The 55,919-nt window shown below is 68.4% G+C and carries 48 protein-coding genes and 1 pseudogene (2 of these 49 cut by a window edge); 31 read left to right on the forward strand and 18 right to left on the reverse strand.

Annotated features, from left to right (window positions below):
* On the forward strand, positions 1-267 hold the 3' portion of the coding sequence (locus tag ACG10_RS00250; protein WP_039800631.1) for a YheV family putative zinc ribbon protein. The gene continues 15 nt to the left of window position 1, outside the view; only the last 267 of its 282 coding nucleotides appear in the window; the start codon falls outside the window, past its left edge; it ends in the stop codon at positions 265-267.
* Between the two features lie 88 nt (positions 268-355).
* Positions 356-1,528, forward strand: a complete 1,173-nt coding sequence (locus ACG10_RS00255; RefSeq protein WP_089166675.1) for a hypothetical protein — start codon at positions 356-358, stop codon at positions 1,526-1,528.
* 112 nt (positions 1,529-1,640) lie between these two features.
* Here ACG10_RS00255 and ACG10_RS00260 read toward each other — a convergent pair whose 3' ends face one another.
* Together ACG10_RS00260 and ACG10_RS00265 are read right to left on the reverse strand one after the other, a co-directional pair.
* Positions 1,641-3,119: an alpha-amylase family glycosyl hydrolase gene (locus ACG10_RS00260; RefSeq protein ID WP_089166676.1), complete on the reverse strand. Its 1,479-nt coding sequence runs from the start codon at positions 3,117-3,119 to the stop codon at positions 1,641-1,643.
* 10 nt (positions 3,120-3,129) lie between these two features.
* The gene (locus ACG10_RS00265; protein ID WP_089166677.1) at positions 3,130-5,910 is read right to left on the reverse strand and encodes an MGH1-like glycoside hydrolase domain-containing protein; all 2,781 of its coding nucleotides are present in this window, start codon (positions 5,908-5,910) and stop codon (positions 3,130-3,132) included.
* Between the two features lie 666 nt (positions 5,911-6,576).
* Here ACG10_RS00265 and ACG10_RS00270 point away from each other — a divergent pair.
* Both ACG10_RS00270 and ACG10_RS00275 read left to right on the forward strand, forming a co-directional pair.
* Positions 6,577-7,323, forward strand: a complete 747-nt coding sequence (locus ACG10_RS00270) for a carbonic anhydrase (protein ID WP_039800647.1) — start codon at positions 6,577-6,579, stop codon at positions 7,321-7,323.
* A 131-nt stretch (positions 7,324-7,454) separates the two neighbouring features.
* Positions 7,455-8,993, forward strand: coding sequence for a SulP family inorganic anion transporter (locus ACG10_RS00275; RefSeq protein ID WP_198318988.1), 1,539 nt, complete (start codon positions 7,455-7,457; stop codon positions 8,991-8,993).
* A gap of 93 nt (positions 8,994-9,086) precedes the next feature.
* On the opposite strand, the gene ACG10_RS00280 is transcribed toward ACG10_RS00275, so the two are convergent.
* Complete coding sequence (locus ACG10_RS00280; RefSeq protein WP_089166679.1) at positions 9,087-9,737, reverse strand: hypothetical protein; 651 nt, start codon at positions 9,735-9,737, stop codon at positions 9,087-9,089.
* Between the two features lie 385 nt (positions 9,738-10,122).
* Here ACG10_RS00280 and coxB point away from each other — a divergent pair, with 385 nt between their 5' ends.
* Genes coxB through ACG10_RS00305 form a run of 4 tightly spaced genes read left to right on the forward strand, consistent with a single transcriptional unit; the run spans position 10,123 to position 14,359 of the window.
* A complete protein-coding gene (coxB, locus tag ACG10_RS00290; protein ID WP_089166680.1) occupies positions 10,123-11,298 on the forward strand; it encodes a cytochrome c oxidase subunit II in 1,176 nt (391 codons plus the stop codon).
* A 13-nt stretch (positions 11,299-11,311) separates the two neighbouring features.
* On the forward strand, positions 11,312-12,904 hold the full coding sequence (gene ctaD / locus ACG10_RS00295; protein ID WP_089166681.1) for a cytochrome c oxidase subunit I: 1,593 nt from the start codon (positions 11,312-11,314) through the stop codon (positions 12,902-12,904).
* Between the two features lies 1 nt (position 12,905).
* On the forward strand, positions 12,906-13,454 hold the full coding sequence (locus ACG10_RS00300) for a cytochrome c oxidase assembly protein (RefSeq protein ID WP_089166682.1): 549 nt from the start codon (positions 12,906-12,908) through the stop codon (positions 13,452-13,454).
* A 14-nt stretch (positions 13,455-13,468) separates the two neighbouring features.
* Positions 13,469-14,359, forward strand: a complete 891-nt coding sequence (locus ACG10_RS00305) for a cytochrome c oxidase subunit 3 (RefSeq protein ID WP_089166683.1) — start codon at positions 13,469-13,471, stop codon at positions 14,357-14,359.
* A gap of 83 nt (positions 14,360-14,442) precedes the next feature.
* Here ACG10_RS00305 and ACG10_RS00310 read toward each other — a convergent pair whose 3' ends face one another.
* A complete protein-coding gene (locus ACG10_RS00310) occupies positions 14,443-14,646 on the reverse strand; it encodes a twin transmembrane helix small protein (RefSeq protein ID WP_198319055.1) in 204 nt (67 codons plus the stop codon).
* A gap of 31 nt (positions 14,647-14,677) precedes the next feature.
* On the opposite strand from ACG10_RS00310, the gene ACG10_RS00315 reads away from it, so the two are divergent.
* From ACG10_RS00315 to ACG10_RS00340, 6 genes are all read left to right on the forward strand, one after another.
* The gene (locus ACG10_RS00315) at positions 14,678-15,445 is read left to right on the forward strand and encodes an SURF1 family protein (RefSeq protein ID WP_089166685.1); all 768 of its coding nucleotides are present in this window, start codon (positions 14,678-14,680) and stop codon (positions 15,443-15,445) included.
* A complete protein-coding gene (locus tag ACG10_RS00320) occupies positions 15,420-16,007 on the forward strand; it encodes a hypothetical protein (protein WP_089166686.1) in 588 nt (195 codons plus the stop codon). Before ACG10_RS00315 ends, ACG10_RS00320 begins: the two co-directional genes overlap by 26 nt.
* A 42-nt stretch (positions 16,008-16,049) precedes the next feature.
* Positions 16,050-17,120: a COX15/CtaA family protein gene (locus tag ACG10_RS00325; protein ID WP_089166687.1), complete on the forward strand. Its 1,071-nt coding sequence runs from the start codon at positions 16,050-16,052 to the stop codon at positions 17,118-17,120.
* Positions 17,121-17,234: 114 nt separating this feature from the next.
* Positions 17,235-18,134 carry a heme o synthase gene (gene cyoE / locus ACG10_RS00330; protein WP_089166688.1) on the forward strand — a complete coding sequence of 300 codons (900 nt, stop codon included), beginning with the start codon at positions 17,235-17,237 and terminating at the stop codon, positions 18,132-18,134.
* A 198-nt stretch (positions 18,135-18,332) separates the two neighbouring features.
* Complete coding sequence (locus ACG10_RS00335; protein ID WP_089166689.1) at positions 18,333-18,965, forward strand: SCO family protein; 633 nt, start codon at positions 18,333-18,335, stop codon at positions 18,963-18,965.
* Between the two features lie 103 nt (positions 18,966-19,068).
* Complete coding sequence (locus ACG10_RS00340) at positions 19,069-20,052, forward strand: zinc-dependent alcohol dehydrogenase family protein (RefSeq protein ID WP_089166690.1); 984 nt, start codon at positions 19,069-19,071, stop codon at positions 20,050-20,052.
* 215 nt (positions 20,053-20,267) lie between these two features.
* On the opposite strand, the gene ACG10_RS00345 is transcribed toward ACG10_RS00340, so the two are convergent.
* The 4 genes from ACG10_RS00345 to ACG10_RS00360 all read right to left on the reverse strand — a co-directional run bounded on the left by ACG10_RS00345 (position 20,268) and on the right by ACG10_RS00360 (position 22,777).
* Entirely contained in the window at positions 20,268-20,654 is a 387-nt protein-coding gene (locus tag ACG10_RS00345) for a hypothetical protein (protein ID WP_089166691.1), read from the reverse strand.
* Between the two features lie 86 nt (positions 20,655-20,740).
* Complete coding sequence (znuB, locus tag ACG10_RS00350) at positions 20,741-21,529, reverse strand: zinc ABC transporter permease subunit ZnuB (protein WP_039800678.1); 789 nt, start codon at positions 21,527-21,529, stop codon at positions 20,741-20,743.
* Positions 21,522-22,295: a zinc ABC transporter ATP-binding protein ZnuC gene (gene znuC, locus ACG10_RS00355; protein ID WP_089166692.1), complete on the reverse strand. Its 774-nt coding sequence runs from the start codon at positions 22,293-22,295 to the stop codon at positions 21,522-21,524. Before znuC ends, znuB begins: the two co-directional genes overlap by 8 nt.
* A complete protein-coding gene (locus tag ACG10_RS00360) occupies positions 22,292-22,777 on the reverse strand; it encodes a Fur family transcriptional regulator (RefSeq protein WP_089166693.1) in 486 nt (161 codons plus the stop codon). Before ACG10_RS00360 ends, znuC begins: the two co-directional genes overlap by 4 nt.
* Positions 22,778-22,839: 62 nt before the next feature.
* On the opposite strand from ACG10_RS00360, the gene ACG10_RS00365 reads away from it, so the two are divergent.
* The 4 genes from ACG10_RS00365 (at position 22,840) to ACG10_RS00380 (ending at position 29,386) form a co-directional block, all read left to right on the forward strand.
* Positions 22,840-23,739: a zinc ABC transporter substrate-binding protein gene (locus tag ACG10_RS00365; protein WP_089166694.1), complete on the forward strand. Its 900-nt coding sequence runs from the start codon at positions 22,840-22,842 to the stop codon at positions 23,737-23,739.
* Positions 23,740-23,857: 118 nt separating this feature from the next.
* On the forward strand, positions 23,858-24,784 hold the full coding sequence (locus ACG10_RS00370; RefSeq protein WP_082045334.1) for a transglutaminase family protein: 927 nt from the start codon (positions 23,858-23,860) through the stop codon (positions 24,782-24,784).
* 299 nt (positions 24,785-25,083) lie between these two features.
* Positions 25,084-28,338 (forward strand): LAGLIDADG family homing endonuclease, encoded by a 3,255-nt coding sequence (locus ACG10_RS00375; RefSeq protein ID WP_089166695.1) that lies wholly within the window; start codon positions 25,084-25,086, stop codon positions 28,336-28,338.
* A 364-nt stretch (positions 28,339-28,702) separates the two neighbouring features.
* Entirely contained in the window at positions 28,703-29,386 is a 684-nt protein-coding gene (locus tag ACG10_RS00380; protein WP_089166696.1) for a TSCPD domain-containing protein, read from the forward strand.
* A 61-nt stretch (positions 29,387-29,447) separates the two neighbouring features.
* Here ACG10_RS00380 and ACG10_RS24230 read toward each other — a convergent pair.
* Positions 29,448-30,412: pseudogene (locus tag ACG10_RS24230) on the reverse strand (integron integrase).
* 142 nt (positions 30,413-30,554) lie between these two features.
* Here ACG10_RS24230 and ACG10_RS23465 point away from each other — a divergent pair.
* The 4 genes from ACG10_RS23465 to ACG10_RS00400 all read left to right on the forward strand — a co-directional run bounded on the left by ACG10_RS23465 (position 30,555) and on the right by ACG10_RS00400 (position 33,534).
* Positions 30,555-31,343 (forward strand): hypothetical protein, encoded by a 789-nt coding sequence (locus tag ACG10_RS23465; RefSeq protein ID WP_157731335.1) that lies wholly within the window; start codon positions 30,555-30,557, stop codon positions 31,341-31,343.
* Positions 31,344-31,413: 70 nt separating this feature from the next.
* Positions 31,414-31,908 (forward strand): hypothetical protein, encoded by a 495-nt coding sequence (locus ACG10_RS00390; RefSeq protein ID WP_089166697.1) that lies wholly within the window; start codon positions 31,414-31,416, stop codon positions 31,906-31,908.
* A 170-nt stretch (positions 31,909-32,078) separates the two neighbouring features.
* The gene (locus ACG10_RS00395) at positions 32,079-32,525 is read left to right on the forward strand and encodes a nuclear transport factor 2 family protein (RefSeq protein WP_089166698.1); all 447 of its coding nucleotides are present in this window, start codon (positions 32,079-32,081) and stop codon (positions 32,523-32,525) included.
* A 166-nt stretch (positions 32,526-32,691) separates the two neighbouring features.
* On the forward strand, positions 32,692-33,534 hold the full coding sequence (locus ACG10_RS00400; RefSeq protein WP_089166699.1) for an alpha/beta fold hydrolase: 843 nt from the start codon (positions 32,692-32,694) through the stop codon (positions 33,532-33,534).
* 218 nt (positions 33,535-33,752) lie between these two features.
* Here the strand turns inward: ACG10_RS00400 and ACG10_RS00405 are convergent, their stop codons facing one another.
* Both ACG10_RS00405 and ACG10_RS00410 read right to left on the reverse strand, forming a co-directional pair.
* Complete coding sequence (locus tag ACG10_RS00405; protein WP_089166700.1) at positions 33,753-34,703, reverse strand: homoserine kinase; 951 nt, start codon at positions 34,701-34,703, stop codon at positions 33,753-33,755.
* A gap of 16 nt (positions 34,704-34,719) precedes the next feature.
* Positions 34,720-35,007 carry a DUF2782 domain-containing protein gene (locus ACG10_RS00410; protein ID WP_039800707.1) on the reverse strand — a complete coding sequence of 96 codons (288 nt, stop codon included), beginning with the start codon at positions 35,005-35,007 and terminating at the stop codon, positions 34,720-34,722.
* 73 nt (positions 35,008-35,080) lie between these two features.
* On the opposite strand from ACG10_RS00410, the gene polA reads away from it, so the two are divergent.
* Complete coding sequence (polA, locus tag ACG10_RS00415; RefSeq protein ID WP_089166701.1) at positions 35,081-37,816, forward strand: DNA polymerase I; 2,736 nt, start codon at positions 35,081-35,083, stop codon at positions 37,814-37,816.
* 442 nt (positions 37,817-38,258) lie between these two features.
* On the opposite strand, the gene ACG10_RS00420 is transcribed toward polA, so the two are convergent.
* Positions 38,259-38,657, reverse strand: a complete 399-nt coding sequence (locus ACG10_RS00420; protein ID WP_089166702.1) for a hypothetical protein — start codon at positions 38,655-38,657, stop codon at positions 38,259-38,261.
* A 690-nt stretch (positions 38,658-39,347) separates the two neighbouring features.
* Between ACG10_RS00420 and trhP the strand changes: the two genes are divergently transcribed.
* Complete coding sequence (trhP, locus tag ACG10_RS00425; protein WP_089166703.1) at positions 39,348-40,709, forward strand: prephenate-dependent tRNA uridine(34) hydroxylase TrhP; 1,362 nt, start codon at positions 39,348-39,350, stop codon at positions 40,707-40,709.
* Between the two features lie 3 nt (positions 40,710-40,712).
* On the opposite strand, the gene ACG10_RS00430 is transcribed toward trhP, so the two are convergent.
* The gene (locus ACG10_RS00430; protein ID WP_089166704.1) at positions 40,713-42,887 is read right to left on the reverse strand and encodes a putative bifunctional diguanylate cyclase/phosphodiesterase; all 2,175 of its coding nucleotides are present in this window, start codon (positions 42,885-42,887) and stop codon (positions 40,713-40,715) included.
* 120 nt (positions 42,888-43,007) lie between these two features.
* Between ACG10_RS00430 and uvrD the strand changes: the two genes are divergently transcribed.
* From uvrD to ACG10_RS00445, 3 genes are all read left to right on the forward strand, one after another.
* A complete protein-coding gene (uvrD, locus tag ACG10_RS00435) occupies positions 43,008-45,188 on the forward strand; it encodes a DNA helicase II (RefSeq protein ID WP_089166705.1) in 2,181 nt (726 codons plus the stop codon).
* Between the two features lie 101 nt (positions 45,189-45,289).
* Complete coding sequence (locus tag ACG10_RS00440; protein ID WP_089166706.1) at positions 45,290-45,856, forward strand: TetR family transcriptional regulator; 567 nt, start codon at positions 45,290-45,292, stop codon at positions 45,854-45,856.
* A gap of 157 nt (positions 45,857-46,013) precedes the next feature.
* Complete coding sequence (locus ACG10_RS00445) at positions 46,014-46,868, forward strand: Tim44 domain-containing protein (protein ID WP_089169750.1); 855 nt, start codon at positions 46,014-46,016, stop codon at positions 46,866-46,868.
* 48 nt (positions 46,869-46,916) lie between these two features.
* On the opposite strand, the gene ACG10_RS00450 is transcribed toward ACG10_RS00445, so the two are convergent.
* On the reverse strand, positions 46,917-48,311 hold the full coding sequence (locus tag ACG10_RS00450; RefSeq protein ID WP_089166707.1) for a diguanylate cyclase: 1,395 nt from the start codon (positions 48,309-48,311) through the stop codon (positions 46,917-46,919).
* A 510-nt stretch (positions 48,312-48,821) separates the two neighbouring features.
* On the opposite strand from ACG10_RS00450, the gene ACG10_RS00455 reads away from it, so the two are divergent.
* Positions 48,822-49,238 carry an SMI1/KNR4 family protein gene (locus tag ACG10_RS00455; RefSeq protein ID WP_089166708.1) on the forward strand — a complete coding sequence of 139 codons (417 nt, stop codon included), beginning with the start codon at positions 48,822-48,824 and terminating at the stop codon, positions 49,236-49,238.
* Between the two features lie 10 nt (positions 49,239-49,248).
* On the opposite strand, the gene ACG10_RS00460 is transcribed toward ACG10_RS00455, so the two are convergent.
* Positions 49,249-50,478 (reverse strand): nucleoside recognition domain-containing protein, encoded by a 1,230-nt coding sequence (locus tag ACG10_RS00460; RefSeq protein WP_089166709.1) that lies wholly within the window; start codon positions 50,476-50,478, stop codon positions 49,249-49,251.
* A gap of 134 nt (positions 50,479-50,612) precedes the next feature.
* On the opposite strand from ACG10_RS00460, the gene wrbA reads away from it, so the two are divergent.
* Complete coding sequence (wrbA, locus tag ACG10_RS00465) at positions 50,613-51,209, forward strand: NAD(P)H:quinone oxidoreductase (protein ID WP_089166710.1); 597 nt, start codon at positions 50,613-50,615, stop codon at positions 51,207-51,209.
* Between the two features lie 287 nt (positions 51,210-51,496).
* Positions 51,497-53,086, forward strand: a complete 1,590-nt coding sequence (locus ACG10_RS00470; RefSeq protein ID WP_089166711.1) for a sensor domain-containing diguanylate cyclase — start codon at positions 51,497-51,499, stop codon at positions 53,084-53,086.
* Positions 53,087-53,149: 63 nt separating this feature from the next.
* On the opposite strand, the gene ACG10_RS00475 is transcribed toward ACG10_RS00470, so the two are convergent.
* On the reverse strand, positions 53,150-53,464 hold the full coding sequence (locus tag ACG10_RS00475; protein ID WP_089166712.1) for a c-type cytochrome: 315 nt from the start codon (positions 53,462-53,464) through the stop codon (positions 53,150-53,152).
* Positions 53,465-53,737: 273 nt separating this feature from the next.
* On the opposite strand from ACG10_RS00475, the gene ACG10_RS00480 reads away from it, so the two are divergent.
* Positions 53,738-54,172: a hypothetical protein gene (locus ACG10_RS00480; protein ID WP_089166713.1), complete on the forward strand. Its 435-nt coding sequence runs from the start codon at positions 53,738-53,740 to the stop codon at positions 54,170-54,172.
* A gap of 45 nt (positions 54,173-54,217) precedes the next feature.
* On the opposite strand, the gene ACG10_RS00485 is transcribed toward ACG10_RS00480, so the two are convergent.
* Entirely contained in the window at positions 54,218-54,985 is a 768-nt protein-coding gene (locus tag ACG10_RS00485) for an alpha/beta hydrolase family protein (RefSeq protein ID WP_089166714.1), read from the reverse strand.
* On the reverse strand, positions 54,972-55,919 hold the 3' portion of the coding sequence (locus ACG10_RS00490; RefSeq protein WP_089166715.1) for a DUF3182 family protein. 168 nt of this gene lie beyond the right edge of the window; 948 of the gene's 1,116 nt are visible here — the last part of the coding sequence; its start codon lies beyond the right edge, outside the window — the gene reads right to left on this strand; the stop codon is at positions 54,972-54,974. Before ACG10_RS00490 ends, ACG10_RS00485 begins: the two co-directional genes overlap by 14 nt.

A 55,919-nucleotide genomic window follows, 5' to 3' on the forward strand; every position in this document is an offset into this window, starting at 1 on the left:
AAGCAGTTCATCGCCGGCGCCGTGTGCCCGGCCTGCGAAACCATGGACACCGTGCGGATGTGGAACGTCGACGGCGTGCCGCACCGCGAGTGCGTGTCCTGTTCCTTCGCCGACACCCTCAACGCCGAGGGCCTGTCGGTGCCCCTCGAACTGGGTACCCGGGTCAACAAGGCCGAAGCGGCCCCGGCCGCGCCCAGCCCCGCCGCGCCCAAGGTGCACACCGCGCAGTTCTTTCCCAATCCGAAGCTGAAGAAGTCCGACGCCTGAGCAATGGCGGCAATCGACGAGGCAGCGCCCTTTCCGCTGCCTTGTCGCCCCGGCAGCGGCGGTCTGGCGGATGGCCAATGGGGCTCCCATGAGCGAATACCAGTACTACGAATTCGCGGCCATCGACCGGCCGCTGACCCCCCAGCAGCAGGCCGAGCTGCGCAGCCGCTCGACCCGCGCCACCATCACCGCCTCGAGCTTCATCAACGAATACCACTGGGGCGACCTCAAGGGCGATCCGCTGGACTGGATGCGGCGCTATTTCGACGCCCACGTGTATTACGCCAACTGGGGTTCGTGCTGCCTGTTGCTGCGTCTGCCGCGCGCGACTCTGGAGAAAGCCGTTCTGGACGCCTTCGTCCTGCCCGCCGAACGCGGCAGCGCCTTCTCGGCCAGCGCCACGGACGAGCACTGGATTCTCGACTGGAGCGACTGGGACGAAGAAGGCACCGGCGACTGCGAGCGTTTCTGGGACGAGGAGTCACAGCGCTGGATGGCCCGCCTGCTGCCGCTGCGCGACGAACTGCTGCGCGGCGACACCCGGCCGCTCTACCTGGGCTGGCTGGCGCGGCTGTGCAAGGGCGAACTGGACGACGCGGCCATGGAGCCCCCCGTGCCCCCCGGGCTGCAGGCGCTCAGCGGCGCCCAGCAGGCCCTGGTCGAGTACCTGCTGATCGACCCGGACTGGCTGGAGGCTGCCGCCGAGGCCAGCGAACCCCTGTCGGCGTCCGACGAAACGGCACCCGCCCTGGACGCCTGGCTGGCTGCGCAGACGCCGGAAACGCTGCGCGCCGCGTTGCGCCTGCTGCTGGAGGGGCGCGGCGCGCAAGCTGAGCGCGAGGTGCGGCGGCGCTTTCTGGACTGGCAGCGCGAGCGGCAGCCCGCCGTCGCTGCGCCGCCTCGCCGGCGTGTGGCGGACATCGCCGTGCTGCGCCAGGGTGCCGCCCAGCGCCGCCTGGAGCGCGAGCGGCAGGCCCGCGAAGCCGAAGAGGCGCGGCTCCGTGCCGAACGCCAACGCTCTCTGGAGCGCCTGGCGAACGAGGCCGATGCGGCCTGGGCCGGCATCGACAGGACCCTGCAGCGCGGCTCGGGCGCCGCCTACGACCAGGCGTTGCAGAGCCTCCGGGCGCTTGCCGAAGCCCTGGCCCAGGCCGGCCGGGAGCGCGAATTGCGCTCCGGCCTCGCCCGCCTGCAGCAGAGCCATGGCCGGCGCGGCGCCTGGGTCAAGAGGCTGATCGCTGCCGGGCTGGTGGAAAAATAGTCCTGCCGTGCCGGTCGAGAAACGTCCATACCGTCGCCAGGCCTGACCTACAAGCCGCGTTTCCGTTCGAGTGTCGTGGCGATCTCGGCCGGCACAGCCGCGGACGACGCCATCAGGCCGCCCGCACCTCGAACGCATGGCAGCCCCAGGCCGGCAGGTCGAGGTAGAGGCCGTGGGCGGCGAGGTCGCTGCCGTCGCGCTCGTAGAGCGCAGGACCCAGCCGGTCGCGCAGCTGCCAGCTGCGCCCGGCGAGGTCGTTCCACGGCAGTCTGACGAATGCCTGGCTCGGGTGGTCGGCGTAGTTCACCGCGACCAGCCGGCGCCGGTCGCCCGGGCCGCTCCAGGCGAAGACGATCAGCGCGTCGTGGCTGGGGTTGCCCGCCCAGGCGGGATCGGCGTCGAGCAGTTGCCAGTGACCGTCGCGCATGACCGGCTCCTTGAGGCAGTCGAGCAGGGCGTCGTAGAAGGCGGCGAGCGCGGCATCCGGCGTCTCGGCCGGACCGCGGCCGAGGTGGATCGGGATGCGCACCCTTCTGCCCTCGCGCTGCCCCTGGTGGAAGAAGCGCAGGCCGGGGCCCAGGAAGGTGATCGCGGCGGCCGCGCGGTGCCGGTCAGCGGCGAAGGTGGCGGCGGCGCGCGGTTCGTCGTGGTTCTCGAGAAAGCGCGCGAGGCGGTCCTGGAAGTCGAGCCCGGCGCGCAGGTGCTCGCGCACCGGGCCGGCCTGGCCGGCCACCAGGCGGTCGTAGAGGCGCTTGTCGTAGGTGTAGTCGAAACCCTGCTGCTGCAGCGTCCACTCCAGGTCCCAGTAGACCTCGGCGAGAAACAGGAAGCCCGGCCGCTCGGCGTGGATCGCCGCGGTGGCCCGCGGCCAGAAGGGCGCGGCGGCGATGCCCCAGGTGCGCGCGAAGACTTCCGGCAGCAGCAGCATCGCCATGTCGCAGCGCACCCCGTCGCACTGCCCGGCGATCCGCCGCAGCTCGCCGAGCATGGCTTCCTGCAGCGCCGTCTGGCCGTAGTTCAGTTGCAGGGTGTCGGACCAGCCGGCGAAGTAGGGGTCGCGGCCATAGGCGAGGATGCGTTCGCCGCCGGCAGTTTCCAGGCGCCGGTAGTTGTGCGGCTCGGCGGCCAGCTGCGCCTCGCTGCCGGCGACGAAGAATTCCGGATGCGCGTCGACCCAGCGGTGGTCCGGCGCCAGGTGGTTCGGCACGAAGTCGAGGATCAGCCGCAGGCCGCGCGCCTGCAGGCGTTCGCGCAGGCGGGCGAGGGCCGCGTCGCCGCCGAAGTCGGCGTGCACCCGGTAATCCTGGATGGCGAAGCAGGAGCCGCAGACGTCGGACTCGCGAAAATCCGCCAGGACCCGGCGGTATTCGGCCAGCCATTCGGGGTTCGACGCCGACACCGCGCGCGCCGCCGCGCCGGTCTGCCAGACGCCGAGCAGCCAGAGCAGGTCGAAGCCGTCTTCGGCGAGGCGGTCGAGTTCCGCCTCGCCGAGGTCGTCGAGGGTCGCCGGGCGACCCAGCGCGGCGCCCAGCTCGGCCAGGCGGACCCGGGTGTTGAGCTGGAACAGCGCGGGATAGCGGGGTGCGGACATGGCGGCCCCCCTATTCCCGTGGCCTGCCGCCGACCTGCTCGCGGGTCAGCCGCTCGGTGAGCTGTTCCCGCGACATCTGCAGCAGGTCGCTGGCCTGGATGCGCCCGAACAGGTCCAGCAGGCGGGCGATGAGGCCCGTCCAGCCGGTCTGGTGGCTGGCGCCGAGGCCGGCGCCGGTGTCGCCGTGGAAGTACTCGTAGAACAGGATCAGGTCGCGCCAGTGCGGGTCCTCCTGGAACTTCGCGCTGTCGCCGTAGACCGGCCGGCGCCCGCTGGCGTCGCGCAGGAACTGGCCGGCGAGCCGGCGGGAGATCTCCTGCGCCACCTCGAAGAGCGTCATGCGCGTGCCGGAGCCGGTGGGGCATTCGACGCGGAGGTCGTCGCCGTAGAAGTAGTAGAGGTTCAGCAGGCCGCGGACGATCAGGGCGTTGACCGGCATCCACACCGGCCCCCGCCAGTTCGAGTTGCCGCCGAACATCCCCGAGTCCGACTCGGCCGGCAGGTAGGCGACGCGGTGCTCCTGGTCGCCGACCCGGAACACGAAGGGGTGCTCCAGGTGGTGGCGCGACAGTGAGCGGATGCCGTGGGGGCCGAGGAACTCGTTCTCGTCGAGCAGGTAGCCGAGGACCCGCACCAGCCGTTCCCGGGACAGCGGCGAGAGCAGCCGGCGGCCGTTCAGGCCGATGTAGCCCTCGGTCGTCGGGGCGACCTTGGCCACCACCTCGGGATGGCGTTCGCGGAACAGCCGGATCAGCTCGATGAGCCGCGGGTGACGGCTGCCCACGTCGGCCTCGAAGGTCGTGCAGGCGCACAGCGGCAGCAGCCCGACCATGGAGCGGACCTTCAGGCGCATGGCCGAGCCGTCGGGCAGGCGCAGCACGTCGTAGAAGAAGCCGTCCGCCTCGTCCCACATCTCGTCGCCGTGTTCGCCGATGCGGTCCATGGCGTAGGCGATCCACATGAAGTGCTGGAGGAAGTTGAAGGCGTACTCTTCGTACTGCGGGTCGCGATCGGAGAGGATCAGCGCCATCTCCAGCATGTTCTGGCAGTACAAGGCCATCCAGGCGGTGCCGTCGGCCTGCTCCAGGGTGCCGCCGGTGGGCAGCGGCGCGCTGCGGTCGAAGACGCCGATGTTGTCGAGGCCGAGAAAGCCGCCGGCGAAGACGTTGCGGCCCTGCGGGTCCTTGCGGTTCAGCCACCAGTTGAAGTTGAGCCGCAGGCCCTGGAAGGCGCGTTCGAGAAAGGCGAGGTCCTCGCGGCCCAGATCCCGCTCCACCTTGTAGAGGAACAGCGTGGCCCAGGCGTGGACGGGCGGATTGACGTCGCCGAAGTTCCACTCGTAGGCCGGGATCTGCCCGTTCGGATGGCAGTAAAGGCTATTCAGCATCAGGCTCAGTTGCTGCTTGGCGAAGTCGAAGTCGACCAGCGCCAGGGAGAGGGTGTGGAAGGCCAGGTCCCAGGCGGCGTACCAGGGGTATTCCCACTTGTCGGGCATGGAGATGACGTCGCCGTTGAACATGTGGAACCACTCGGCGTTCCGCACCTGCCGGGTGCCGCCGGCCAGCGGATGCGCCTGGTGCTCCTTGAGCCAGGTGTCCAGGTCGAACAGGTAGTACTGCTTCGACCAGAGCATGCCGGCGAGCGCCTGGCGGTGGATGCGCCGTTCGTCCTCGCCCAGCGAATCGGGGGTGATCCGCGCATAGAACTCGTCGGCCTCGGCAAGGCGCGCGGCGAAGGCGGCCTCGAAGCCTTCGCCGAAGGGCGCGCCGGAAGGCTCGCCGGCGGACAGCCGCAGGCGGACCACCGCGCAGCCGCCGGCCGGCACCTCGAGCACGTAGCGGGCGGCGGCCTTGGTGCCGCTGCGCGCCGGGTTGACGGCCGCCTCCTCGCCGGCGATGAGGTAGCGGTGGAAGGCGTCCTTGACCCAGGGCGAGGCGCTCGGCTGGCCCCACAGGCGCTCGGCGTTGCTCTCGTTCTCGGTGAACAGCAGTTCCGGCATCCCCTCGCAGGCCAGGCGCCAGTCGCCCAGCTCGGGATGCGCGGCCTGGATGGCGCCGTCCGCCGCGCGCAGGGCCGGCTTCGCCTGGCCTTCCTTCCACGACCAGGTGTTGCGGAACCACAGGGTCGGCAGCAGCTGCAGCCGCGCGGCCTCGGGCCCGCGGTTGTGCACGGCGATGCGGATCAGGATGTCCTCGGGACCTGCCTTGGCGTATTCGAGGAAAACGTCGAAATACCGGTTGTCGTCGAACACGCCGGTGTCGAGCAGTTCGTACTCGGGCGCCTGGCGCGAGCGGCTCCGGTTGGTGTCCACCAGGTCGCTGTAGGGGTAGGCCCGCTGCGGGTACTTGTAGAGGTACTTCATGTACGAGTGGGTGGGCGTCGAGTCGAGGTAGAAGTAGTACTCCTTGACGTCCTCGCCGTGGTTGCCCTCGCGGTTGGTCAGCCCGAACAGGCGTTCCTTGAGGATCGGGTCGCGCTCGTTCCACAGGGCGAGGGCGAAGCACAGGCGCTGCTGGTCGTCGCAGATGCCGCCGAGCCCGTCCTCGCCCCAGCGGTAGGCCCGCGAGCGGGCCTGGTCATGGCTGAAGTAGTCCCAGGCGTTGCCGTCCTCGCTGTAGTCCTCGCGCACCGTCCCCCATTGCCGCTCGCTCAGGTAGGGGCCCCACTTCTTCCAGGCAACGCCCGCCTCGCGGGCCTCGTTCAGGCGCCGCTGCTCCGTCACGTCGACGAAGCCGGAAGATCCGGCGCCTCGCCCCGGCCGGCGGGCTGCATCCGAAGGGTTGTTCGACATCGCTCGTTCCTGTCTGGCATCTCGCCCTGTCGCGCCGACTGCCGGCTGGCGCCCCGTATCGCTTGATCTCTGAATCTAGCCAGCCACGGGCGAAAAGCCAGTGGCCGTCTCCGGCCTCGGCATCGCCCTCGGCTGCGGAACTCAGGCCCGTTCCGCCAGCCATTACCCGCCGGATGGCCGGCCACTTTTTCAGGAAGTTCCGCTCGTGCTACAGGCTTCGAAAGTTGTTCTGTAAGAAAATATTCGGGCCGGCCGGGCGGCCCGAATGCCATATATCGTTCATATGTAAAAAAGTATGAAAGGGCGCCGCCGCATCCGGCGCCATGCCCGGACTGCCGCGCGTCCAGCCAGCTGCGCTGGAGGGCACGGCCGGCGGGAGACATGGCTGAATGCTATTGGTCAGGCGGACGACCGACCTCGCGGCGGGAAGGGGCGAAGTTCGTTGCATTCGGTTTCATTTGAGTTGTGTAGCCGGCTATTCAGTTTCACTTAAGTTATGGGCGCTGCGCATTCAGCTTTATTTAAGTTGGATGACGCAGGCTGACTTCATCGAGGGCAACCAAATGCCCCCACGCCTGCCTGTGCCGAACCTGTCGTGTCGACTCGTCACAGCAAGGGCGACCATCCGAGCCTTGCCACTTTTCCGCTACCCAGGGAGGTTATGCCATGAATCATTGCATCTCAGGACAGAGCCCGTCGCAGGGAACGACCGAGGCCCGCACCGAGTCCGAAAACGCCGAGGTGGCGCTGCAGAACATCGTTGAGGGCTTCCAGCGCTTTCGCACCGAGGTCTTTCCGCAGCAGAAGGAGTTCTACCGCGCGCTGGCCAGCGGCCAGCGTCCGCGGGCGATGTTCATCACCTGCGCCGACTCGCGCATCGTCCCCGAGCTGATCACCCAGAGCTCCCCGGGCGACCTGTTCGTCACCCGCAACGTCGGCAACGTGGTGCCGCCCTACGGGCAGATCAACGGCGGCGTGTCCACCGCCATCGAATACGCGGTGATGGCGCTCGGCGTGCATCACATCATCGTCTGCGGCCATTCCGACTGCGGCGCCATGAAGGCGGTGATGGACCCGCCGAGCATGGAGAGCATGCCCACCGTCAAGGCCTGGCTGCGCCATGCCGAGGTGGCCAAGATCGTGATGCAGGAGAACCGCTGCAGCTGCGCCGGCCGCGAGCCGCTGGAGGTGCTCACCGAGGAGAACGTGGTCGCCCAGCTCGACCACCTGCGCACCCATCCCTCGGTGGCGGCGCGTCTGGCCAGCGGCCAGCTGTTCATCCACGGCTGGGTCTATTCCATCGAGACCGCCGAGATCAAGGCCTACGATGCCGAGCAGGGCTGCTTCCGGCCCCTCGACAGTGAAGGCTCGATTCCCATGGCCACCCCGCGCCCGCGCTTCCACCAGCGCTGACGCCGCCGCAAGGCTGCCAGGCCGATCTTGATGATCGGCCTCGTTTTTTATCTCGTCCGCTCCCCGGTGCAGGGCCGCCGCCCCGCGCCGCGGGCGAGTCATGTCCCGCCTTTTACATGGAAGGAGCCCTCATGAACCTCGAAACCCTGAAATCCACCCTGCCACGGGACGCGATGGCCTCCGTGGTGGTCTTCCTGGTCGCCCTGCCGCTGTGCATGGGCGTCGCCATCGCCTCCGGCATGCCGCCGGCCAAGGGCCTGATCACCGGCATCATCGGCGGTCTGGTGGTCGGCGCCCTGGCCGGCGCGCCGCTGCAGGTCAGCGGCCCGGCGGCGGGCCTCGCCGTGCTGGTCTTCGAGCTGGTGCGCCAGCACGGCATCGCCATGCTCGGGCCGATCCTGCTGCTCGCCGGACTGATCCAGCTCGTCGCCGGGCGCCTGCGCCTGGGCTGCTGGTTCCGCGTCACCGCGCCGGCGGTGGTCTACGGCATGCTGGCGGGGATCGGCATCCTGATCATCCTCTCCCAGCTGCACGTGATGCTCGACGCCTCGCCGCAGGCCTCCGGGCTGAACAACCTGCAGGCCTTCCCGGCGGCGCTGGTCGACGCCCTGCCGTTCGGCGCCGGCGACGGCTGGGGCGCCGGGCTGCTCGGCCTCATGACCATCGGCGCCATGTGGCTGTGGGACAAGCGCAAGCCGGCCAGGCTGCGCTTTCTGCCCGGCGCGCTGATCGGCGTGAGCCTGGCGACCCTGGTCAGCCTGATCCTGTCGATGGACGTGCGGCGGGTCGAGGTGCCGGCCAACCTGGGCGATGCCATCGACTGGGTGCAGCCGGCCGACCTGCTGCGCCTGCTGACCGACCCGACCCTCTTGGTCGCGGCGCTGACCCTGGCCTTCATCGCCAGCGCCGAGACCCTGCTGTCGGCCGCCGCGGTGGACCGCATGCACCAGGGCCCGCGCGCCGACTTCGACCGCGAGCTGACCTCCCAGGGCGTCGGCAACCTGCTCTGCGGCCTGCTCGGCGCCCTGCCGATGACCGGGGTGATCGTGCGCAGCTCGGCCAACGTGCAGGCCGGCGCGGTCACCCGGATGTCCGCGATCCTCCACGGCCTCTGGCTGCTGGCCTTCGTCCTGCTGCTGACCGCGGTGCTGCAGAGCATTCCGGTGGCCAGCCTGGCCGGGGTGCTGGTCTACACCGGGGTCAAGCTGGTCGACCTCAAGGCCCTGCGCGGCCTTGGCCGCTACGGGCGGATGCCGATGTTCATCTACGGCGCCACGGCCCTGGCGATCGTCTTCACCGACCTGTTGACCGGGGTGATGATCGGCTTCGCCCTGACCCTGGCCAAGCTTGCCTGGCGCGCCTCGCGGCTGAAGATCAACCTGGTCTACGACGAGGACGGGCGCACCGCGGAGCTGCGCATGGTCGGCTCGGCGACCTTCCTCAAGGTGCCGGAACTGTCCCGCGTGCTGGCCTCGGTGCGTCCCGGCACCCAGCTGCACGTGCCGCTCGAGCACCTCAACTACATCGACCACGCCTGCATGGAGCTGCTCGACGAATGGCGCGCCGCCAGCGCGGCCAACGGCTCCGAGCTGGTGCTCGAGTCCCGCGCGGTGAAGCGCCGCCTGGAAGGCCGGGTGCGCACCACGGTCGGCATCGGCAGCGCGGCCTGAGGAGCTGCGCCTGCCCTCGTGGGAGAGCCGTAGGCGGGTGAAACCCGCCATTGGACGCCGGATCCTTGCCATGTCCGGCGGGTTGTACCCGCCCTACCCGTCCGACCGGCTCAGCTGCAGTGCCACCCCGAACTGCCGCGACAGGCAGGGCCAGGCCTGCCAGGCGGCGACGGTCTTCGGGCTGGTCACGCGGGCGCGGTAGGCGTCCAGGGACACCTGCTCGAACAGCGTGTTGCCGAGCAGGCCGTTCACCGCCAGCTGCACGGCCTCGTCGAGCTGGTTGGCGAAGAACTCGCCGATCAGCCGGTGGGCGATCAGGTTGGCCACCGTGGTATCCAGGGGGATCAGCGGCTGGCCGATGAAGCCGATGTAGCGGTCGTTGACTTCCTCGATCAGGCGATGCGCCAGATAGGCCTCGTCGAGCAGGCCGGCGAGGCCTTCCTGCCCCTCCAGCACCTCCGGCGGGCTGAGGAAGAAATGCTCGGCCACCTTCAGCACCGGAACGATCTGGCCCTCGATGCCTGCCTCGCAGGCGACCGCGTGGGCGGCTTCGAGCAGTTCCGGCACCTGCTCCAGATAACCGTCGACGAACTTCGTCAGCACGCCTAGCGCATCCTCCTCGGGCAGGCAGATGGCGGGGTGCAGGCACTGCATCCGGCTTTCCAGTTGGCGGGCGAGCGTGCCGTGGCTGACTTCGTGCTGGCGGGCATGCTCGATCAGCTGGCGCAAGGCTGGAATATTCAAGGGCAGGACTCCTCGGGCTGCTGTGGCAAGACAGCCTCCCTGGCCAGTGGACAGATGCCCCTAGATTAGACGCCCGTTCCGATCACCGCTATTGGCCAATGGCTGCTCCGGACCGCAACGCAAAAAGTCTCCCCGCCGCCGGCGCTGTCTATACTCGACTCGAAACATGCTTACCGGAGTAAGGCCCGACTGCACCGCAGACCGGGGTTCTGCGGTAGCGGGGCGCGGGAAAGGGAAGGCTGGCAGGCAGGCCGGGCGCAGTGGTTTTCATCCGGCCTGACTCCGGCGGTTTCCAGCGCCCCGTCCAGGTTGCAAGGCCTGGCAGCAGCACCCTGCGTCGACGGTTCCGCCAGCGGGATTAAAAGAACGATAAGGGGAACCCGCAATGATGCGACATCCACGACTCTGGATGGGTCTTCTGTCGTGCTCGGCCCTGTCCCAGGCGCAGGCCGCCTGGGATGTGAACATGCGGCCGGGGGTCACGGAAGTCAGCCGTTCCGTCTTCGATCTGCACATGACCATCTTCTGGATTTGCGTGGTCATCGGCCTGCTGGTGTTCGGCGCGATGTTCTGGTCGATGTTCGCCCACCACCGCTCGCGCCACCCGCAGCCCGCGCACTTCCACGAGAACACTAGGGTCGAGGTGCTGTGGACGGTGATCCCGCTCTTGATCCTGATCGCCATGGCGGTGCCGGCGACCCGCACCCTGCTGCACATCTACGACCCGTCCGAGCCCGACCTGGACATCCAGGTCACCGGCTACCAGTGGAAGTGGCACTACAAGTACCTGGGCGAGGACGTGGAGTTCTTCAGCAACATGGCGACCGCGCGCGAGGCCATCGGCGACCAGGCGCCGAAGAGCGACCACTACCTGCTGGAAGTGGACGAGCCACTGGTGATCCCGGCCGGCGCCAAGGTGCGCTTTCTGGTCACCGCGGCGGACGTCATCCATTCCTGGTGGGTGCCGGAGCTGGCGGTGAAGAAGGACGCCATCCCCGGCTTCATCAACGAGGCCTGGACTCGCGTCGGCGAGCCGGGCCTCTACCGCGGCCAGTGCACCGAGCTGTGCGGCAAGGACCACGGCTTCATGCCGGTGGTGGTGGAGGTCAAGGCGCCCGCCGACTACAGCGCCTGGCTGGCCGCCCGCAAGGCGTCCGCCGCCGAGCGCACGGCGCTGGCCGGCAAGACCTGGACCCGCGAGGAGCTGGTCGCCCAGGGCGAGCAGGTCTACCGGACCGCCTGCGCCGCCTGCCACCAGCTCGGCGGCCAGGGCGTGCCGCCGGCGTTCCCGGCCCTCACCGGCTCGAAGATCGCCACCGGGCCGAAGGAAGGCCACATCGCCATCGTCGTCAACGGCAAGCCGGGCACCGCCATGGCCGCCTTCGGCAAGCAGCTCTCCGACGTCGACCTGGCCGCGGTGATCAGCTACGAGCGCAACGCCCTGGGCAACGCGGTCGGCGACAGCGTCACCCCGCAGGACATTCTCACCTTCCGCCAGGCCGAGGAAGCCGGCCAGGGCATGCAGCCCGGCCAACCCCAGCCCCAGCCCCAGCCCCAATAGAGGAGAGGCCACGATGAGCGCAGTGATCGAGCCGGGCCACGCCGGCCATGACGAACACCCGCACGGCCCGGCTCCGGGCCTGATGCGCTGGGTGCTGACCACCAACCACAAGGACATCGGCAGCCTCTACCTGTGGTTCAGCTTCACCGCCTTCCTGCTCGGCGGCAGCATGGCCATGGTGATCCGCGCCGAGCTGTTCCAGCCGGGACTGCAGATCGTCCAGCCGGAATTCTTCAACCAGATGACCACCATGCACGGTCTGATCATGGTGTTCGGCGCGGTGATGCCGGCCTTCGTCGGGCTGGCCAACTGGATGATCCCGCTGATGATCGGCGCGTCGGACATGGCCCTGCCGCGGATGAACAACTTCAGCTTCTGGCTGCTGCCGGCGGCCTTCGGCCTCCTGGTCAGCACCCTGTTCATGGCGGGCGGCGGGCCGAACTTCGGCTGGACCTTCTACGCGCCGCTGTCCACCACCTACGCGCCGGAGAGCGTGACCTTCTTCATCTTCGCCGTGCACCTGATGGGCATCAGCTCGATCATGGGCGCGATCAACGTGATCGCCACCGTGCTCAACCTGCGCGCGCCGGGCATGACCCTGATGAAGATGCCGCTGTTCGTCTGGACCTGGCTGATCACCGCCTTCCTCCTGATCGCGGTGATGCCGGTGCTGGCCGGGGTGGTGACCATGATGCTGATGGACATCCACTTCGGCACCAGCTTCTTCAGCGCCGCCGGCGGCGGCGACCCGGTGCTGTTCCAGCACGTGTTCTGGTTCTTCGGCCACCCCGAGGTGTACATCATGATCCTGCCGGCCTTCGGCGCGGTCAGCTCGATCATCCCGACCTTCAGCCGCAAGCCGCTGTTCGGCTACACCTCGATGGTCTACGCCACCGGCGCCATCGCCTTCCTGTCGTTCATCGTCTGGGCGCACCACATGTTCACCGTCGGCATCCCGCTGACCGGCGAGCTGTTCTTCATGTACGCCACCATGCTGATCGCCGTGCCCACCGGGGTGAAGGTGTTCAACTGGGTGTCGACCATGTGGCGCGGCTCGCTGACCTTCGAGGCGCCGATGCTGTTCGCCGTGGCCTTCGTCATCCTCTTCACCATCGGCGGCTTCTCCGGGCTGATGCTGGCCATCGCCCCGGCCGACTTCCAGTACCACGACACCTACTTCGTGGTGGCGCACTTCCACTACGTGCTGGTGCCCGGGGCGATCTTCGGCATCTTCGCCTCGGCCTACTACTGGCTGCCGAAGTGGACCGGGCACATGTACGACGAAACCCTGGCCAAGTGGCATTTCTGGCTGTCCTTCGTCGGCATGAACCTGGCCTTCTTCCCCATGCACTTCGTCGGCCTGGCCGGGATGCCGCGGCGCATCCCCGACTACAACTTGCAGTTCGCCGACTTCAACATGGTCTCCAGCCTCGGCGCCTTCCTGTTCGGCGCCACCCAGCTGCTGTTCCTGTACATCGTGATCAAGTGCATCCGCGGCGGCGAGGCGGCGCCGGCCAAGCCCTGGGACGGCGCCGACGGCCTGGAGTGGTCGGTGCCCTCCCCGGCGCCCTACCACACCTTCAGCACCCCGCCGGAGGTGAAGTGACATGGACGACGGCCTGCCCACCGCCCGCCTGGTCCGCCGCCTGCTGCTGGTGGTGGTGGCGATGTTCGCCTTCGGCTTCGCCCTGGTGCCGCTCTACGAGGTGATGTGCCAGGCCTTCGGCATCAACGGCAAGACCGCCGGCGCCTATACGGGTGAGCAGCAGGTGGATGCGGCGCGCACGGTGCGCGTGCAGTTCCTCGCCAGCAACGCCGCCGGCATGGGCTGGGAGTTCCGCCCGCAGCAGGACGAACTGGAGGTGCATCCCGGCGCCAGCAACCAGATGCTGTTCGTCGCCCATAACCCCAGCGACCGGCCGATGACCGGCCAGGCCGTTCCCAGCGTCGCCCCGGCACGGGCGGCGGCCTGGTTCCACAAGACCGAGTGCTTCTGCTTCACCCAGCAGGTCCTCATGCCTGGCGAGCGCATCGAGATGCCGGTGCGTTTCATCGTCGACCGCGACCTGCCGGCCGACGTGCGACACCTGACCCTCGGCTACACGCTGTTCGACATCACCGGGCGCCAGGGGCCGCAGGCCCAGGCCGTCCGTTAAGGAGAAGAACGACCATGTCGACGACCCACGAGCACTATTACGTCCCCGCCCAGAGCAAGTGGCCGATCATCGCCACCCTCGGCCTGCTGACCACCGTCTACGGACTCGGCAGCTGGTTCAACGACCTCAAGGCCGGCCGCGACGAGATCGGCGGTCCGGTGATCTTCTTCGTCGGCGCCCTGCTGATCGCCTGGATGCTGTTCGGCTGGTTCGGCAACGTGATCCGGGAAGGCCGCGCCGGGCTCTACAGCGCGCAGATGGACCGCTCGTTCCGCTGGGGCATGAGCTGGTTCATCTTCTCCGAGGTGATGTTCTTCCTGGCCTTCTTCGGCGCGCTCTTCTACGTCCGCTACTGGGCCGGTCCCTGGCTCGCCGGCGAGGGCGACAAGGGCATCAGCCACATGCTCTGGCCGAACTTCGAATATGCCTGGCCGCTGCTGGAGAACCCCGATCCCAAGCAGTTTCCGGCGCCCGCCGGGACCATCGGTGCCTGGGGGCTGCCGCTGGTCAACACCATCCTGCTGGTGTCCTCCAGCTTCACCGTGACCTTCGCCCACCACGCGCTGAAGGACGGCGAGCGCCGGAAGCTGAAGGGCTGGCTGGCGCTGACCGTCCTGCTCGGGGTGACCTTCCTGATCCTGCAGGCCGAGGAATACCTGCACGCCTACCGGGAGCTGGGGCTGACCCTCGGCTCGGGCATCTACGGCGCGACCTTCTTCATGCTCACCGGCTTCCACGGCGCCCACGTCACCATCGGCGCGATCATCCTCGCGGTGATGCTGGTCCGCGTGCTGCGCGGCCATTTCACCCCCGATGAGCACTTCGGCTTCGAGGCGGCGAGCTGGTACTGGCACTTCGTCGACGTGGTGTGGATCGGCCTGTTCGTCTTCGTCTACGTGCTGTGAACATGGGATGGGATAGCCGTAGGGCGGGTGAAACCCGCCGGCAATAGCCGCGACCTGCTCCGGGGCGGCGGGTTGTACCCGCCCTACCAGGTCACATGGGTCACCAGCTGGCCGCTGAGGAAGCCCCAGGCGACCAGCGCCAGGGTCAGCGCGGCCAGGCCGACCCGCAGGTACAGCGCCTGCAATACCCGGCGCGTGCGACCGGCGTCGTGGACCAGGAAGAACAGGCCGCTGAACAGGCTGGCCAGCATCGCCAGCAGCGACAGGACAATCGCCACCTTGAGCAGCATGGATGGCTCCGGGGGTTAAGGGGGATGCGTGCAGTATAGTCCGCCGTCGAAAACGCCCGGCCATGGGCCGTGGCGCCGCTTCCGGCCCGGCTGGGCGCCGAGCCTGCTGGTCGCGCTGCTGTTGCCGGCGCTGCTCGGCCTGGGCTTCTGGCAGCTGTCGCGGGCCGAGGACAAGCGCGCCCTGCTCGCCCAGTTCGAGGCCCGCCGGCAGGCCGAGCCGCTCGCCCTGGCGGAGCTTGCGGCCGCCGGTGCGCCGGCCTGGCAGCGGGTGCGCCTGCACGGTCGCTTCGACGCGGAGCACAGCCTGCTGCTGGACAACCGCACCCGCGTCGGCCGTCCCGGCGTCGAGCTGCTGCAGCCGTTCCGGGACGACGGCGGCCAATGGCTACTGGTCAACCGCGGCTGGCTGCCCTGGCCCGACCGGCGCGTGCCGCCGGTCTTCGCCACCCCGGACGAAGCCCTGGCGCTGACCGCCTGGGTCTACCGCTCGCCCGGCAATCCCTTCCTGCTCAAGCACAGCGCCGGCGACGGCTGGCCGCGGCTGGTCAACCGGGTCGACGCCGCCGCCCTCTGGCACGAGCTGGGCCGCACCGGCCTGCCCGTCGAGCTGCGACTGGAGCCTGGAGCTGCGGCCTACGCGGTGGACTGGCCGCTGCTCGCCATGGCCCCGGAGAAGCACCTGGGCTATGCCCTGCAGTGGTTCGCGCTGGCCGCCGCCCTGCTCGCTTTGTTCGTCTATCTCGGTATTCACAGCGCACGGGAGACTTCGCATGCCGTCACTCACCGCCCGGATTGAATCACCGGCCTCGCCCCGCCGCGGCCGCCTGCAACTGCTGGCGCTCTTCGCCCTGGTGCTCGGCCCCATGCTGCTGGCCGGCGCCATGTACCACTGGCGCTTCTGGGTGCCGGAGGGACGCAGCTACCACGGTACGCTGATCGGTACCGGGCAGAGCCGCGCCGAGCTGGGCGTGCTGCCGGCCGAGGCCGGCGAGCCGCGCTGGCAGCTGCTGGTCACCGCCCCGGCGGAGTGCGCCGCGGACTGCCGGCAGCTGGTCTACCTGGCCCGGCAGATCCACATCGGCCTGGGCCGCGAGGCCGACCGCGGCGCCCATGCCCTGGCCGTGGGCCAGCCGCTGAGCGCCGCGGAGACGACGCGGCTGGCGCGCGAATACCCGCAGCTCGGCCATTACCGCCTGGAGCGTGCGGCCTACGAGCAGGCGGCGCCGGGGCTGTCCGGCGCGCAGCTGTGGATCGTCGACCCGCTCGGCAACCTGGTGCTGCGCTATGCCGCCGGGGCCGACGGCAAGGGCGTGCTGGAGGACCTGCGCCTGCTGCTCAAGCTGTCGAAGATCGGCTGAGCGGCGCAACGTAACGGATCGCCGACGGAACGGGAGATCGCCATGGACACAGGTCGCAAGCCGGGCTTCCGCCTGGCCCTGTTCGCCACCCTGCTGGCCTTCGCCGTGGTGCTGCTGGGGGCCTACACCCGGCTGACCCACGCCGGGCTCGGCTGCCCGGACTGGCCGGGCTGCTACGGGTTCCTCGCGGTGCCGAGCAGCGAGGCGCAGCTGGCCCATGCCGAGCTGCATTTCCCCGATGCGCCGGTGGAGGCACAGAAGGGCTGGAACGAAATGATCCACCGCTACTTCGCCGGCAGCCTGGGCCTTGCCATCCTCGCCCTGGCGCTGCAGGCGCTGCGCCGCCGGGCGGACGCCGGGCAGCCGCGCGGACTGCCGCTGATGCTGCTCGGGGTGGTCGTCGTCCAGGCGCTGTTCGGCATGTGGACGGTCACCCTCAAACTCTGGCCGCAGGTGGTGGTCGCCCACCTGCTCGGCGGCATGACCACCGTCGCCCTGCTCTTTCTGCTCGGCCTGCGCCTCTCCGGCAGGGTTGCCGCTCTGCCCGCTCCGGCAGCGGGCCTGCGACTCCTGGCCGGCGCCGCGCTGGCGCTGGTCGTCGGGCAGATCGCCCTGGGCGGCTGGGTCAGCAGCAACTACGCGGCGGTGGCCTGCCTCGACCTGCCGACCTGCCACGGCCAGTGGTGGCCGGAAGAAGTGGACTTCGCCAACGCCTTCCACCTGAGCCAGGAAATCGGTCCCAGCTACCTGGGCGGCATGCTCGACGGCCCGGCGCGCACCGCCATCCACCTGAGCCACCGCCTCGGCGCTCTGGCCGTCGCCCTGGTGCTTTCGGCGCTGGCCTGGCGGCTGTGGCGCCACGGCCTCGGCCGGCTCGCCGCCCTGCTGCTCGCCGCGCTTCTGCTTCAGCTCGGGCTGGGCGTCGGCAACGTGCTCTGGCAGCTGCCGCTGTCGCTGGCGGTCGCCCACAACGGCGGTGCCGCCCTGCTGCTGCTGAGCCTGGTGCTGGTCAACTACCGGCTGCGCGTGCAGCCGGTGCGTGATTTCGATGGCTCCCGCGCTCCTGCGTGGGAGCCCCGGACAGGGCGCTCCGCGTCTGCAGATCTGGGGTGAAGAACGCGGAGTGTCCCGGGTTGTGTTCCCACGCGGGAGCGTGGGAACGATCCAACGGGTTAGCCGCACGCCGCCGGCTTTGCAGGACAACAATGACAACCAGGAGAAACGACCATGGCCATCCTACTCGCCACCCGCAGCCAGCGGGCCAGCTGGCGCGACTATCTGGAGCTGACCAAACCCAAGGTGGTGGTGCTGATGCTGATCACCTCGCTGGTCGGCATGTTCCTCGCCTCCCGCGCCGGCGTGCCCTGGACGGTGCTGGTCTTCGGCAACCTCGGCATCGGCCTCTGCGCCGGCGCGGCGGCGGCGGTCAACCATGTGGTCGACCGGCGCATCGACGCGCTGATGGCGCGTACCCGCCGCCGCCCGCTGGCCGAGGGCCGCGTCGCGCCGGCCGCTGCGCTGGGCTTCGCCCTGCTGCTGGCGGTGGCCGGGATGACCCTGCTGCTGACCTTCACCAACCCGCTGGCAGCCTGGCTGACCCTGGCCTCGCTGCTCGGCTACGCGGTGATCTACACCGGCTTTCTCAAGCGCGCCACGCCGCAGAACATCGTCATCGGCGGCCTGGCCGGCGCCGCCCCGCCGCTGCTCGGCTGGGTCGCGGTGAGCGGCCAGCTGTCCGCCGAGCCGCTGCTGCTGGTGCTGATCGTCTTCACCTGGACGCCGCCGCACTTCTGGGCGCTGGCCATCCACCGCAAGGCCGAATACGCCAAGGCCGAAATCCCCATGCTGCCGGTGACCCACGGCGAGGCCTACACCAAGCTGCACATCCTGCTCTACACCCTGGCCCTGCTGGCGGTGAGCCTCTTGCCCTACGCCATCCACATGAGCGGCCCGCTCTACCTGGCCTGCGCGCTGATCCTCGGCGGGCGCTTCCTGCACTGGGCCTGGGCGCTGTACCGGGACAGCAAGCCCCATGCGGCGATCCTGACCTTCAAGTTCAGCATCAAGTACCTGTTCCTGCTGTTCATCGCCCTGCTGGTGGATCACTATCTGCCGCTGACGCTCTAGGGTCTGTTGACACTACTCTCCGCGAGCCGCGTTGCTGCGCAACCCGCAGGGACGGGCCCGTTTTTGCGCGGAGCGTCGTTGCTCGTCGTTCGTTTGGAATGACCAAACTTCTCTCCTCGCGCCTAACCCCGCGCAAAAACGGGCTCCGTCGCGGACGCGTAGAATAGTATCAACAGCCCCTAACGCCCAGGACCGCCCATGACCCGCCTCCAGAAGACCGTCCTCATCCTCGTCGCCGTGATCGCCGCGGTGATCGGTCTGACCTTCTCCAAGGTGCTGAACAGCCCGCGCCAGGCCGATCCGGCGCAGCTGCTGGAGGCCGGCATCGTCCTGCTGCCGCAGGCCCGCCCCCTGCCGCCGGTCAGCCTGACCGACCAGGACGGCCAGGCGGTCGCGCTGCAGTCGCTCACCGGCAAGTGGAGCCTGGTGTTCTTCGGCTACACCTTCTGCCCGGACATCTGCCCGACCACCCTCGCCCAGCTGCGCCAGCTCGAAGGCCTGCTGCCGCCGGCGACCCGCGAGCGCCTGCAGGTGGTGATGGTCAGCGTCGACCCGCAGCGCGACACCCCGGCGCAGCTCAAGCAGTACCTGGCCTTCTTCGACCCGGACTACCGTGGCCTGACCGGCGAGCTGGAGAACATCCAGCAGCTGGCCAGCGCCCTCGGCATCCCCTTCATCCCCGGCGATACCGGCCGCGAGAACTACACCGTGGACCACAGCGGCAACCTCGCCCTGCTCGGCCCGGACGGCACCCAGCGCGGCTTCGTCCGCGCCCCGCTGAACGTCGCCCGGCTGGCCGAGCGCCTGCCGCAGCTGCTCGGGCAGCCCTGAATCCGATGAATGCAGGAGCCAGCTTGCTGGCGATCGGCCCAAAGCATCGCCAGCAAGCGGGCTCCTACAGGGTTTTTCCAGCGTCGACGAGAGGAGAAAGACGATGCGCGCCATGGTGCTCGAAGCGCTCGGCCAGCCCCTGGTGCCGCGCGAACTGCCCGACCCGCAACCCGGGCCGGGCGAGCTGCGCGTGCGGGTAGCCGCCTGCGGGGTATGCCGGACCGACCTGCATGTGGTCGACGGCGAGCTGCCGGCGGTAACCCCGCCGGTGATTCCCGGCCACGAGATCGTCGGCCGGGTGGATGCCATCGGCCCGGGTGTCGAGGGCTTCGTGCTCGGCCAGCGGGTCGGCGTTCCCTGGCTGGGGCACACCTGCGGGCAGTGCTGGTACTGCCGGCACGCGGCGGAAAACCTCTGCGACGCACCGCAGTTCACCGGCTACACCCGCCCCGGCGGCTATGCCAGCCTGGTGGTGGCCGACGCGCGCTTCACCTTCGCCCTGGGCGAGGACGGCGACGACGTGGCCCTGGCGCCGCTGCTCTGCGCCGGGCTGATCGGCTGGCGCTCGCTGGTCAAGGCCGGCGACGCCAGGCGCCTCGGCCTCTACGGCTTCGGCGCGGCGGCGCACATCGTCATGCAGGTGGCGCGCTGGCAGGGCCGCGAGGTGTACGCCTTCAGTCGTCCCGGCGATGTCGCCGCCCAGGACTTCGCCCGTTCCCTCGGCGCGGTCTGGGCCGGCGGCTCGGACCAGCTGCCGCCCGAGCCGCTGGACGCGGCGATCCTCTACGCGCCGGCCGGCGAGCTGGTGCCGGCGGCCCTGCGCGCGCTGCGCAAGGGCGGCCGGGTGGTCTGCGCCGGCATCCACATGAGCGACATCCCGGGCTTTCCCTACGACATCCTCTGGGGGGAGCGCGAAGTGGTGTCGGTGGCCAACCTGACCCGCCAGGACGGCCTCGACTTCTTCGCCGTCGCCGCCCAGGCCGGCATCCGCACGGAAACCCACCGCTATGCCCTGGAGGACGCCAACCGGGCGCTGGACGACCTGCGCCACGGGCGTTTCCAGGGCGCGGCGGTGCTGGTGCCCTGAGCGGGAGGGAGAGGATGGTGGAAAACCGCTGCGCGGGTTTTCCACCCTGCCGGGCATAGGGCGGGTTAGCCGCAACGCGGCGTAACCCGCCAAGGATGCCGCCAGGCATCCCCACGACCGGCCTGGCGGTACGACCTGTGCGGCGCGTAGGGTGGATTACGCCGCAAAGCGGCTAATCCACCAAGGGCAGCACCGCTGCCCCGCAAAGCCCAACCTCAGGGCTTGGCGGGCGCGCCGTTCTGGCGCGGCAGGTTCAGCGACGGGGCCTTGGGCATCAGCGCGCGGGCGTTATTCAAGGCGGTGGCGGCGGCGCTCATGTCGCCGCGCTCCAGGGCCTGTTCGCCACGCTTCAGCCAGGCCTCGGACAGGCGCCGCTGGTAGGTTTCCAGCGCAGGGCCGGGCTGCTCGAGCTGCAGGCGCTTGAAGCTGGCGGTGGCGGCGGGCAGATCGCCTTCGCCCAGTTGCCGCTCGAACTCCTGACTGAGGCTCGGCGGCGACGGCGGCGGTGCGCTATCGGCGGGCTCCGTCGACCCATGCTGGCAGGCGGCGAGCACAAGCGGCAGCAACAGCGGGGCAAGGTGGCGAAGGAGCGACGCGGGCATGACGGGATTCTCTAAGCAATTTCTCCCGCCCACTCTACACCTGCCGTCGGTACATCAGGAAGCAGACCCCGCCGCAGCGCTCCAGTTCACCCGGCGCGCCGCGGCAGGGCGAGGCTGGCGAGGAACAGCGCGGCCGCCGAAACCACGATGGACGGCCCGGCCGGGGTGTCCTGGAACCACGACAGCGCCAGCCCGGCGCAGACGGCGATCACCCCCAGGACACTGGCGCCGGCGGCCATCTGCTCGGGGGTGCGGGCATGGCGCTGGGCGGCCGCGGCGGGGATGATCAACAGCGAGGTGATCAGCAGCACGCCGACGATCTTCATCGCCACCGCGATCACCAGGGCGATCAGCAGCATCAGCGCCAGGCGGATGCCGGCCACCGGCAAGCCCTCCACCCGCGCCAGCTCCTCGTGCACGGTGATCGCCAGGAGCGGCCGCCACAGCGGTACCAGCAGCAGCAGGACCAGCGCGCTGCCGCCGAGAATCCAGGCGAGGTCGGCCGGGCCGACCGCCAGCAGGTCGCCGAACAGGTAGCTCATCAGGTCGATGCGCACCTCGTCCATGAAGCTCAGCACCACCAGGCCGAGGGACAGGGTGCTCGGCGCGAGGATGCCGAGCAGGGTGTCGGAGGCCAGCGTCTGGCGCTGCTGCAGGGCCACCAGCAGCACGGCGAGCAGCAGGCAGCCGGCGATCACCGCCAGAGTCGGGCTGACGTCGAGCAGCAGGCCGACGGCCACACCGAGCAGCGCGGCGTGCGACAGGGTGTCGCCGAAGTAGGCCATGCGCCGCCAGACCACGAAGGAGCCGAGCGGCCCGGCAACCAGCGCCAGGGCGAGCCCGGCGAGCAGGGCGTTGAGCAGGAAATCAGCCATGGTTGCAGTCGGGGCCGTGTACGTGGGGGTTCTTCAGCACCACGCCGCCGTGCAGATCGTGGGCGTGGTCGTGATGGTGCTGGTAGAGCGCCAGGCTGCGCGCCGCCTGGCCGAACAGCGCGACGAAGGCCGGGTCGCCGCTGACCTGCTCGGGCCGCCCCGAGCAGCAGATGTGGTGGTTCAGGCAGACCACCTGGTCGGTGGTGCTCATCACCACGTTGAGGTCGTGGGAAACCATCAGCACGCCGCAGCCGTGACGCTCGCGCAGCCGGGTGATCAGCCGGTACAGCTCGGCCTGGCCGGCCACGTCGACGCCCTGCACCGGCTCGTCGAGCACCAGCAGCTCGGGCTTGCGCAGCAGCGCGCGGGCCAGCAGCACGCGCTGCAGCTCGCCGCCGGAAATGGTTTGCAGCGGGCTGTCGACGACCTGCGCCGCGCCCACCTCGATGAGTGCGGCCAGCGCGGCGGCGCGGTCGACGCCGGGCACCAGGCGCAGGAAGCGCAGCACCGTCAGCGGCAGGCTGGGATTGACCTGCAGCTTCTGCGGCATGTAGCCGATGCGCAGCTGCGGCCGGCGCCAGACGGTGCCGGCATCGGGGCTCAGCAGGCCGAGCACGACGCGCACCAGGGTGGTCTTGCCGGCGCCGTTGGGGCCGATCAGGGTGACGATCTCGCCGGGCTGCACGCAGAGGTGCACGTCGCGCAGCATCTCGCGGCCGGCGAAGGTGACGCGCACGCCGTCGAGGCGGATCAGGCTGTCGCTCATGGCGCGGTCTGGCAGCGCGCGCAGAGGCCGACCACTTCCACGGTCTGTGCCTCGACCCGGAAACCCAGGCTCCGGGCGCTGTCGAGGATGCTGTCGCTGATCGCCGTGCGTTCCAACTCGATGGCCGCATGGCACTGCCGGCAGATGAAGAACTGGCCCTGGTGGGCGTGGTCCGGATGGTCGCAGCCGACGAAGGCGTTGAGCGAGGCGATGCGGTGCACCAGGCCGTGCTCGAGAAGGAAATCCAGCGCCCGGTAGACGGTCGGCGGCGCCGCGCGGCGGCCGTCCTGCTCGCTCAGCACGGCGAGGATGTCGTAGGCGCCGAGCGGCTTGTGGCTCTGCCAGACCAGCTCCAGCACGCGCCGGCGCAGGGCGGTCAGGCGCAGGCCGTGACGGGCGCAGAGCGTTTCGGCCTCGGCCAGGGCCTGTTCGATGCAGTGACGGTGGTCGTGGGGCTGACAGGCCAAGGGCGGAGTGGTCATGGGCGACGTCCGGTTATGGGGACGTTATTCTATTACACTTTCGATCCGGGGGTATGCCTGCCATGTTCCGTCCACTCGTCGCTCTGCTGCTCGCCGGCTGCATGGCTTCGGCAGCGGCCGAAGTGCGTCTGCTGACCAGCGTGAAGCCCCTGCAGCTGATCGCCGCCGCAGTGCAGGACGGCGCCGGCGCCCCCGACGTATTGCTGCCGCCCGGCGCCTCGCCGCACCACTACGCGCTGCGTCCCTCGGACGTGCGCGCGCTGCGCGAGGCGACGTTGTTCTACTGGATCGGCCCGGACCTGGAGGCCTTCCTGCCCAAGGTGCTGGACGGGCGCCGCCAGCCGAGCCTGGCCGTGCAGGAACTGCCCGGCCTGCAGCTGCGCCACTTCGCCGGCGAGCCTGCGGCCGGCAAGGGCGAGCACGACCACGCCCACCGCCCCGGCAGCCTGGACGCCCACCTCTGGCTGCTGCCGGCCAACGCCCGGCTGATCGCCGCGCGGATGGCGAGCGACCTGGCTGGCGCCGACCCGGCCAGCGCCGCGCGCTACCAGGCCAACCTGGCAGCCTTCGAGGCGCGCCTGGACGAGCTCGACCGGCGCCTCAAGGCACGTCTGGAAAAGATCGCCGGCAAGCCCTACTTCGTCTTCCACGAGGCCTACGATTACTTCGAGGCGGCCTACGGCCTCGACCACGCCGGGGTGTTCAGCGTCTCTCCGGACGTGCAGCCCGGCGCCCGCCAGGTCGCCCAGATGCGCCAGCGCCTGCAGGAAGCCGGGCCGACCTGCGTGTTCAGCGAGCCGCCGCTGCAGCCGCGCCTGGCGCAGACCCTGAGCGCCGGCCTGCCGGTGCGCCTGGCCGAACTCGACCCGCTGGGCAGCGCCGTGCCGGTCGGACCGCAGGGCTACGAGCAACTGCTCGAGGGTCTCGGCGAGGGACTCGCCGGCTGCCTGGAGGCGCTCTAGGCGTTCTCCCCGCCGCCGACCGTTCGCGAAGAGCCGCTTGGGGTGCCGGAACCGTCGCCGCCCCCCGGCAGTCCCACCCAGAACGGCAGGCCGACGCCGGCGGCGACGAGGAGGAGTCATGCAGCGCTACAAGATCGTTCATCGCACCCATTACGGCTTCAACGCACCCGTCGAGCTGGGGCCGCACTCCCTGCTGCTGCGTCCGCGCGAGGGCCACGAGCTGCGCGTCGAGTCCTCGAAGCTGAACATCATGCCGATGCCGGCCACCCTGCGCTGGTACCGCGACGTGCAGGACAACTCGGTGGCGATCGCCACGTTCCAGGAGCCCACCGACCAGCTGACCATCGAGAGCGAAATCGTCATCCAGCAGTACCACGAGGCGCCGCTGGACTTCATGGTGGCCGACTATGCAGTGAACTATCCTTTCGTCTACAAACCCGACGACCGGGCGGTGCTCTCGCCCTACATGAACTCCGCCGAGCATACGGGCTGCGATCAGCTCGACGAATGGCTCGGCCAGCTCTGGCAGCCGGGCGAGCAGATCCAGACCTACGCCCTGCTGCAGCGGATCAACGAGCACATCCCGAAGGCGCTGACCTACCAGATGCGCGAGGAACCCGGTGTGCAGGGCGCGCTGGAAACGCTTTCGCGGGGTTCGGGCTCCTGCCGCGACTTCGCCAACCTGTTCATGGAGGCGGCCCGCCTGCTCGGCCTGCCGGCGCGCTTCGTCAGCGGCTATCTGCACGTCGAGCCGGCGGGACTGCAGGGCGGCTCGACCCATGCCTGGGCCGAGGTCTACCTGCCGGGTGCCGGCTGGAAGGGCTTCGATCCGACCCACGGGGAACTGGTGGGCACCAACTACATCGCCGTGGCCGTGGCGCACCTGCCCGAATCGGTGCCGCCGGTGGCCGGCTCCTTCGTCGGGCCGCCGGGGGCCGGCCGGCTCGAGGTGGGGGTCTGGGTGGAGCGGGAGCCGCCGCTCCCCGACGAGGCAGGACCCGCCGCGCCGCCCCAGCCCGGAGGTCTGGAAAAGGCCCGAAACTAGGGCCTGTTGACGCTTTGACGCAGGCCGCGACGGCGGCCCGTTTGGCGCAGAACAAGGAGCGAGGAGAGAAGTTTGGTCATTCCAAATGAACGACGAGCGACGCCGTGCTGCGCCAAACGGGCCCCGTCCCTGCGGGTTGCGCGGCAAATGCCGCCATGCGGCGTTGCGGGCCTTGGCAAGGGAATGACCATTGCCGGCGCCCCGCGCTTTGCCTGGCGGCATTTGACGCGGCAACGCGGCTCACGCCAAAACGTCAACAGGCCCTAGGGAATCCCCGCCCGCACGAGAGGCCCGGGAGCATGGCAAAGCACGGCGAATCCGCGCCGCAGGAGGCGGGCAGCATCCCCCTGCAGGCCGCTTCCGAGGACATCTGGGCGCAGAAGTACCGGCTGGTCGAGCCCGACGGCACGCCGGTCGACGCCGACATCGACGCCAGCTGGCAGCGGGTCGCTCGCGCCCTGGCCGAGGTCGAGCGCGAAGAGCTGCGCGAGCACTGGTACGGGCAGTTCCTCTGGGCCCTGCGCAACGGCGCCATCCCCGCCGGGCGGATCGTTGCCAACGCCGGCGCCCAGGACCGCAAGCCGGCCACCTCGACCATCAACTGCACCGTCTCCGGAACTCTCGGCGACTCCATGGACGACATCCTCGCCAAGGTCCGCGAGGCCGGGCTGACGCTGAAGGCCGGTTGCGGCGTGGGGTATGACTTTTCCACCCTGCGCCCGCGCGGCGCCTTCGTTTCCGGCGCCGGCGCGCGCACCAGCGGGCCGCTGTCGTTCATGGATATCTTCGACAAGATGTGCTTCACGGTCAGCTCCGCCGGCGGGCGGCGCGGCGCGCAGATGGCCACCTTCGACGTGGCCCACCCGGACGTGCGCGAGTTCATCCGCGCCAAGCGCGAGGACGGCCGGCTGCGCCAGTTCAACCTGAGCCTGCTGGTCACCGACGAGTTCATGCAGGCGGTGGAGAGCGACGCCGAGTGGCCGCTGGTGTTCCCGGTGCATCCCCGCGAGGCCGCCGGGCTGGACTTCGACGACCCGCAGCAGGTGCTCTGGCGCGACTGGCCGATCCACGAGGACTACCGCGTGCGCGACGACGGCCGGGTAGCCTGCAAGGTCTACGGCAAGGTCCGCGCCCGCCACCTGTGGGACATGCTGATGGCCTCCACCTACGACTTCGCCGAGCCGGGCTTCATCCTCATCGACCGGGTCAACCAGCTGAACAACAACTGGTGGTGCGAGGAGATCCGCGCGACCAACCCGTGCGTGACCGGCGATACCCGGCTGGCGACGCAATACGGCCTGGTACCCATCGCCGAACTCGAGCGCCGCGGCGTCGCGCTGGAGGTGGCCGTGGACCGCCGCTGCCTGGCCGAGAACGCCCGCGGCGTCACCTGCCGTCCGGCCAGGCCGGCCTTCCTCAGCGCTGGCCGCGCCCCGGTCTGGCGGGTGGTCACCGCGGACGGCTATGCGATCCGGGCGACCGAATGGCACGACTTCTACAGCGAGCGCGGCAAGCTGAAACTGCGCGACCTCAAGGTCGGCGACCGGCTGCTGATCCAGTCCGGCAAGGGCCTGTTCGGGCGGGAAGGCAGCGAGGAACTGGGCATCCTGCTCGGCCTGATCGCCGGCGACGGGCACTTCACCCATCGTGGCAAGGGTCAGCGGGTCGCCATCGTCAGCCTGTGGGGCGAGGAACGGGCGCTCGGCGAGCCGGTGGCGGCCTGGGTGAATGCGCTGACCGCCAGTCTCGGCGGCCGTCGCCGGGTGTCGGCCATCGCCGTTCCGCAGCGCAATCAGGTGTTCGTCCGTTCGATCCTGCTGGCGCGCTTGCTGGAGCATTACGGCTTCACTGCGGCGACCAAGCTGCGCGTGCCCGAGGTGGTCTGGCGCGGCAGCGAGGTCTGCGTGCGCGGCTACCTGCGGGCGCTGTTCCAGTGCGACGGCACAGTCAATGTTTCCAGTGCTCGGCAGAGCTGCTCGATACGCCTGGCCTCCAGCTGCGAGGTGCTGCTCAAGGAGGTCCAGCAACTGCTGGCCAACTTCGGCATCTACTGCTGCGTCCGCCAGCGGCGGGCCGCCAGCCGGCGCCGCTTGCCGGACGGTCGTGGCGGACAACGGGAATACGCCTGTCAGGCCGATTTTGAGCTGATCGTCGACGGCGAGTCGCGCGAGCGCTTCATGGCCGAGATCGGCTTTCTGCTGCCGAACAAGACCGAACGCTACCGCGCCTGGGCGCAGGGCCGGCCGCTGCGCAAGACCCAGCGCTTCAGCTCGCCGATCGCCGCCATCGAGTGCGCCGGCATCGAGCCGGTCTACGACACCACCCAGCCCGATGGCAACGCGGTGATCTTCAACGGCCTGGTCACCGGACAGTGCGGCGAACAACCGCTGCCGCCCTACGGCTCCTGCCTGCTCGGCTCGGTCAACCTCACCGCCTTCGTCGAGGAGCCGTTTTCCGTCCAGGCGCGCTTCGACTGGGAGCGTTTTCGCGAGGTGGTGCGCGTCTTCACCCGCCTCTTGGACAACGTGGTGGAGATCAACGGCCTGCCGCTGGAGCCACAGCGCCGCGAGATCCTCGACAAGCGCCGTCACGGCATGGGCTTTCTCGGCCTCGGCTCGGCGCTGACCCTGCTCCGGCTGCGCTACGGCAGTCCCGAGGCCTGCGTGTTCACCGAGGAGGTGGCCCGCGAGCTGGCGCTGGTCGGCTGGCAGGTGGCGCTGGAGCTGGCGAAGGAGAAGGGCCCGGCACCGCTGCTGGCGCAGGATTTCGAGGTCACCGCGAAGATGCTGCGCCAGCGCCCGGAAATGGCCGCCGACGGCTACAGGGCCGGCGACCGGGTGCCCGGCCGCGTGCTGCACGCGCGCTACTCGCGCTACCTGCAGCGCCTGGCCGAGTTCGCCCCCGAGCTGGTCGCCGCGCTGGCCGAGCAGGGCGCGCGCTTCACCCACCACAGCTCCATCGCGCCGACCGGCACCATCAGCCTGAGCCTGGCCAACAACGCCTCCAACGGCATCGAGCCGAGTTTCGCCCACCAGTATTCGCGCAACCTGATCCGCCCTGGGCGCAAGGCCAAGGAGAAGGTCGAGGTGCTGAGCTACGAGCTGCTCGCCTACCGCGCCCTCATCGACCCGCAGGCGCAGCCGGACAGCGCCGACCCGGCGCACCGGCTGCCCGAGTATTTCGTCAGCGCCGACGACATCGGCCCGACCCAGCACGTGGACATCCAGGCGGCGGCGCAGAAGTGGGTGGATTCATCCATTTCCAAGACCGCCAACGTGCCCACCGACTACCCCTTCGAGGCGTTCAAGGACATCTACCGCTACGCCTGGCGCCAGGGCCTCAAGGGCTGCACCACCTTCCGCTTCAACCCGGCGGCCTTCCAGGGCGTGCTGGTCCGCGAGGCCGACCTGGAAAACACCCTGTACCGCTTCGAGCTGGAAGACGGCAGCGTGGTCGAACTCCGGGGCAACGAGCTGGTGGAGTACGACGGCGAGGTGAACACCGCCGCCAACCTGTTCGACGCGCTGAAGGAGGGCTATTACGGCAAGTATTGAAGGCGTCTCCGCATCCGCGCCGGGGCGGCGCCTCCGTAGGGCGGGTGCAACCCGCCATTGGGCATCAGGTCCTTGCCACGTCCGGCGGGTTGCACCCGCCCTACGAGAAAGCCTTTGTGGACAACGGGTTGCAACGTGCCCACGCAGGAGCGTGGGCACGATCATCCCCGTCGTTTGATGGCTCCCACGCTCCTGCGTGGGAACCCGGGGACGGGCGCTCCGGTGCCGCAGGGACCCCGGAGCACCCCCTGCGGCGCGCCCGCGCGGAAGCGCGGGCACGATCAAAGCCTCGAAAAGCAAAAGACCTTGTAAGGACTGGTACTGAACGCTTGCGCCGGGCCGGCAATGCGAAAGGGGAACACCCATGACCGTCAAGATCACGCAGCGCATCAAGAGCTTCCAGGTGGTCGACGAACGCCTGCGGCCCGCCGCCGAGGCCGAGGCCGGCAAGCCGCCCGAACAGTTGGACGAGCATCTGGAGCGCCCGGAGATGCTGATCGGCGTGACCTACAAGATCAAGTCGCCGCTGTTCGAGCACGCCCTCTACGTGACCATCAACGACATCCTGCTCAACGCCGGCACCCGCTTCGAACAGCGCCGGCCCTTCGAGATCTTCATCAACTCCAAGGGCATGGAGCACTTCCAGTGGATCGTCGCGCTCACCCGGATCATGTCTGCGGTATTTCGCAAGGGCGGCGACTGCACCTTCCTGGTCGAGGAACTCAAGGCGGTGTTCGACCCGCGCGGCGGCTACCTGAAGAAGGGCGGCCTCTACATGCCGTCGATCGTCGCCGAGATCGGCGCGGTGCTGGAGCGCCATCTGATCGCCATCGGCCTGCTGCGCGGCCACGCGCCGGACGAGGCCCAGCGCCGCTACCTGGCCGAAAAGCGCGCCGCCTACGAAGCCAGCCAGGGCGCCGCCGCGCTGGAGCCGGGGGAGGGCTTTCCGCCCGGGGCAGAACTCTGTGGGCAGTGCCATACTCAGGCAGTCGTACAGTTGGAAGGATGCACCACTTGCCTGAACTGTGGGCATTCGAAATGCGGATGAAGCGATCCGGGCGGTAGGGTGGATGACGCTCTGCTCATCCACCGAGAGGAAGGCGGAAAGCTCAAGGCCGATCCAGCAGACTCAGCACACCCAGACCGCCCCGGTTGAGCACATGGGTGTAGATCATGGTGGTCTTCACGTCCGCATGGCCCAGCAGTTCCTGCACGGTACGAATGTCCTGCCCGCTCTCCAGCAGATGGGTGGCGAAGCAGTGACGCAGGGTGTGCGGCGTGGCCGGCTTGATGATTCCCATTTCCCGCACGGCGCTCTTGAAGGCCCGCTGCACCCGCTTCTCGTCCATATGGTGACGGCGCTTGATGCCGGAACGAGGATCGACCGAGCGGCCGGGAGCCGGAAAAACCTATTGCCAGCCCCATTCCTTCGCGGCGTTCGGATACTTGCGCGCCAGGGCGAATGGCAGATAGACCTCGCCGAAACCCTCGGCAAGATCGCGCTCGTGCAAAGCCTTCACACAGTCGAGATGTCGTTTCAGCGGCTGGCTCAACCGGCCCGGCAGCAAGGTGACGCGATCCTTCTGCCCTTGCCGTCCCGGACCAGAATCTCGCTGCGCGCGAAATCCACGTCTTTCACCCGCAGACGCATCGCTTCCATGAGGCGCAGACCGGAGCCGTACAGCAACCCCGTGACCAAGGCCAGCTCGCCCTCGAAACAGGCCAGCAGCCGCTGCGTTTCCTCGCGGGACCGGACGACCGGCAAGCGCTCGGGCCGCCTGGCGCGCACCAGGTCGTTCAGCCAGGGAAGATCGATGGCCAGGACATGCCTGTAGAGAAACAACAGGACAGCCAGCGCCTGATTCTGCGTGGATGCCGAGACATTCAAATCCACAGCGAGATGCGACAGGAATCGCTCCACCTCAGGAGCGCCATTTCTGCCGAATGACGTAACTTGTGATAACGAATAAAGTCCCGCTCTCACTTGATATAAGCGGTTTCAGTACGGATTGAATAATGACGATTACGGATTTGTTCGCGCAGCCAGGTCCAACAACTTGGGTTTACCGTCCATGGTGTATAACTTCCTGAAAGAACACCAGCCTCCTGCTAGAGGCCGCAGGCTACAAGGGAGCTGCCAGCAGCGGCAAGGGAATGTTATGCACCAAATGGTGTATTTGTTCACCATTTGGTGTCGAATAGTAGTTAGGTTTCTTATGCTGACCTGCAAGCGATGCGGAAAAGTTGAAAAGCTAGGAAAGTCGCACATCATTCCCGAAGCCTTCTTTCGAGAACTTCGTGAAGACAAAGAAATGCCACTTCTGGTTTCCGGCGCCTACGGTGAGTTGGAAAAGAAGGCGCCGATAGGCGTGTACGACTCGCAGATTCTTTGTAAATCGTGTGAAGCCCAGTTCAGCGCTATTGATTCGTTCGGAATAGATGTTCTGCTCAAGCAATACGAGAAACATTTCCAACCAATGGTTCAGCACGGCAAGACTGTCGGGTTTGAATCCACCTCAGTAGACAAGGCTCGCCTCCTTCAATTTTTGATCGCAGTCCTGTGGCGAGCATCCGTGTCGGAGGAGCACTTTTACAGGCACGTAGAACTTGGCCCGCACGAGACCACTGCACAGGAAATCGCCTTCTCCCCCAAAACCCCGTCATCCTTTGGCGTCTTCGACGCCCTGCTTTCAAGATGGCGAGACGAGCAAGAACTCGGCCTTGTTGCCTACCCGCTGTTTGATCCTCGTCGAGAAAAGTGGCCTGGCGGCGTAAACGCATACAGGCTTTACTTTGGAGAAATCGTCGCCTACATCAAAGTGGACTCAAGGCCATTTCAACCACCGCTCAGCTCTATGTCTTTGTTGCGTTCGCCAACGTTGAAGGTTGTCTCGCGCAATATCGGCACGTCTAAAGACTTCCGAGCAATGGTTAATACAGCAACCAAATCTCATAGAAACACTTTCCAGTTTCGTTCGTCTCACAGTAGAGCGAAAGAAACCTAACCAGTCATTGCAGCGGACTGCCTTCGGCAGCCGCTGAACTCCAACGTTATTCTGCAAACGGTGCCGAACCATGACCCAGAAGATGTTGATGTTTTATGTACCAGACGACAAGGAACTTCTGGCAGCATTGGGCGAAGTGACGTTGAGGCATGAGCATCTCAGTCACATCCTGAAGATGACCATCAAGTCCATCGCCGACCTGAGCGTTGCAGAAGCGCTAGATGCCACGCAATACGAAGGAGCTCGCCAGCTTCGTGAATACATCCGCAAGCTTGCGCGAAAGAAGCTTGGGGCGAGTGGGGCCTGTTTGAAGCTGTCAGCGCTATTGACCCGTGCCGAGAGACTGACCAACCAACGTAACCGGCTTACACATGGGATTTGGGCCAAGGAGCTTGACGGTGACCCCGGCCTGATGGGTGCTCCCGGTGAACTTGAAACCCTCCCATCGGTAGACCAATTGAAAGCCCTTGCGAGCGACCTCGTTGTGCTAACCCAAGAGATCAACGCCGCGCGGCTAGAGGGATTTCTGAAGGAAGCCCTAGAACAGTCAGGCATGGTCAAATAGACCTACTGCATAACAATCCGCCGCAGCCGACGCCGCGAAGCGGCGCGGCTGAGCTTCATCGTTAGGCGCTGGAGTTAGACGCCGTAGGAGACATCTTCCCGACGTCTGTCGATCTACGACCCCGTCGTTCGACTATTGGGACGACTGTCACGTCGAAAAGGAGGAATGAGATGAGTTCGACAACGGATAGGGCCGAGATTGAAGTGCTCTTCCAAAAACTGGCAAGAGCGCACGCTGACCACAACGCAGATGCCATCGTCGACGCCTATGCGCCGGACGCTGTAATTTTCGATCTGGCGCCGCCACTAGGGCGCCGCGGAATGAACCGCGACAGCGTCGCAGCCTGGCTTGGCGGCTGGGACGGGCCCATCCAGATCGATGCGCGCGACGTTAATCTCACTGTCGACGGCGACTTGGCGTTCGTATCAGCGCTCAACAGAATGCGCGGGCGCCAAGGCGGTGAAGATCAGGATATGTGGTACCGCACGACGATGTGTCTTCGGAAGACAAGTGGGCGATGGCGCATCGTCCACGATCACTCGTCGGTGCCTTTCTACATGGATGGGAGCTATCGGGCTGCGGTTGATCTTAAAGCGCAGTGGGATGGCGCGGCCTGACGGCTCGTCGTCAGTGTGACGCGCCTAACAAGCGCGTGCACCGGACCTTCGCAAGCTACGCTTGCTTCGGCCGGTGAAGCGCGGCGTTATCTATCCTCTGAACAGCGAAGGCGAGCCTTTCCGGCAGCCTTCACCCGTCACTGCCCGCTATCGGAGGAAGCAGCCCATGGAGCGGTTCGTACAGACCAACGGCATCCAGTTGCACAGTCTGGATCACCCCGGCGGCGAGCCGCCGCTGGTGCTGATGCCCGGCCTGACCGCCAATGCCCATGCCTTCGACGGCCTGATCGCAGCGGGGCTGAGTCCGGCGCTGCGGGTGCTGGCCGTGGATGTGCGCGGGCGCGGGCTGAGCGACAAGCCGGAGCGCGGCTACGGCATGGCCGAGCATGCCGCCGACGTGATCGGCCTGCTGGATGCGCTGGGGCTGGCGCAGGTGGTGCTGGGCGGGCATTCGTTCGGCGGCCTGCTGGCCCTGTACATGGCGGCGCATTACCCCGACAGGGTCGGCAGGCTGGTGGTGCTCGATGCGGCCTGCTCTTTCCATCCGCAGGTGCGCGAGCTGATCCAGCCGTCCCTGGACCGTCTGGGTACGGTGCATCCCTCGTGGGATGAGTATCTGGCGACGATCAAGCGGATGCCGTTCTACGCGGGCTGGTGGGACCCGGCCATCGAAAGCGCCTACCGCGCCGACGTGGAAACCCGTGACGACGGCACGCTCAGGCCGCGCTCGCGCCCCGAGGCGATCGGCGAGGCGCTCGACGGGCTGCTCGCCGAGGACTGGCCGGGCCATCTGGCCGCCGTCCGCCAGCCCATGCTGCTGGTCAACGCCCCGGGCGCCTACGGGCCGCCGGGCACGCCGCCGGTGCTGCCGCGCGAGCAGGCGCTGGAGACGGTCGCGGCGGTGGCCGACGGGCGCTACGTCGAGGTGCCCGGCAACCACATGACCATGCTCTTCGGGGAAGGCGCCGCACGGACGGTGGAGGCGATTCTGGACTTCGTGCGTTCATAGCCAGGCAGGTGGAAAAGCGCTGTGCGCGTTTTCCAGCCTGCCGCCCGGTACCAGGCCAATCGATCGTGCCAGCGTTTCGTAGGGCGGGTTAGGCCGCAGGCCGTAACCCACCGACCGGCCGCAGGGCCGGCAATGGGGATGCCTGCCGGCATCCTTGGCGGGTTACGCCGCGTCGCGGCTAACCCGCCCTACGCGAGGCTGGGGTTTTACGACGGGGATTACAGGGCGAAGGGCAGGGCGACCTGGACGTGGCGGCGGGCCTGCAGGCGGCGGCGGAACACTTCGGGGTCGTGGATCAGCACCTGCTGGCCGGCGAAGGCCTGGGCGGCGATCAGCCGGGACAGCCAGAAGCGCAGGCAGGCGATGCGCAGCATGGCCGGCCAGAGTTCGGCCTCGGCGGCGCGGAAGGGGCGCTTGGCCGAGTAGGCGGCGAGCATGGCCTGGGTGAGCTGCGGGTCGAGGGTGCCGTCTTCCCGGGAACACCAGTCGTTCACGGCGATCGCCAGGTCGTAGAGCATCGGGCCGGAGAAGGCGTTGTAGAAGTCGATCACCCCGGTCAGGTGCGCACCGTCGAACAGCACGTTGTCGCGGAACAGGTCGGCGTGCAGGTTGGCCGAGGGCAGGGCGAGCAGGCGGGCCTTCAGCCGGGCGACCTCGGCCAGCGCCTCGCGCAGCAGCGGCAGCTGCTCGTCCGGCAGCGACAGGGCGAGTTCCGGGCCCTTTTCCAGCATCCATTCCAGGCCGCGGTCGCTGGGCCGCGGCAGCGGGCTCTTGCAGGTCGCCAGGTGCAGGCGGGCGAGCAGGGCGCCGACTTCTCGGCAGTGGTGCGCGTTGGGTTCCTGCACGTGCCTGCCGGGCAGGCGCGGCTGCAGCAGCGCCGGCTTCTCGGCCAGCTTGCGCAGGGCCTGGCCGTCGGTGGTGCGCAGGGCGTAGGGCACCGGCAGGTCGGCCGTGTGCAGCACGTCGAGCAGTTCGATGAAGAACGGCAGATCGTCCATCTGGCCGCGTTCGACCAGGGTCAGGACGTACTCGCCCTGTTCCATGCTGACGAAGAAGTTGCTGTTCTCGCTGCCTTCGGCAATGCCCTGGAAATCCAGCAGCCGGCCGAGCCCGTAGGGCGCGACGAAGGTTTCCAGCTCGTGGCGTTCGAGAGGGGTAAAAACCGACATGTTCAGGAGGGCTCACTTACCATTCGAAGATTTTCCAGGCGGGGATCCGCATGGTCGGCTCGTCGGAACGCACGAAGTTGGCATCGTTGCCGTCGGCGCGTACCAGGAAATAGGGTTTGCCAAACTTGGGGGTGACCTTGATGGCATAGAGGAAGCCATTGACGCGGTATTCCTCGATGGTCTTGTCGTCCTCCTCGCGGATGGTCACGTCGGGCTCGCCGGACGGTGCATCCTGCTGAGCGAAGACGCCAACCGCACCGAAGGCCAGCAGAGCGGCCAGCAGCAGGCGAGGGAAGGTGTGCATGGTAACCTTGTCCTTTCGTCGTCAAGTCTTGTCATTCTAGCGCCGCACCCGCGGAAAAGGTTGATTCTTCGTCATGGCCCAGACCCCTCTCGTCCTGGTGGACGGCTCCTCCTACCTGTACCGCGCCTTTCATGCCCTGCCGCCGCTGACCACCTCCGCCGGCCTGCCCACCGGGGCGGTGAAGGGCGTGCTGAACATGCTGCTCAGCCTGCGCAAGCAGTATCCGGACAGCCCCTTCGCGGTGGTGTTCGACGCCAAGGGGCCGACCTTCCGCGACGAACTGTTCGAGCACTACAAGTCGCACCGCCCGCCGATGCCCGACGACCTGCGGGTGCAGATCGAGCCGCTGCACGCCTGCGTGCGGGCGCTCGGCCTGCCGCTCCTGTGCATCGACGGGGTGGAGGCCGACGACGTGATCGGCACCCTGGCGCGCTCGAGCGCCGCCGCCGAGCGGCCGGTGGTGATCTCCACCGGCGACAAGGACATGGCGCAGCTGGTCGACGGCCACATCAGCCTGGTCAACACCATGACCGGAAGCCGGCTGGACCGCGCCGGGGTGGTGGAGAAGTTCGGCGTCGGCCCGGAGCTGATCATCGACTTCCTGGCGCTGATGGGCGACAAGGTGGACAACATCCCCGGCGTGCCCGGGGTCGGCGAGAAGACCGCGCTCGGCCTCCTGCAGGGCCTGGGCGGCGGCCTCGACGTGATCTACGCCAGCCTCGACAAGGTGCCGGGGCTGCCGATCCGCGGCGCCAGGTCGCTGGCCGCCAAGCTCGAGGAGCACCGCGAGATGGCCTACCTGTCCTACCAGCTGGCGACCATCAAGACCGACGTGGCGCTGGACATCGAGATCGATGCGCTGCACCCGGCGGCGGCGGATCGCGCGGCGCTGATCGAGCTGTACCGCGAGCTGGAGTTCAAGAGCTGGCTGGACGAGCTGCTGCGCGAGGCCCATGCGGCCGGCGCCGACAGCCCCGCGGCGGACCCGGCGGCGCCCCGGGCGCAGTACGAGACCGTGCTCGACCAGGAGCGCTTCGCGGCCTGGCTGGACAAGCTGGCGCAGGCCGAGCTGATCGCCTTCGACAGCGAAACCACCAGCCTGGACGCCCAGCAGGCGGAGCTGGTCGGCCTGTCCTTCGCCGTCTCCCCTCACGAGGCGGCCTATATCCCGCTGGCGCACCGCTACATGGGTGTGCCCGAGCAGCTCGACCGCGACGCCGTGCTGGCCGCGCTCAAGCCGCTCTTGGAAGACCCGGCCCGGGCCAAGGTCGGCCAGCATGCCAAGTACGACATGAACGTGCTGGCGCACTACGGCATCGAGGTGCGCGGCGTGGCCTACGACACCATGCTGGAATCCTACGTGCTGGACTCCACGGCGACCCGCCACGACATGGACAGCCTGGCGCTGAAGTACCTCGGCCACGGCACCATCCGTTTCGAGGACATCGCCGGCAAGGGCGCCAGGCAGCTGACCTTCGACCAGATCGCCCTGGAGCAGGCCGGCCCCTACGCGGCCGAGGACGCCGACGTGACCCTGCGCCTGCACCAGTGCCTGTGGCGGAAGCTCGAGGCCATCCCGGCGCTGGCCAGGGTGTTGACCGACATCGAGATGCCGCTGGTGCCGGTGCTGGCGCGCATCGAGCGCCACGGCGCGCTGGTCGACGCCAAACTGCTCGGCGAGCAGAGCCTGGAGCTGGGCGGGAAGCTGCAGCAGCTGGAGCGCGAGGCCCACGAGCTGGCCGGCGAGGCGTTCAACCTGGCCTCGCCCAAGCAGCTCGGCGCGATCCTCTACGAGAGGCTCGGCCTGCCGGTCCTGTCCAAGACCGCCAAGGGCCAGCCGTCCACCGCCGAGAGCGTGCTCGCCGAGCTGGCCGAGCAGGGCTACCCGCTGCCCCAGGTGATCATGCAGCACCGCAGCCTGAGCAAGCTCAAGGGCACCTACACCGACAAGCTGCCGCAGCAGATCAACCCGCGCACCGGACGTATCCACACCAGCTATCACCAGGCGGTGACCGCCACCGGGCGGCTGTCCTCCTCGGACCCGAACCTGCAGAATATCCCGATCCGCACTCCCGAAGGCCGGCGCATCCGCCAGGCCTTCGTCGCACCGCCGGGCTACCGGCTGGTGGCCGCCGACTACTCGCAGATCGAGCTGCGCATCATGGCCCACCTGGCCCGGGACGAGGGCCTGCTGGACGCCTTCCGCCACGACCGCGACGTGCATCGCGCCACCGCCGCCGAGGTGTTCGGCGTCGAGCTGGAGCAGGTCTCCCACGATCAGCGGCGCAGCGCCAAGGCGATCAACTTCGGGCTGATCTACGGGATGAGCGCCTTCGGCCTGGCCAAGCAGATCGGCGTCGACCGCAAGCAGGCCCAGGCCTACATCGACCGCTACTTCGCCAGATACCCTGGAGTCCTTGCCTATATGGAGCGCACCCGGGCGCAGGCCGCCGAGCAGGGCTATGTGGAGACCCTGTTCGGCCGCCGCCTGTACCTGCCGGAGATCCAGTCGAAGAACGGCGCCCTGCGCAAGGCCGCCGAGCGCACGGCGATCAACGCGCCGATGCAGGGCAGCGCGGCGGACATCATCAAGCGCGCCATGGTGGCGGTGGATGGCTGGCTGCTGGAGAGCGGGCTGGATGCGCGGATGATTCTGCAGGTGCACGATGAACTGGTGCTGGAGGTGCGCGAGGACCAGGTCGAGGCGCTCAAGGCCGGCCTGCTGCCGCGCATGAGCGGCGCCGCCGATCTGGACGTGCCGCTGCTGGTGGAGGCCGGGGTGGGCGGCAACTGGGACGAGGCGCACTGAGCCGGGCGCGGGAATGCCATCGCGATGGCGGAGGTTCCCCCTCGAAGGCCGCATTTTTCAGCCAGGAATGTTTTTGAGCTGAACTTTTGGAGCGATCGTGCAGTCAGACCTGTACGACTGGCTGAAAAGCCTTTCGATGCTCCTTGTTGTGTTAAGTGTTGGCAGATATGCGGACTCCCTGGAGTCCGACGTTAAACCCCGAACCTCTTCCTCCCCCATATGAAGTTCGGGGTTTTTTTTGTTCCTGATTCAGTGTTTTGGACCGGGAAAAGCGCGAAAACGCCGAGACGGCCCCGATTGCGCGGGAGAGGCCGACGGCGTGGTATTGACGTGAGGAAGTGTAAAGGCGGCTCTCCCGCCGCTTCGATCGCCAGGGGGAGGCAGGGGAGCGGGAGAGCCTGACGCGGTAGCGGCCCGGTCGGAGGTCCGGGTCGCGGAACTCTTAGCGGATGGTGCGCATGACGTCGCTGGCGTCGGCCAGGGCAGTGGTCTTGGGCTTCTTCGGATGCGGACGGTTGCCGCGGATCTCGACCTTGTCGCCGGCGGCGAAGACGCGGTTCGGCGAGCGCACCGTCTTCAGTTCGCCGCTGTCGGTGCGGACCACGTAGGCGCGGTCGCTGCCACCGGCTGCATCCTGGGCGGAGCCGCCGAACAGCGCACCGACGCCGGCACCGACCAGGGCGCCGATCGGCCCACCGACGGCGCCGACCATCATGCCGGTCATGCCGCCCGTTGCCTTACCGGAGGTCTGGTCTTTCACTTCACTGACGATTTCGTCTGCGTTGACGCTGCCGATGGTCAGCAGGCCGAGGGTCAGAGCCAGGATGCCGAGCTTTTTCATGGCGGTTCCTCCGAGGAACTTTCAGTGGGCTACATCAGGGTTATTCCACGAAACATGCCAAACGCATTGGTACGTAGAATCAATGACTTAGCTTCCTTTCCCCGGCTCGGTTCGCGACAAAATGTCGCGTCGCAGACAAGCGCTTGTCGGAATTCCTCCAAAAAAATGAACTTTCATTGATCTAAGTCAAGAAAACGTAGCTGCATTTGTGCATTCCTACCCGGAAGCCGACCACTGGAGCAGCGGGACGGGCAGGGAGGGCGAAGGCCGGGGGAGGAAGCCGCGAAGTTCTTCATGGCAGTTCCTCCGAGGCACATTTCAGGGTGGGGTGCTGCTTCCGTATTCCCTGCTCCGCACTTTTTTCATCTGGCCGACGTTCTTCGGAAACCGGGCGCCGGGCGGTATTGGGATCTGTGGCCGGCGGAGTCGCCGTCTGAAACAAAAAGTAATGATTTGACTGATCTGGATCAATCCGCGGTCGGCGATTTCATGCCTTTGTATGGCAGTGCGGGGCCTGATGGCTTACCGCAAAATCCCGCCGTTGCAGGGTTCCCGGCCGCCATGCAGAGGGCGTGCCGCACAAAGGAAAGGGTGATCGGGCCAGGGCCCGCGCCCATCGGAAAGGACGCGCGTCCCGGCAAAGCGCAGTAGAATCTTCGCCCTTTTGCTGCCCCTGCGAGTCGCTGCGCCATGACCGCCTCTGCCCCCCGCCCCGAACTGCTGTCCCCCGCCGGCACCCTCAAGTCCATGCGCTACGCCTTCGCCTACGGCGCCGATGCGGTGTACGCCGGGCAGCCGCGCTACAGCCTGCGGGTGCGCAACAACGAGTTCGACCACGCCCACCTGGCGCTCGGCATCGCCGAGGCCCATGCCCAGGGCAGGCAGTTCTACGTGGTGGTCAACATCGCCCCGCACAACGCCAAGCTGAAGACCTTCCTCAAGGACCTGCAGCCGGTGATCGACATGCAGCCGGATGCGCTGATCATGTCCGACCCGGGGCTGATCATGCTGGTGCGCGAGCACTTTCCGGCGATGGCCATCCACCTCTCGGTGCAGGCCAATGCGGTGAACTGGGCCAGCGTGGAGTTCTGGCGCCGCCAGGGGCTGACCCGGGCGATCCTTTCCCGCGAGCTGTCGCTGGAGGAGATCGGCGAGATGCGCGAGCGGGTACCGGGCATGGAGCTGGAGGTGTTCGTCCACGGCGCGCTGTGCATGGCCTATTCCGGACGCTGCCTGTTGTCCGGCTACATCAACCACCGCGACCCCAACCAGGGCACCTGCACCAACGCCTGCCGCTGGGAGTACAAGGCCCACGAGGGCAGGGAGGACGAGCTGGGCAACATCGTCCACGTCCAGGAGCCGGTCCCGCTGCAATCGATCGAGCCGACCCTCGGCAGCGGCGCGCCCACCGAGCGGCTGATGCTGCTCGAGGAGAGCAAGCGGCCGGGCGAGTACATGGAGGCCTTCGAGGACGAGCACGGCACCTACATCATGAACTCCAAGGACCTGCGCGCCGTACAGCACGTCGAGCGGCTGGTGCAGATGGGCGTGCATTCGCTGAAGATCGAGGGCCGCACCAAGAGCCACTACTACGTGGCGCGCACCGCCCAGGTGTACCGCAAGGCGATCGACGACGCGGTGGCCGGCCGGCCGTTCGACAAGTCATTGATGGATACCCTGGAGTCGCTGGCCCACCGCGGCTACACCGAGGGCTTCCTGCGCCGCCATGTGCACGACGAATACCAGAACTACGGCTATGGCTACTCGCTGTCCGAGCGCCAGCAGTTCGTCGGCGAGCTGACCGGCGAGCGCCGCGGCGGCCTGGCCGAGGTGCAGGTAAAGAACCGCTTCGCCTTGGGCGACCGCCTCGAGCTGATGACTCCCCAGGGCAACCTGAACTTCCGCCTGGAGGCCCTGGAGAACAAGCGCGGCGAGCGCGCCGAGGTGGCCCCGGGCGACGGCCACACCCTCTACCTGCCGGTGCCGGAGGGCGTGGACCTGGAGTACGCCCTCCTGATGCGCGAGCTGGACGGCACCACCACCCGCGGCTGAGGCTCAGTCGCTCATCGCACAGGCCTGCTGCGCGGCCTGCTCGCGCAGCAGGCTCGCCAGGGTCGCCGCCTCCACCGGCCGGCTGATCAGGTAGCCCTGGATCTCGTCGCAGCCGTGCTCGCGCAGGAATTCCAGCTGCGCCGGCTCCTCGACGCCCTCGGCGACCACCTCCAGGCCCAGGCTGTGGGCCATGACGATGATCGCCCGGGTAATCGCCGCATCGCCGCCGTGGCCGGAGCCGTCCAGGCTGCGGATGAAGGTCTGGTCGATCTTCACCACGTTGACCGGCAGGTGCTTGAGGTAGCCGAGCGACGAATAGCCGGTGCCGAAATCGTCGATCGCCAGGCGCACGCCCAGCGTGCGCAGCCGGGTGAACACCTTGGCCAGGTGCTCGACGTCGTCCGACAGCTGGCTTTCGGTCAGCTCCAGTTCCAGCAGGTGCGCCGGCAGGCCGGTGCTGACCAGCACGGCGCCAACCCGCTCGACGAAATCGCCCTGGCGCAGCTGGCCCATGGAAATGTTCACCGCCACGCGCAGTTCGGCGATCCCCGCCTGCTGCCAGGCGCGCGCCTGGGCGCAGGCCTGGTGCAGGACGAAATCGCCGATGGCGTCGATCTGCCCGGTTTCCTCGGCCAGCGGAATGAACTGCGCCGGCGACACCAGGCCGCGCTCGGGGTGGCGCCAGCGCACCAGCGCCTCGGCGCCCTGCAGACGGTTCGCCGCGAAATTCAGCTTCGGCTGGTAGAACACCTCCAGCTCGCCGCGCACCAGCGCCTTGTCCAGCTGCGCCTCGAGCAGCAGGCGCTCGCGGCTGCTGCTCTGCAGGCTGTCGCGGTAGAACTGCAGGGTATTGCTGCCGAACTGCTTGGCATGGCGCATGGCCATGGCCGCCTGGCAGAGCAGGGTGGCCGGCTCGCCGCCAGCCGCGGACAGCAGGCCGATCCCCAGCGAGGCGCTGACCACCACCTCGTGTTCGCCCACCGGCACGCCGTGGCGCAGCACGCTGAGCAGGCGACGGCCGAGCTGCTCCACCTCCTCCAGCGTCTTGTCGGTTTCCAGCAGCACGGCGAATTCGTCGACGGCGATCCGCGCGACGGTATCGGCCTGGCGCAGGCTGTCGCCGAGGCGCCGGGCCAGCGCGCAGATGATCTCGTCGGCGAGCTGATGGCCGAGGCTCTCGTTGAGCCGCTTGAAGCGATCCAGGTTGAAATGCAGCAGCACCAGCTCGCGGCCAGGTACGCGCGGGCGTCTGGCCAGGATCTTCAGGCGGCGCAGCAGCAGGCTGCGGTTGGCCAGGCCGGTCATCGGGTCGTGACTGGCCTGATAGCGGCGCAGCGCCTTTTCCTCGCGGCGCGCCCGCTCGCTGGCGGTGAGTGCCCGGGTGCGTTCGTCGACCCGCTCCTCCAGCGCCTGCTGCGCGCTGCGCAACTCCTCCTCAACGCGCCGGCGCCGCTGCACCTCGCGGGCAAGTTCGTCGTTCAGCCGGGCGGTGGCCTGCCGCGTCTGCTTCTCGAACTCCAGCAGCGAACGGTTCTGGAAGCGCTGCAGCAGGTTGCGGCGGGTCGTCCGGTTGATCTGCCAGGCGCTGAGCACGAGGGCCGCCAGCAGGATCAGGCCGAGAATGCCCCAGCCCTGCAGCCGGCTGTGGTCGAGGCCGAGCAGATACAGGCTGGAGGGCAGCAGGGCGGGCAGGGCGAAGGCGAGGAAGGCGCCCAGGCTGGCCGCATAGGCCATGCTGGCGCAGATGGTCGCCGCCGCCAGCAGGCCATGGATCAGCGCCTGCTGCAGCGGTGTGGCCAGCGGCATGAGGAAGATGCCGATCTGGGTCAGGGTCGCCCCCGAAACCGCGGCGCCGAGCAGGAAGCTGTGCCGCCAGATCGCCTCGGCCTGGTGCTCCGCCGAGGCACGGTGGAAGGCCAGGATCCGCCACAGGCTCAGGCCGATCAGCGAACCCACCCAGAGCGCCAGCCAGGTCAGCGTGGCCAGGTCGTGCTGCTCCCAGAGTAGAAATACGCAGCTCAGGCCGCCGCTCAGCATCAACAGGATCGGCAGCGGCGCGGCATGGTACAGCCGGCGGTTCAGGGCCGCCTCCATTGGCACGCCGTAACGCTCCCGGATGCTCTCCGGCGCTATGGCCGGCGGCACTACATTCGGGGGGAAGAGAAAATTCATATCCATGTTATTGATTTCTACACATCCGGTCCCAAGGCGGGCGATTACGAAGATCGCCCCTGGTGTGTCGTATCGCAAGGCACCCCGAGTTTGCCCCGTCTTCGCAGCGGCCGCTAGAATGCCGCGATGCGCGACGACCTATCCTTTCTGCTAAGTACCCTCAACGCCGCCCAGCGCCAGGCTGTGGCCGCACCGCTCGGCCCGAACCTGGTGCTGGCCGGCGCCGGCTCGGGCAAGACCCGCGTGCTGGTGCACCGCATCGCCTGGCTGATCGAGGTGGAGAGCGCCTCGCCCCACTCGATTCTCGCGGTGACCTTCACCAACAAGGCCGCCGCCGAAATGCGCGCGCGCATCGAACAGCTGCTCGGCCACAGCCCCATGGGCATGTGGATCGGCACCTTCCACGGCCTGGCCCACCGCCTGCTGCGCGCCCATTGGCAGGAGGCGAGTCTCGCCGAGAACTTCCAGATCCTCGACGCCGAAGACCAGCAGCGCCTGGTCAAGCGGGTGATCCGCGAGCTGGGCCTCGACGAGCAGCGCTGGCCGGCGCGCCAGGCGCAGTGGTTCATCAACGCCAAGAAGGACGAAGGCCTGCGCCCGCAGCACATCCAGCCGGGCGGCGACCTGTTCCTCGCCACCCAGCTGAAGATCTACGCAGCCTACGAGGCGGCCTGCGCGCGCGCCGGGGTGATCGACTTCGCCGAACTGCTGCTGCGCGCCCTCGACCTGTGGCGCGACAAGCCGGGCCTGCTGGAGCACTACCAGCGGCGCTTCCGCCATGTGCTGGTCGACGAGTTCCAGGACACCAACGCCGTGCAGTACGCCTGGCTGCGCCTGCTGGCGCAGGGCGGCGCCAGCCTGATGGCGGTCGGCGACGACGACCAGTCGATCTACGGCTGGCGCGGCGCGCGGATCGAGAACATCCAGCAGTTCTGCGAGGATTTCCCGGCCGCCGAGACCATCCGCCTGGAGCAGAACTACCGCTCCACCGGCAGCATCCTCAAGGCCGCCAACGCGCTGATCGCCAACAACCAGGGCCGCCTCGGCAAGGAGCTGTGGACCGAGGGCGCGGACGGCGAGCCGATCGGCCTCTACGCCGCCTTCAACGAGCACGACGAGGCGCGCTACGTGGTGGAGAGCATCCGCCAGGCGCTCAAGGACGGCCTGGCGCACAGCGAGATCGCCATCCTCTACCGCTCCAACGCCCAGTCGCGGGTGCTCGAAGAAGCGTTGCTGCGGGAGAAGATCCCCTACCGCATCTACGGCGGCCAGCGCTTCTTCGAGCGCGCCGAGATCAGGAACGCCATGGCCTACCTGCGGGTGATCCACACCCGCCACAACGACGCGGCGCTGGAGCGGATCATCAACCTGCCGGCCCGCGGCATCGGCGAGAAGACCGTCGAGACCCTGCGCCAGCTGGCCCGCGAGGCCAACCTCTCGCTGTGGGGCGCGCTGCACCAGGCGGTCGGCGGCAAGCTGGTGAGCGGCCGCGCCGCCAGCGCGCTGAACGCCTTCGTCGAGCTGATCGACGGCCTGGCCCTGAAGGTCGAGCAGCTGCCGCTGCCGCTGATGACCCAGGTGGTGATCGAGGACTCCGGGCTGCGCGCCTACCACGGTACGGAGAAGGGCGAGAAGGCCCAGGCGCGGGTGGAGAACCTCGAGGAACTGGTCAGCGCCGCCCGCGCCTTCGAGCACGCCGGGGACGAGGACGCCCAGTCGCCGCTGGCGGCCTTCCTCGACCACGCCTCGCTGGAGGCCGGCGAGCAGCAGGCCGGCGACTTCGAGGACAGCGTGCAGCTGATGACCCTGCACAGCGCCAAGGGCCTGGAGTTTCCGCTGGTGTTCCTGGTCGGCATGGAGGAGGGCCTGTTCCCCCACAAGATGAGCCTGGAGGAACCCGGCCGCCTCGAGGAAGAGCGCCGCCTGGCCTACGTCGGCATCACCCGCGCCATGCAGCGCCTGGTGGTGACCTACGCCGAAACCCGCCGGCTGTACGGCAGCGAGACCTACAACAAGATCTCGCGCTTCGTCCGCGAGATCCCGCCGGCGCTGCTGCGCGAGGTGCGCCTGTCCAACAGCCTCAGCCGCCCCGCCGCTGCCCGCCCCAGCCATGGCGCGATATTCGCCGGCGCCGCCGTGCCGGACACCCCCTTTGCCCTCGGCCAGCGCGTGCGCCATCCGCTGTTCGGCGAGGGCACCATCCTCAACTTCGAAGGCGCCGGTGCCCAGGCGCGGGTACAGGTGAACTTCGAGGGTGAAGGCAGCAAGTGGCTGATGCTCGGCTACGCCAAGCTGGAGGCGGTGTAGCCGGATCGCCCCGGCCAGCCCGGCCCAGGTTCTTCCACCACCGGTCGCCGCCGCCGTCAGCCGCTCTGGAAGCGTCCATACTGAAAGGCGGAGGTGAGTCCATGACCAGTTCCGCGCAGATCCTCGATACCGCCCTGCAGATCGCCGAGCGCAGCGGTTGGGAGCGGCTGCGCCTGTTCGACGTGGCCGCCACGCTGGGCGTCGGACTGGACGAGGTCGCCCGCCGCTACCGGGACAAGGACGCCCTGGTGGAAGCCTGGTTCGACCGCGCCGACTCGGCCATGCTGGCCCGCGCCCGGGATGCCGGTCTGGCGGTGCTGACGCCGGCCGGGCGGCTGGAGGAGCTGCTAGTCGTCTGGCTCGCGGCGCTGGCGCCGCACCGGCGGCTGACCGCGGAGATGCTCTGCTACAAGCTCGAGCCCGGCCATGTCCATCTGCAGGCGCTGGGGCTGATGCGCATCAGCCGCACCGTGCAGTGGTGGCGCGAGGCGGCCGGGCGGACCAACTCCCACCTCTCGCGCATCGGCGAGGAGTGCGCGCTCAGCACCGTCTATCTGTGCACCTTCAGCCACTGGCTGCGCCACCGCCGGGAGGACGAGGCGGCGCTGCGCGCCTATCTGCGCCGGCGCCTGTACAGCCTGCCGCTGGCCTGGCTGCTGCGGCCCTGAGCCGGTCCGCGGGCAAAAGCTCGAAACAGTTTTTCTCCGGCGTTGCCCGGCGTCCGGCCGCCATTGCTTTCAGCTTGGGAAATAATGAATGACAGCTCCCGGCACTGCTGGGCAAGATGAAATGCGTGACATCAACTACAACTACGGGAATCCCCACATGCGTCGTTTTCTCAGTCTCTGCATGGCGTGTTGCGTGGCCATGACCCTCAGCCTCGATGCCAACGCCAAGCGTTTCGGCGGCGGCAAGTCGTCCGGCAGCGAGCCGACCCACCAGACCCGCCAGATCCAGCCGCAGCAGCCGGCCGGCAGCACTGCCACGGCGCCGAACGCGGCCGCGCCGACTCCCGCCCGTCCGGCCAGCGGCGCCTCGCGCTGGCTCGGCCCGCTGGCCGGCATCGCCGCCGGCGGTCTGCTGGCCTCGATGTTTATGGGTGACGGCTTCGACGGCATCCAGCTGCTCGACATCCTGATCCTCGCGCTGATCGCCTTCCTGGTGTACCGCCTGATCGCCGCCCGCCGTCGCAAGCTGCACCCGGCCATGGCCGGTCACGCGCCCATGCAGCGTGAGATGCCGGCCCAGCCGCGTGCCGCCGCCAGCGCCGCGCCGGCCGCCGCCCAACGCCGCGCGTCGATCCAGGCGCCGGCCTGGTTCAACGAGCAGCGCTTCCTGGAGGCCGCCCGCCAGCACTTCATGGCCCTGCAGCAGCACTGGGACGCCAACGAGATGGACAAGATCGCCGAGTTCGTCACCCCGCAGATGCTCGACTTCATCCGCAAGGAGCGCGCCGAGCTGGGCGACGGCTTCCAGTCCACCTACGTCGAGAACCTACAGGTGCAGCTGGACGGCCTGGACGACCTGGCCGACAAGACCGTCGCCACCCTGACCTTCAGCGGCGTGTCGAAGAACTCCCGCTTCGAGCAGGGCGAAACCTTCAGCGAGAGCTGGCGCATGGAGCGCCGCCAGGGCGAGAACCAGCCCTGGCTGATCGCCGGCATCCGCCAGAACGGCTGAGCCGAACCCCAGCGACGGAAAACCCGGGCTTGCCCGGGTTTTCCTTTTTCAGCCCGGCAGTTCCCTGGCCAGCACCACCCGGTTGCGTCCGCCATGCTTGGCCTCGTACAGCGCCCGGTCGGCCTGGCGCAGCAGGCGCTGATAGTCCGGGTGGCCGTCGTGCAGGGCCAGGCCGATGCTCACGGTCAGCTGCAGGTCGTGCTCGCCCGACAGACGGAAGCGCTCCTTCTCGGCCTGCTGGCGCAGCTTCTCGGCCACCCCGAGCGCCTGTCCCTGGTGGACGTCGACCAGCAGCACGAGAAATTCCTCGCCGCCCATGCGGAACACGTAGTCGCCGCCGCGGCAATGGTTGCTGAGCAGGGCGGCCAGCTGCTGCAGGACCAGATCGCCGGCCTCGTGGCCGAACTCGTCGTTGATCTGCTTGAAGTGGTCGATATCCACCGCCAGCACGGCGAAGGTGCGCTCGCTCTGCCGTGCGTAGGCCACTTCCTTGGCCAGGATCACCGGCAGGAACTTGCGGTTGAGCATGCGCGTCAGCACGTCGCGGCCGCTTTCCAGGACATTGGCCTGCTCGAACAGGTTGTCCAGATGAAAGACGATGCCCTTGGCCTGTTCGCGCAGGGTGCGCAGGTTGTGCAGGCGCTGCTCGACGTTCGGCTCCGCCACGGCCTTCTCGAACAGCGGCAGCAGCACCTCGTCGATCTGCTGCATGCTCTGCAGGATCAGCTCGGTTTCCCGGGAGCCCTGGAAGGCATGGGCGCCCTTGTGGCGGAACCACAGGCCGAATTCCGAGCCGGACAGCCGGGGCAGCTGCGCTGCGAACTGGCCGACGGCCAGATCGAACATCAGCTGGTTTTCCCAGTCGAGCAGGGCGGAGCGCTGGCGCTCCTGTTCGACGCCGATGTGCTGCGCCACCGAGAACAGCCGGTAGCCCTCCTCGCTGCGCGAGTTGCGGTCATTGGCGTCGGAAAAGGCGCGGCTCATGATCTCCATGGCCAGGTCGATGGTTTCGCCGATCAGGCGCTGGCCGAAGAGCTTGTGCTCGGTGTCGAGGGGCTGCCGGCAGAGCAGCTCGAACAGCCGCTCGCGCAGGTGCCGGGCGCCGCGCAGCACCAGGTGGATGGGAATCTTGATACGCGCATGGATCTCGCCGATCTGCTTCTGCTGGGCGATCAGCGCCAGCAGGGCGGTCTCGTCGCTGGTGCTGGAAAACAGCGAGACGATCCATTGCTGCAGGGTCCCGTGCAGACGGCTCTTCACCTGCTCGTGGGTGAGAAAGAGCATGGCCTGCTCGTCCTGCAGCATCTGCTCATAGAAATACCCGGCCAGTTCAGCCTGATGGGTGGCGGCTAACTCCCTGACCTGGGCGGCGACTGCCGCAGGAAATTGCATGAGCATCAGTTTCCATTCGACGGCCTGTTGTTCGGGGGACGTACTGGGCATAAGAGATCCTGCTCTGTTCGACATCGGGAGTGCCGCGCTGGGTCGATCGCTTGCTCATCCAGCCCCGCCGCGGCGGACGAAGATGTCTCGCGTCGGCAGGCTGCCGGAGGGGAAGTCGCCAAGGATGCCCGTTCCACGGGCGGAGGTCGAAGCGCTTTCGACCGGATGCGGGCCTTGCGCGACAATCGCCGTGCCCCCGGCTCCTCGTCCCGCCCGTCTCCGCCGGCGGGAGCTGCGGGAGCGTGTGATCGGCAGACGGAGCATACGGACGTGCGTGCCGATTGTCGTTGACCGCTCACAAGGGCTCCAAGCCGGAGGCTGCGGCATTCGGGCGCAGCGCTTGACATCCGCCAAAAGGCAGGCGGCAAATGATCGTCATGACATTGACGCCGACTGCCCGCGGCAGTCGCCCGCGGTCTTCGGGCCGGCCGCGCCTGCGACAGGCCGCGATTCTGTCCGGCGGGGCGCTGGGGTATAAAGCGCGCATCATTGCCTGAGGAACAACGAGCCGTGGAAGACGTCATCGAACAATTGCGCGAGCTGAACGAGCCGGTGCCGGTGCCCTTGGAACTGCCCGACGAAGACCTGCTGGTGGAGATCGAGGAGCAGCTGCTGATCAACCTGCCCTTCGAGCTGCGCGAGTTCCTGCTCAAGGTCAGCGACGTGGTCTACGGCAGCCTGGAGCCGGTGACCGCCAGCGATCCGCAGTCGCACACCTACCTGCCGGAAGTCGCCGCGGTCGCCTGGGACCAGGGCGTGCCGCGCGACCTGGTGCCGCTGTGCCAGGCCGGCCGCGATTACTACGTGGTGGACATCGAGGGCCAGGTGCTGCTGTGGAGCGGCGACAGCGGCGATCTCAGCGACGAGAGCTGGGACTCGGTGTGGCACTGGGTCAAGGATGTCTGGCTGGAAAACCGAGGCGCTTGAGTCGCCCGCCTCAGCCGAAGAACCAGTAGCACACTCCGATCGCCGCCAGCACGCCGCAGAAGTCCGCCAGCAGGGCGCAGCCCACCGCGTGGCGGGCGCGCTGGATGCCGACCGCGCCGAAGTACACGGCGAGCACGTAGAAGGTGGTCTCGGTGCTGCCCTGCACGGTGGCGGCGACCAGCGCGGGGAAGCTGTCCACCCCGTGGGTCTGCATGGTCTCGATCAGCAGGGCGCGCGCCGCGCTGCCGGAGAACGGCTTGACCAGCGCGGTGGGCAGCGCGTCGATGAAGCGCACGTCCCAGCCGGCCACCCCGGCCAGCCAGCGCAGGCCCTCCAGCGCATAGTCCAGCGCCCCGGAGGCGCGCAGCACGCCGACCGCGCAGAGCATGGCGACCAGGTAGGGCAGGAGGTTCTTCGCCACCTCGAAGCCCTCCTTGGCGCCTTCGACGAAGTGCTCGTAGACCGCCACCTTGCGCAGCGCCCCCATCACCAGGAACAGCAGGATCAGGCTGAACAGCACCAGGTTGCCGAGCAGCGCGGACAGCGCCGCCAGCGCCGTCGCCGAGAGCCCGGCGAGCAGCGCCATGAAGGCGCCGAGCAGCAGCGCACCGGGCAGCAGGTAGGCCAGCACCACTGGGTCCCAGAGCTTCAGTCGCTGCATGACGGCCACGCCGAGCAGCCCGGCGAGAGTCGAGGCGCTGGTCGCCAGGAGGATCGGCAGGAACACCAGGGTCGGATCGTCGGCGCCCTGCTGGGCGCGATACATGAAGATCGACACCGGCAGCAGGGTCAGCGAGGAGGCGTTGAGCACCAGGAAGAGGATCTGCGCGTTGCTCGCGGTGGTCGCGCTGGGGTTGAGCTCCTGCAGGGCGCGCATCGCCTTGAGGCCGATCGGCGTGGCGGCGTTGTCCAGGCCCAGGCCGTTGGCGGCGAAGTTGAGGGTGATCAGCCCGAGCGCCGGGTGGCCGGGCGGCACCTCGGGCATCAGCCGGCGGAACAGCGGGCCGAGCAGGCGCGCCAGCAGCTCCACCAGCCCGGCCTGTTCGGCGATGCGCAGGAACCCCAGCCAGAGGGTGAGGGTGCCGAACAGCAGGACCATCACCTCCACGGCCAGCTTGGCCATGCCGAACAGGCCGTCGACCATGGCGGCGAACACCGCCGGCTCGCCGCCCAGCAGCCAGCGGCCGAAGGCGGTCAGCGCGGCGATCAGGAAAAAACCCAGCCAGAGGCCGTTGAGCATGTCGATCTCCCGGAAAGCGTGACCGCCCATGATAGCGAGTCCGCCGCCGGGCGTGCCGCAGCCCGGTCACCTTTCCGCAACGGCGCCGGGGTACTGCTATACCTGTCTGATCCAACCAGCCAGGAGGCGCCATCATGAAGAAGATCCTCGTCCTCTATTACTCCATGTACGGTCATATCGAGCGCATGGCCGAAGCGGTGGCCGAGGGCGCGCGCAGCGTGCCGGGCGTGGAGGTGACCCTCAAGCGGGTGCCCGAGACCATGCCCGAGGCGCTGGCGCGCAAGGCCGGCGCCAAGCTCGACCAGATGGCGCCGGTGGCCGAGCCGAAGGAGCTGGCCGACTACGACGCCATCCTGTTCGGCACGCCGACGCGCTTCGGCAACATGACCGCGCAGATGCGCAACTTTCTCGACCAGACCGGCGGGCTGTGGGTCAGTGGCGCGCTGGTCGGCAAGTTCGCCAGCGTGTTCACCAGCACCGGCACCGGCGGCGGTTCGGAAACCACCATCACCTCGTTCTGGCACACCCTGGCACACCAGGGCATGGTGATCGTCGGCCTGCCCTACGTGCTGCCGGAACTCAGCGACATCAGCGACCTGCGCGGCGGCTCGCCCTATGGCGCGGCGACCATCGCCGGGGCGGACGGCTCACGCCAGCCGAGCGAGAAGGAGCTGATCCTGGCCAGCTTCCAGGGCGCCCATGTGGCCCGCCTGACGGTGCGCATGCAATAGGGGCGCGGATTGTCGCCGCGAGGCCGCCGATTTCCGACCATTGACCGACGACTTGACCTGAAAGGCTTTTCCGCAGGGGCTTTTTGCCACCAGAATCTGCCGCATGGGCGACGGCGCCTGCCGCGAGGAAGGGCGCCGTTCTTCCCGGCTGGCTGGAGGCCGCATCAGGAAATCGGGAAGCCCGGCCCGACGCCAGAGCCAGGCGCGACCGTTCGCGTCCTGCGCCTGTCTCCCCCTGGCCTTCGACAGGGGAGCTTGCCGGTAGTCATCTTTGCCTCAGAGATTCTATGCATCATCTCGATCTGCGCCGCCTGATCCTGCTGTTGACGATCGCCACCACCCTGCTGACCTTCGCCAACAGCTTCCACGCCAGCTACCAGACCCTGCATCGCCAGCTGATCGCCCAGACGCTGGAGGCCAACCGCGCCTATGCCGCCAAGCTGGCCCACAGCACCGACGCCTTCCTCGAGGCGGCGCAGCAGCAGCTCGCCTACAGCGCCGCCCTGCTGCCGGAGCGGCTTGGCCAGACGGAGCGGCTCGACGCCGAGGTCGCGCGCCTGAAGGCGCAGACCGGCACCTTCAACGGGGTCTTCGTCGTGGGCGCCGACGGCCGGGTGCAGGCCGCCGCGCCCTGGGGCGTGGGGCTGGTCGGCAGCGTGCTGCAGGCCGAGGGCGCACGGCGGGCGCTGGCTGCGCGCGAGCCCCTGATCAGCACGCCCTACGTTGGCCTGCGCGGGCATCTGCTGGTCTTCCTCTCGCAGCCGATCTTCGCCCCGGACGGCCGCTACCTGGGCTATGTCGGTGGCGCCATCCACCTGGGGCAAAGCGACGGCAGCCTGCAGGCGCTGCTCGGCAACCACTATTACCAGGACGGTTCGCAGCTGTATGTGGTGGACGGCAACCGGCATCTGCTCCACCACCAGGAGCCGTCGCGGATCGGCGAGATCGTCACCGGCAATCCGGCGGTCGAGGCCGTGCTGCAGGGCGAGGAGGGCAGCCGGCGCGTGCTCGACAGCACCGGCATCGACATGCTCGCCGGCTATGCCCCGGTGGCCGGCACCGGCTGGGGCGTCGTTGCCCAGCGGCCCAGCGCCGCCACCCTGGCCGCCCTCGACGGGCTGATGCTGGAGATCCTGCTCGCTGCGCTGCCGTTCTTCATCCCCATGCTGGCGGCCCTCTGGTGGCTGTCGAAGCTGATCGTGCGCCCGCTGCGGCAATTGGCCATAACCGCCCGGTACTGGGAGTTCGCCAGCGCCCGGGAGCAGATCCGCCGGGTGCGTGCCTGGTACTTCGAGGCCGAACAGCTCAAGCTCGCCATGCTGGACGGCCTGGCGCTGCTGCACGGCAAGCTCGGCCGGCTCAACCAGGAAAACATCACCGATCCGCTGACCGGGCTGACCAACCGGCGAGGCCTGCAGCTCGCCCTGGAGCGCTGGCAGGCGCAGCGGCGGCCCTTTGCCGTGATCGCCGTGGACATCGACCACTTCAAGCAGGTCAACGACAGCTACGGCCACGATATCGGCGACCGGGTGCTGCAGCACGTGAGCCGGCTGCTGGGCTGCATCTCGCGCAGCAGCGACCTGGTCTGCCGGGGCGGCGGCGAGGAGTTCACCCTGTTGCTGCCGGAAACCAGCCTGGAGGGGGCCATGCAGGTCGCCGAGCGGCTGCGCGGCCTGATCAGCCATGCGCGGAGTCCCACCGGCTCCTTCGTCACCGTTTCTGCCGGGGTCGCCCACTGGCCGGGCAGTGCCGCCTCGGTGGCGGCGGTGCTCAGGCTGGCCGACGAGGCGCTGTACCAGGCCAAGCGGGGTGGGCGCAACCGCGCCGTCATGGCGGGACAGACGGAGGTGGGCAGCGAGGATGTGCCGGTGGGCTGATGGCGGCGGGAGGGAAAGCGGGAGAGGGGAAGGGACGCCAGGCCGGCCGGCGTCCCGGGACGCTTATTTCTGCTCGAGGACCCACTTGGCGAGGGCCTTGGCTTCTTCCTCGGTGACGGCGTTCGGCGGCATCGGGATCTGCCCCCAGTTGCCCGAGCCGCCGTTCTTGATCTTGGCGGCGAGCACGTCGATGGCATCGGCCTGGCCGGCGTACTTGGCGGCGACGTCCTTGTAGGAGGGGCCGACCAGCTTGCTGTCGACCGCGTGACAAACCGTGCAGCCCTTGGTCTTGTACAGCGCGTCGCCGTCCTCGGCCAGGGCCGGCTGCAGGGCCAGCGCGCCGCCGAAGGCGAGCAACGGGATCAGGATCTTTTTCATAATTTTTGATTTCCTCAAGGCTAACAAAGACTGGGTGACACACGCTCGGCCCGAATCAGGCAGGAAAAATGCCGAGCGCCCCCTTATCCACGTTAGAGCCAGGGGTGGGGCAAATCAATCCTCTGGATCGCGTTCCGGCTACGGCGTCGCGCTGCGCGGGGCAAGCGGTTGCCGCCGGTCCTGTGGCGCCGAACTCTCGCCAGACAACGCCAGTCCCACGCGAAAGGGCGGCTCTCGCGCCGCGACTGTTTCATTGCCTCCCGGAGGTCTGCCATGAAGCGCCTGTTCGCGATTGGGGTTTTTCTCTGCGCCGGCCTGTCCAGCCCGCGACTGCTGGCCGAGGTCTGCCACGTGACCGAGCAACTGGCGGTGGCCGGCACCGCGAATAGCGTCATGGAGTCCTGCTTCGAGCACCGCGGCATGCCGGCCGGCTCGCTGGACTGGTCCTGCAACACCGAGAAGAGCCCCGTGGCCGGGGTGCACAAGGAAAAGCGCGCGAACTGCCCGAGCGGCCATTTCGGCAAGTGCACCGCGGCCCTGACCCAGGAAACCCTGGCCAACGAAGACGCCAGCGGCCAATTCGTCCAGGGCACCTGGCCGGACCCGCTGCCGGACGACGCGCAGATCGTCACCTACTACTACCAGGTGCACGACCGGGAGCAGACCCGCATCGACTGCGAGAGCGGCGGCGGGAAATGGTCGCAGTAGCGGCGGCCGGCTGGCGCCTGTTCGGGACATCCCCGCGCACGGCCTTCAGCCCCCGCGTCCCTCCGGGGAGAGGCTGCCGACCCGGGACTTGACCACCATCTCGGTCACCCAGTGCACCAGGATCGAGGTGTAGGCCTGCTGGCAGAGTTCCCCGCTCAGCGCGTGGTCGGCGCCGTCGATGATCCGGTGGGTCAGCGAGTGGGCGCGGACGAAGGCGCTGCGGTAGTTCATGAGCGTGGTGTGCGGGATCAGCTGGTCGTTCTCCGACTCGACGAGCAGCACGTCGCCGCGAAAGGCCGCGCAGGCCCCCAGCGCGCGGTTGTCGGCCGGCGTCAGCGGCGAGTTGCGGTACAGCTGCAGGTCCTGGCGGTCGAGTTCGCGCTTGGGGCGGCTCCACTCGGCGTCCCGATAGAGCGCCGGCACGCGCAGGGCGAGCCACTTCACCGGGCGCAGCGAGGTGAGGATGGTGGCCAGATAGCCGCCGTAGCTGCTGCCGACCACCGCGATGGCGTCGCGGTCGATGGCCGGGTGCCGGGCCAGCAGGTCGTAGGCGGCGATCAGGTCGTGCAGGTTGTCCTCGCGGGTGACGCCCTGCTGCTGCGCCAGGGTGCCGCCGTGGCCGCGCATGTCGAAGGTCAGGCAGACGCAGCCGAGCCCGGCGATGCCCCGCGCGCGCTTCAGGTCGCGCTCCTGGCTGCCGCCCCAGCCGTGCACGAACAGCAGCCCCGGCATCCGGGTGTCCGGGCTGAGGAAGGTGCCGGCGAGCCGCTGGTCCTCCACCGGTAGTTCGACGCTTTCGCTACGGGTTGCCATGCTCCGTGGTCACCACGCATTTGGTCAGGTAGCCGAGTTCCGGGTCCTCGCCGCGAAACAGCACGCACGCCCCGGGGGGCGTGACCTGCTCCGGGCCGAACAGCTCCAGCGCGGACGCCCGGACCACCCGCGCACCGGCGCGGAACGCCTCCAGCGCGGCGATTTCCGCGCTGCTGGCGCCGCCGATGCGCCAGGACTGCTCGAGCACCCCGGAGCGGGTATTGCCCCGGCTGTCCAGGCCGCGGGCGATGTCGTAGTTGCGCCGCGAGGCGAAGAAGCCGGCGAAGCTGTCGAGCGCCGCGGCGTCGTAGAGGCGCGCCTGCTGCACGGCCAGGCGCACCGGCTCGTCCAGCGCGAGGGCGAGCAGCTCGTCGAAATCGCCGGCCACCACCAGCAGGTCCGAGCCGCCGTAGACCTCCTCGCCCTGGTTGTCGAGGGTCAGCCGCTGGGTGCCGCAATAGGTCGCCAGCAGGTCGCCGACCTGTACCTGGCCGACGCTGTAGGTCGACACCTGCTCCAGCTGCTCCTCCAGCACCAGGCCGAAGCGGCCCAGCTCGTCCTCGTCCAGCGCCGCCAGCTGTCGATCGAGCTCCGCCGGATCCTCGACCAGGCGCTGCCCGCGGCCGCCGCTCGCCAGCACCGGCTTGATCCGCAGCGGCCCCTCGGCCAGCAGCCGGCGGCCGGCCGCGCCGGCCTCCTCGCGGCTGAACACGGTGAAGCCGCGCAGTACCGCGTCCGCCACCCGCTGGGTGAAGCGGCGCGACCAGCCGGGCGGGGCCTGGGCGCCGGCCCGCAGCAGCCCGTGGGTGATCGCCTTGGTGGCCATGAAGGGCTGCGGCACCACCCCGCCGAAGAGGTCCGCGGCGCTGCGCAGGCCGAGCCGGCGCGCGTTCCGCCGGCCGATCACGGTGCCGCTGGGCACGAAGTACAGGAG

The sequence above is a fragment of the Azotobacter chroococcum genome (assembly GCF_002220155.1).
Lineage (GTDB): Bacteria > Pseudomonadota > Gammaproteobacteria > Pseudomonadales > Pseudomonadaceae > Azotobacter > Azotobacter chroococcum.

What these genes read in the sequence shown, in the direction of transcription:
- ACG10_RS00255 (WP_089166675.1), top strand. Translation starts at nt 356, where the DNA reads ATGAGCGAATACCAGTACTACGAATTCGCGGCCATCGACCGGCCGCTG.
- ACG10_RS00260 (WP_089166676.1), bottom strand. Translation starts at nt 3,119, where the DNA reads ATGTCCGCACCCCGCTATCCCGCGCTGTTCCAGCTCAACACCCGGGTC.
- ACG10_RS00265 (WP_089166677.1), bottom strand. Translation starts at nt 5,910, where the DNA reads ATGTCGAACAACCCTTCGGATGCAGCCCGCCGGCCGGGGCGAGGCGCC.
- ACG10_RS00270 (WP_039800647.1), top strand. Translation starts at nt 6,577, where the DNA reads ATGAATCATTGCATCTCAGGACAGAGCCCGTCGCAGGGAACGACCGAG.
- ACG10_RS00275 (WP_198318988.1), top strand. Translation starts at nt 7,455, where the DNA reads ATGAACCTCGAAACCCTGAAATCCACCCTGCCACGGGACGCGATGGCC.
- coxB (WP_089166680.1), top strand. Translation starts at nt 10,123, where the DNA reads ATGATGCGACATCCACGACTCTGGATGGGTCTTCTGTCGTGCTCGGCC.
- ctaD (WP_089166681.1), top strand. Translation starts at nt 11,312, where the DNA reads ATGAGCGCAGTGATCGAGCCGGGCCACGCCGGCCATGACGAACACCCG.
- ACG10_RS00300 (WP_089166682.1), top strand. Translation starts at nt 12,906, where the DNA reads ATGGACGACGGCCTGCCCACCGCCCGCCTGGTCCGCCGCCTGCTGCTG.
- ACG10_RS00305 (WP_089166683.1), top strand. Translation starts at nt 13,469, where the DNA reads ATGTCGACGACCCACGAGCACTATTACGTCCCCGCCCAGAGCAAGTGG.
- ACG10_RS00320 (WP_089166686.1), top strand. Translation starts at nt 15,420, where the DNA reads ATGCCGTCACTCACCGCCCGGATTGAATCACCGGCCTCGCCCCGCCGC.
- ACG10_RS00325 (WP_089166687.1), top strand. Translation starts at nt 16,050, where the DNA reads ATGGACACAGGTCGCAAGCCGGGCTTCCGCCTGGCCCTGTTCGCCACC.
- cyoE (WP_089166688.1), top strand. Translation starts at nt 17,235, where the DNA reads ATGGCCATCCTACTCGCCACCCGCAGCCAGCGGGCCAGCTGGCGCGAC.
- ACG10_RS00335 (WP_089166689.1), top strand. Translation starts at nt 18,333, where the DNA reads ATGACCCGCCTCCAGAAGACCGTCCTCATCCTCGTCGCCGTGATCGCC.
- ACG10_RS00340 (WP_089166690.1), top strand. Translation starts at nt 19,069, where the DNA reads ATGCGCGCCATGGTGCTCGAAGCGCTCGGCCAGCCCCTGGTGCCGCGC.
- ACG10_RS00345 (WP_089166691.1), bottom strand. Translation starts at nt 20,654, where the DNA reads ATGCCCGCGTCGCTCCTTCGCCACCTTGCCCCGCTGTTGCTGCCGCTT.
- znuB (WP_039800678.1), bottom strand. Translation starts at nt 21,529, where the DNA reads ATGGCTGATTTCCTGCTCAACGCCCTGCTCGCCGGGCTCGCCCTGGCG.
- znuC (WP_089166692.1), bottom strand. Translation starts at nt 22,295, where the DNA reads ATGAGCGACAGCCTGATCCGCCTCGACGGCGTGCGCGTCACCTTCGCC.
- ACG10_RS00360 (WP_089166693.1), bottom strand. Translation starts at nt 22,777, where the DNA reads ATGACCACTCCGCCCTTGGCCTGTCAGCCCCACGACCACCGTCACTGC.
- ACG10_RS00365 (WP_089166694.1), top strand. Translation starts at nt 22,840, where the DNA reads ATGTTCCGTCCACTCGTCGCTCTGCTGCTCGCCGGCTGCATGGCTTCG.
- ACG10_RS00370 (WP_082045334.1), top strand. Translation starts at nt 23,858, where the DNA reads ATGCAGCGCTACAAGATCGTTCATCGCACCCATTACGGCTTCAACGCA.
- ACG10_RS00375 (WP_089166695.1), top strand. Translation starts at nt 25,084, where the DNA reads ATGGCAAAGCACGGCGAATCCGCGCCGCAGGAGGCGGGCAGCATCCCC.
- ACG10_RS00380 (WP_089166696.1), top strand. Translation starts at nt 28,703, where the DNA reads ATGACCGTCAAGATCACGCAGCGCATCAAGAGCTTCCAGGTGGTCGAC.
- ACG10_RS23465 (WP_157731335.1), top strand. Translation starts at nt 30,555, where the DNA reads ATGCTGACCTGCAAGCGATGCGGAAAAGTTGAAAAGCTAGGAAAGTCG.
- ACG10_RS00390 (WP_089166697.1), top strand. Translation starts at nt 31,414, where the DNA reads ATGACCCAGAAGATGTTGATGTTTTATGTACCAGACGACAAGGAACTT.
- ACG10_RS00395 (WP_089166698.1), top strand. Translation starts at nt 32,079, where the DNA reads ATGAGTTCGACAACGGATAGGGCCGAGATTGAAGTGCTCTTCCAAAAA.
- ACG10_RS00400 (WP_089166699.1), top strand. Translation starts at nt 32,692, where the DNA reads ATGGAGCGGTTCGTACAGACCAACGGCATCCAGTTGCACAGTCTGGAT.
- ACG10_RS00405 (WP_089166700.1), bottom strand. Translation starts at nt 34,703, where the DNA reads ATGTCGGTTTTTACCCCTCTCGAACGCCACGAGCTGGAAACCTTCGTC.
- ACG10_RS00410 (WP_039800707.1), bottom strand. Translation starts at nt 35,007, where the DNA reads ATGCACACCTTCCCTCGCCTGCTGCTGGCCGCTCTGCTGGCCTTCGGT.
- polA (WP_089166701.1), top strand. Translation starts at nt 35,081, where the DNA reads ATGGCCCAGACCCCTCTCGTCCTGGTGGACGGCTCCTCCTACCTGTAC.
- ACG10_RS00420 (WP_089166702.1), bottom strand. Translation starts at nt 38,657, where the DNA reads ATGAAAAAGCTCGGCATCCTGGCTCTGACCCTCGGCCTGCTGACCATC.
- trhP (WP_089166703.1), top strand. Translation starts at nt 39,348, where the DNA reads ATGACCGCCTCTGCCCCCCGCCCCGAACTGCTGTCCCCCGCCGGCACC.
- ACG10_RS00430 (WP_089166704.1), bottom strand. Translation starts at nt 42,887, where the DNA reads ATGGATATGAATTTTCTCTTCCCCCCGAATGTAGTGCCGCCGGCCATA.
- uvrD (WP_089166705.1), top strand. Translation starts at nt 43,008, where the DNA reads ATGCGCGACGACCTATCCTTTCTGCTAAGTACCCTCAACGCCGCCCAG.
- ACG10_RS00440 (WP_089166706.1), top strand. Translation starts at nt 45,290, where the DNA reads ATGACCAGTTCCGCGCAGATCCTCGATACCGCCCTGCAGATCGCCGAG.
- ACG10_RS00445 (WP_089169750.1), top strand. Translation starts at nt 46,014, where the DNA reads ATGCGTCGTTTTCTCAGTCTCTGCATGGCGTGTTGCGTGGCCATGACC.
- ACG10_RS00450 (WP_089166707.1), bottom strand. Translation starts at nt 48,311, where the DNA reads ATGCCCAGTACGTCCCCCGAACAACAGGCCGTCGAATGGAAACTGATG.
- ACG10_RS00460 (WP_089166709.1), bottom strand. Translation starts at nt 50,478, where the DNA reads ATGCTCAACGGCCTCTGGCTGGGTTTTTTCCTGATCGCCGCGCTGACC.
- wrbA (WP_089166710.1), top strand. Translation starts at nt 50,613, where the DNA reads ATGAAGAAGATCCTCGTCCTCTATTACTCCATGTACGGTCATATCGAG.
- ACG10_RS00470 (WP_089166711.1), top strand. Translation starts at nt 51,497, where the DNA reads ATGCATCATCTCGATCTGCGCCGCCTGATCCTGCTGTTGACGATCGCC.
- ACG10_RS00475 (WP_089166712.1), bottom strand. Translation starts at nt 53,464, where the DNA reads ATGAAAAAGATCCTGATCCCGTTGCTCGCCTTCGGCGGCGCGCTGGCC.
- ACG10_RS00480 (WP_089166713.1), top strand. Translation starts at nt 53,738, where the DNA reads ATGAAGCGCCTGTTCGCGATTGGGGTTTTTCTCTGCGCCGGCCTGTCC.
- ACG10_RS00485 (WP_089166714.1), bottom strand. Translation starts at nt 54,985, where the DNA reads ATGGCAACCCGTAGCGAAAGCGTCGAACTACCGGTGGAGGACCAGCGG.